General features: G+C 66.6%; 36 protein-coding genes. 24 read left to right on the top strand and 12 right to left on the bottom strand.

The features are described from left to right. Window positions 1–307 precede the first annotated feature (307 nt). From JW958_00560 to JW958_00525, 8 genes are all read left to right on the top strand, one after another. Window positions 308–2,548 carry a hypothetical protein gene (locus JW958_00560; protein ID MBN1824721.1) on the top strand — a complete coding sequence of 747 codons (2,241 nt, stop codon included), beginning with the start codon at window positions 308–310 and terminating at the stop codon, window positions 2,546–2,548. Between the two features lie 171 nt (window positions 2,549–2,719). After that, the gene (locus JW958_00555; protein ID MBN1824720.1) at window positions 2,720–3,919 is read left to right on the top strand and encodes an MFS transporter; all 1,200 of its coding nucleotides are present in this window, start codon (window positions 2,720–2,722) and stop codon (window positions 3,917–3,919) included. 146 nt (window positions 3,920–4,065) lie between these two features. Beyond that, window positions 4,066–4,644: an electron transport complex subunit RsxA gene (gene rsxA / locus JW958_00550; GenBank protein MBN1824719.1), complete on the top strand. Its 579-nt coding sequence runs from the start codon at window positions 4,066–4,068 to the stop codon at window positions 4,642–4,644. Between the two features lie 34 nt (window positions 4,645–4,678). Next, on the top strand, window positions 4,679–5,542 hold the full coding sequence (locus JW958_00545) for an RnfABCDGE type electron transport complex subunit B (GenBank protein MBN1824718.1): 864 nt from the start codon (window positions 4,679–4,681) through the stop codon (window positions 5,540–5,542). Further along, on the top strand, window positions 5,542–6,867 hold the full coding sequence (gene rsxC / locus JW958_00540) for an electron transport complex subunit RsxC (GenBank protein MBN1824717.1): 1,326 nt from the start codon (window positions 5,542–5,544) through the stop codon (window positions 6,865–6,867). The genes JW958_00545 and rsxC overlap by 1 nt, the downstream gene beginning before the upstream one ends. Before the next feature lie 163 nt (window positions 6,868–7,030). Continuing rightward, window positions 7,031–8,023 (top strand): RnfABCDGE type electron transport complex subunit D, encoded by a 993-nt coding sequence (locus tag JW958_00535; GenBank protein MBN1824716.1) that lies wholly within the window; start codon window positions 7,031–7,033, stop codon window positions 8,021–8,023. Further along, window positions 8,020–8,685: an RnfABCDGE type electron transport complex subunit G gene (locus JW958_00530; protein ID MBN1824715.1), complete on the top strand. Its 666-nt coding sequence runs from the start codon at window positions 8,020–8,022 to the stop codon at window positions 8,683–8,685. The genes JW958_00535 and JW958_00530 overlap by 4 nt, the downstream gene beginning before the upstream one ends. After that, the gene (locus JW958_00525; protein MBN1824714.1) at window positions 8,678–9,352 is read left to right on the top strand and encodes an electron transport complex subunit E; all 675 of its coding nucleotides are present in this window, start codon (window positions 8,678–8,680) and stop codon (window positions 9,350–9,352) included. The genes JW958_00530 and JW958_00525 overlap by 8 nt, the downstream gene beginning before the upstream one ends. A gap of 71 nt (window positions 9,353–9,423) precedes the next feature. Here the strand turns inward: JW958_00525 and JW958_00520 are convergent, their stop codons facing one another. Then, window positions 9,424–10,476: an FAD:protein FMN transferase gene (locus JW958_00520; GenBank protein ID MBN1824713.1), complete on the bottom strand. Its 1,053-nt coding sequence runs from the start codon at window positions 10,474–10,476 to the stop codon at window positions 9,424–9,426. A 175-nt stretch (window positions 10,477–10,651) separates the two neighbouring features. Between JW958_00520 and JW958_00515 the strand changes: the two genes are divergently transcribed. Then, on the top strand, window positions 10,652–11,533 hold the full coding sequence (locus JW958_00515; GenBank protein ID MBN1824712.1) for a DMT family transporter: 882 nt from the start codon (window positions 10,652–10,654) through the stop codon (window positions 11,531–11,533). A 140-nt stretch (window positions 11,534–11,673) separates the two neighbouring features. Here the strand turns inward: JW958_00515 and JW958_00510 are convergent, their stop codons facing one another. Next, the gene (locus tag JW958_00510) at window positions 11,674–12,105 is read right to left on the bottom strand and encodes a hypothetical protein (GenBank protein MBN1824711.1); all 432 of its coding nucleotides are present in this window, start codon (window positions 12,103–12,105) and stop codon (window positions 11,674–11,676) included. A 198-nt stretch (window positions 12,106–12,303) separates the two neighbouring features. Continuing rightward, window positions 12,304–12,489, bottom strand: coding sequence for a hypothetical protein (locus tag JW958_00505; GenBank protein ID MBN1824710.1), 186 nt, complete (start codon window positions 12,487–12,489; stop codon window positions 12,304–12,306). Between the two features lie 250 nt (window positions 12,490–12,739). On the opposite strand from JW958_00505, the gene JW958_00500 reads away from it, so the two are divergent. Together JW958_00500 and JW958_00495 are read left to right on the top strand one after the other, a co-directional pair. Beyond that, window positions 12,740–14,170 carry a sigma-54-dependent Fis family transcriptional regulator gene (locus JW958_00500; GenBank protein ID MBN1824709.1) on the top strand — a complete coding sequence of 477 codons (1,431 nt, stop codon included), beginning with the start codon at window positions 12,740–12,742 and terminating at the stop codon, window positions 14,168–14,170. 164 nt (window positions 14,171–14,334) lie between these two features. Then, the gene (locus JW958_00495; protein ID MBN1824708.1) at window positions 14,335–15,105 is read left to right on the top strand and encodes a DUF3800 domain-containing protein; all 771 of its coding nucleotides are present in this window, start codon (window positions 14,335–14,337) and stop codon (window positions 15,103–15,105) included. Between the two features lie 98 nt (window positions 15,106–15,203). On the opposite strand, the gene JW958_00490 is transcribed toward JW958_00495, so the two are convergent. Continuing rightward, window positions 15,204–16,937: an aminotransferase class V-fold PLP-dependent enzyme gene (locus JW958_00490; protein ID MBN1824707.1), complete on the bottom strand. Its 1,734-nt coding sequence runs from the start codon at window positions 16,935–16,937 to the stop codon at window positions 15,204–15,206. 212 nt (window positions 16,938–17,149) lie between these two features. Here JW958_00490 and JW958_00485 point away from each other — a divergent pair, with 212 nt between their 5' ends. The 5 genes from JW958_00485 (at window position 17,150) to JW958_00465 (ending at window position 22,878) form a co-directional block, all read left to right on the top strand. Further along, window positions 17,150–18,610 (top strand): trimethylamine methyltransferase family protein, encoded by a 1,461-nt coding sequence (locus tag JW958_00485; GenBank protein ID MBN1824706.1) that lies wholly within the window; start codon window positions 17,150–17,152, stop codon window positions 18,608–18,610. Between the two features lie 6 nt (window positions 18,611–18,616). Next, window positions 18,617–19,330, top strand: a complete 714-nt coding sequence (locus tag JW958_00480; protein MBN1824705.1) for a hypothetical protein — start codon at window positions 18,617–18,619, stop codon at window positions 19,328–19,330. Between the two features lie 59 nt (window positions 19,331–19,389). Then, complete coding sequence (locus JW958_00475) at window positions 19,390–20,031, top strand: corrinoid protein (protein ID MBN1824704.1); 642 nt, start codon at window positions 19,390–19,392, stop codon at window positions 20,029–20,031. Continuing rightward, window positions 20,031–20,933 (top strand): homocysteine S-methyltransferase family protein, encoded by a 903-nt coding sequence (locus JW958_00470; protein ID MBN1824703.1) that lies wholly within the window; start codon window positions 20,031–20,033, stop codon window positions 20,931–20,933. Before JW958_00475 ends, JW958_00470 begins: the two co-directional genes overlap by 1 nt. Before the next feature lie 94 nt (window positions 20,934–21,027). Continuing rightward, entirely contained in the window at window positions 21,028–22,878 is a 1,851-nt protein-coding gene (locus JW958_00465) for a protein kinase (protein ID MBN1824702.1), read from the top strand. 43 nt (window positions 22,879–22,921) lie between these two features. Here JW958_00465 and JW958_00460 read toward each other — a convergent pair whose 3' ends face one another. Genes JW958_00460 through JW958_00445 form a run of 4 tightly spaced genes read right to left on the bottom strand, consistent with a single transcriptional unit; the run spans window position 22,922 to window position 30,336 of the window. Continuing rightward, window positions 22,922–23,890, bottom strand: a complete 969-nt coding sequence (locus JW958_00460) for a pyridoxal-phosphate dependent enzyme (protein ID MBN1824701.1) — start codon at window positions 23,888–23,890, stop codon at window positions 22,922–22,924. 52 nt (window positions 23,891–23,942) lie between these two features. Further along, window positions 23,943–24,758, bottom strand: coding sequence for a PEGA domain-containing protein (locus JW958_00455; GenBank protein MBN1824700.1), 816 nt, complete (start codon window positions 24,756–24,758; stop codon window positions 23,943–23,945). An 11-nt stretch (window positions 24,759–24,769) separates the two neighbouring features. Next, window positions 24,770–27,445: a hypothetical protein gene (locus JW958_00450; GenBank protein ID MBN1824699.1), complete on the bottom strand. Its 2,676-nt coding sequence runs from the start codon at window positions 27,443–27,445 to the stop codon at window positions 24,770–24,772. 17 nt (window positions 27,446–27,462) lie between these two features. Continuing rightward, on the bottom strand, window positions 27,463–30,336 hold the full coding sequence (locus JW958_00445) for a choice-of-anchor D domain-containing protein (GenBank protein MBN1824698.1): 2,874 nt from the start codon (window positions 30,334–30,336) through the stop codon (window positions 27,463–27,465). Between the two features lie 642 nt (window positions 30,337–30,978). Here JW958_00445 and JW958_00440 point away from each other — a divergent pair. The 5 genes from JW958_00440 (at window position 30,979) to JW958_00420 (ending at window position 41,884) form a co-directional block, all read left to right on the top strand. Beyond that, complete coding sequence (locus JW958_00440) at window positions 30,979–35,748, top strand: carboxypeptidase regulatory-like domain-containing protein (protein ID MBN1824697.1); 4,770 nt, start codon at window positions 30,979–30,981, stop codon at window positions 35,746–35,748. Window positions 35,749–35,836: 88 nt separating this feature from the next. Continuing rightward, window positions 35,837–38,422: an immune inhibitor A gene (locus tag JW958_00435; GenBank protein MBN1824696.1), complete on the top strand. Its 2,586-nt coding sequence runs from the start codon at window positions 35,837–35,839 to the stop codon at window positions 38,420–38,422. 195 nt (window positions 38,423–38,617) lie between these two features. Continuing rightward, complete coding sequence (locus JW958_00430) at window positions 38,618–39,637, top strand: SUMF1/EgtB/PvdO family nonheme iron enzyme (protein MBN1824695.1); 1,020 nt, start codon at window positions 38,618–38,620, stop codon at window positions 39,635–39,637. A 361-nt stretch (window positions 39,638–39,998) separates the two neighbouring features. Continuing rightward, a complete protein-coding gene (locus tag JW958_00425) occupies window positions 39,999–40,811 on the top strand; it encodes a mechanosensitive ion channel (GenBank protein MBN1824694.1) in 813 nt (270 codons plus the stop codon). Window positions 40,812–40,837: 26 nt separating this feature from the next. After that, entirely contained in the window at window positions 40,838–41,884 is a 1,047-nt protein-coding gene (locus JW958_00420) for a DUF3078 domain-containing protein (GenBank protein ID MBN1824693.1), read from the top strand. Window positions 41,885–41,958: 74 nt separating this feature from the next. On the opposite strand, the gene JW958_00415 is transcribed toward JW958_00420, so the two are convergent. After that, window positions 41,959–43,032 carry a hypothetical protein gene (locus JW958_00415; protein ID MBN1824692.1) on the bottom strand — a complete coding sequence of 358 codons (1,074 nt, stop codon included), beginning with the start codon at window positions 43,030–43,032 and terminating at the stop codon, window positions 41,959–41,961. A gap of 322 nt (window positions 43,033–43,354) precedes the next feature. Here JW958_00415 and rpmG point away from each other — a divergent pair, with 322 nt between their 5' ends. Next, on the top strand, window positions 43,355–43,540 hold the full coding sequence (gene rpmG, locus JW958_00410) for a 50S ribosomal protein L33 (GenBank protein ID MBN1824691.1): 186 nt from the start codon (window positions 43,355–43,357) through the stop codon (window positions 43,538–43,540). A gap of 43 nt (window positions 43,541–43,583) precedes the next feature. Then, entirely contained in the window at window positions 43,584–44,006 is a 423-nt protein-coding gene (locus JW958_00405; GenBank protein ID MBN1824690.1) for an HIT family protein, read from the top strand. Between the two features lie 116 nt (window positions 44,007–44,122). Here the strand turns inward: JW958_00405 and JW958_00400 are convergent, their stop codons facing one another. Further along, complete coding sequence (locus tag JW958_00400; GenBank protein MBN1824689.1) at window positions 44,123–46,924, bottom strand: leucine--tRNA ligase; 2,802 nt, start codon at window positions 46,922–46,924, stop codon at window positions 44,123–44,125. A 239-nt stretch (window positions 46,925–47,163) separates the two neighbouring features. Here JW958_00400 and JW958_00395 point away from each other — a divergent pair, with 239 nt between their 5' ends. Then, the gene (locus JW958_00395; GenBank protein ID MBN1824688.1) at window positions 47,164–48,021 is read left to right on the top strand and encodes an energy transducer TonB; all 858 of its coding nucleotides are present in this window, start codon (window positions 47,164–47,166) and stop codon (window positions 48,019–48,021) included. Here JW958_00395 and JW958_00390 read toward each other — a convergent pair. Both JW958_00390 and JW958_00385 read right to left on the bottom strand, forming a co-directional pair. Beyond that, entirely contained in the window at window positions 47,988–48,737 is a 750-nt protein-coding gene (locus JW958_00390; protein MBN1824687.1) for an HAD-IIA family hydrolase, read from the bottom strand. The two genes, JW958_00395 and JW958_00390, sit on opposite strands and share 34 nt — an antisense overlap. 115 nt (window positions 48,738–48,852) lie before the next feature. After that, window positions 48,853–50,592: a long-chain fatty acid--CoA ligase gene (locus JW958_00385; protein ID MBN1824686.1), complete on the bottom strand. Its 1,740-nt coding sequence runs from the start codon at window positions 50,590–50,592 to the stop codon at window positions 48,853–48,855. Window positions 50,593–50,917 lie beyond the last annotated feature (325 nt).

The following is a 50,917-nucleotide window of genomic DNA, read 5'->3' as shown; positions in this document are numbered from 1 at the left end:
GAAGGGAGACCGGTGGGGGAAGAGAATGAATCGATACCGATTCCAAACGCCCCGGACTCCGAGAAGGATTACCCGTCCGTCCTCCTTCCCACACCATGCCCCGAAGGGAGAGCCGGCGGGGGAAGAAAAGGCACCCTCACCCTAACCCTCACCCGCCATCCCTTCCGCCGCCGGGTCGGCCCGTGATATAATGCAGGTGCGTTCCCCCGATGAACGAGCCGATCCGCCGATAACGACCGGACGCCGGGCGCGGTTCCGCCTATTCCCTTCTCCGTCACGGAACCCGCCCCCCGGAGAGGAGTTCCGTATGACCAGCCGCCGCTTGCTCCGAACGATCTTGTTGTTCACCCTCATCGCCTTCGCCGGCACGGCTCTCGCCGATGGCGACCCCGAACGGGGCCTCACGACTCCGGTTCTTCCTGGCGTAGGAGGCGCGGCGGGCGACGATCTCGATCGCGCCGTCGTTCCCGTCCCCTCCCGAGAACCACTGGCGAGCTACCCGTCGCTCCACGCCCGGGACGATTCGGATTGGGCCCTCGTCCAGTCGGACAGCTTTTTCACCTGCCTGCGCGCCGGCGAGACTCAGGTGATCCATTTCGACCGAAACGCCTGCGCCTTCGCGATGATCTTTCCCGAAGACCCGGTGATCGCCCGCGCCTACGAGGCGATCGACTACGCCCCGGATTGGATGGGCCTCGACCTGCGGGACGCCTTCTCCCGCCTCGACCCAACGACCCAGGATTTCTACGCCGGACTCATCCTAAGCGCCGTCGATCCCTACGTGGACGAGGTCGCTTTCGTGGTCGCCCACACCGCCCCGGAGGTGCTCACTTCCGGCAGCTTCCCGACCGACATCCTCCAGGAAAACGCCGAGGACGTATACGCCCACGACCCCTATTTGGATTACGTGGAGATTGTCGACTACGGAAGCGCCTCGACGGGGGGAGACTATTACTCCACCGTTTCCTATCAGACCGCCGCCGAGCGAGGCACCACCACCGTCGAACTTCCGCGAGAGCGTTATTACTGGGACATCGTCCACCCCAAGATCACCGACGAGATGCCCCTTTACATCGACCCGGACACGGGTGACCCCGCGTCGCCGCCGGCGGGCCGTTTCTGGCGCGAGTACGTTTTCACCCACGCCGACTCCGGCTTCCCCATCCTCCGCGACGCCCTCGCCGGGATCCAGGTCCTGTGGGAAGGGAACGTGGACAGCAAGACCAACGGCGCCGTCGGCGCGATCACCCAGTGGATCCAGGACGCGCTCGACTTCGGTTCCGGCGCGGAGCGACCGATCCAGCCGGTCCGCATCCTGGCGATCCACCTCGGCCGGTGCGGCGAACACGCGGACATCACCGCCGCGGCGTCGCGGGCGGCGCTCATCCCGACCAACTCCGCCTCGGCGGTCGCCAGCGACCATACCTGGAACGAGTTCTGGGACCAACGGTGGGTCCCATGGGAGCCGGTGAACAACTACGTCGACTCGGGCTGGCATTACGAGGGCTGGGGGAAATCGTTCAACGCCATCTTCGATTGGCGCGGCGACGACTGGACATGGACCGTGACCGAAAGGTACACCCCCTCCTGCACGCTCACCGTCTTCGTGGCCGACTCGCTCGGCTACCCGGTGGACGGGGCGAAGGTGACCAACGCGAAACGGATCGACGGCACCTACTACATCGCGAGCGCCTGGGACTACACCGACAGCCGCGGCATGGCCCGCTTCATCGTCGGCGACAGCCAGGAGCTACGGGTCCGTTTCGACAGCGAGATCGGCTCCTACCCGACCGGGCCGCTTTACCGCATGGCGTGCGACAGCAGCATGGCCGACTCGCATTACGTTTATGCGCGAAGCATCGCGGCCGAGCGACCGCGCCTGCCCATGGGGCCGGCGCCGCTCCCGAAGGACCGCGCCGCCGAGTTCCAGCTCCGGATCACCTTCGCCGTCGGCGAAGAGTACGTTTACGGCCAGAACTCGATCGGCGGCAAGACCTTCTCGGACCGGCGGCCGAGCGGCGCGGTCGAGTTTTTCCTCTGCGACGAGGCGAATTACGCCGCCTATCAGGCGCCGGACAGCTTCACCGCCTACGAGATCCTCGAGGACGAGGACTCGGCGACGGTGGTCTTCACCCTGCCCACCGACGGGGACTGGTACGCCGTCCTCTCCAACGAGGAACATCTGGTGAACACCCAGGTGCTGAGCGGCCGGGCGGAACTGTACTGCCGCTTCGCCACCGGCGTCGCCGGCGGGGAGAATCTCCCGGCGCCGCGCACGGCCCTCGGGGAGAACCGTCCCAATCCCTTCAACCCGCTGACCGCGATCCGCTTCACCCTCGCCCGAGAGGGCCGCGCGTCCGTAACGATCTACGACCCCGCGGGGCGCCGTGTCCGAACGCTCCTCTCCGGCGCTCTCCCGGCGGGCGATCACGAAGCGGTCTGGGACGGCCGGGACGACCGCGGCCGGGATGTCGCCGCGGGCGTTTACTTCTGCCGCCTCGACGCCGGGGACGCCCGGATGAGCCGCAAGATGGTGCTTCTCCGATAAACGAATTTGCTCGATCGATCCGGCGGGCGGCGGGGGGAACCCCGCCGCCTTTTCGCGGCCCCCCGGCGACGGTCGCCGGAAAAGGCGGTTTGCGGTATCCTTCTCCCTCCGAGCGCGAACGGGAGAACCCGGAGAAAAGAGGGGGCGGCCTCTGCGCCCCGGAGGAGTTCGATGGACGGAAGAACGGTGAAGGGGCGCGGGGCGTTCCGCGCCCGCCGCGTGTTGACCGTCTCGGCGGCGCACGCGATGCACGACACCTACACCGCCTTCCTCCCCCTCTTCGTCGCCACCCTGGCGATGAGCAAAACCGAAGCGGGTCTCCTGGACGTCGTCCGCCAAGCCCCCTGGCTTCTCATGCCTTTCGTCGGGCACATGGCGGACCGCTTCCGATCGCACGCGCTCGTGATTCTCGCCCCCGCGGTGACCGGCGCCGCGATGACCCTCCTCGGCGTCGCCCCCGGTTTCGGCGCCATGGCGCTTCTTCTCCTCGTGGTGGGAATCAGCTCCTCCGCGTTCCACGGCGTCGCCCCCGCGCTCAGCAGCGCCGCTTCCGGCTCCCGGATCGGCCTCGGCATGGGACTCTGGATGGTCGGCGGCGAGCTGGGCCGCACCATCGGCCCGATCGTTTTTCCCCCCGCCCTCGCCCTGCTCGGCCCGGGAGGGCTTCCGTGGCTGATGATCGGCGGCATCCTCGGATCGGCGCTCCTCTGGCGGTGGCTGAGGGGATCGGAGGCGCCGCACTTGGACACCATCCACGACCCTCTCCCCTGGCGGAACGCGGTCCGCCGCATGGGCCCGCTTCTCGCGCCGATCACGGCGATCTTCTTCCTCCGCTCCTTTCTGGTGCGGGGGCTCACCTTCTATCTCCCCACCTTTCTGCGCGAGGGAGGGGATTCCCTCTGGCTCGCCGGCGTCTCCCTCGCCTGCCTCGAAGGGGCGGGCGTGGCGGGCGCCCTCCTCGGCGGCGGCATCAGCGACCGAATCGGCCGCAGGCGCACGCTCACGATCTCCTTGGCGAGCACGCCGTTCCTCCTCTTCCTCTTCCTGGTCGCCGGCGGCCCGTTCCGTTTCGCGCTTCTTCTCCTCCTCGGCTTCACCTCCCTCGCCGTGAACCCGATCCTCCTGGCGCTGGTCCACGAGAGCTTCCCCGGCAATCGGGCGCTGGCGAACAGCGTGTACATGGCGCTCAGCACGGCGGTGAACATGATCGGCGTCTTCGGGATGGGGGTCTTCAGCGATCTCTGGACGCTGGGCGTCACATTCCCGGTGAGCGCGGCGCTCGCGCTCCTCTGCATCCCGGTCGTCCGGCTTCTGCCGCGCCGAGTCCCCGGCGCGCCCGATCCCCTCGCGCCCCCGGAGAGCACCCCCTGAGCCAGCCGCCCGTCCTCGCCCCGGAGTCCCGCCCATGCCCCGCTCACGCTCCCCGGAAGGAGCCCTTGCATTTCCGCGCGGTCCCTCGATAAAATAGTGCCTCGGGTTCACGGGAGAGGTTTTTATAAAAGGACGGCGTAAACGACATGAGTTATCTCGTTCTCGTCATCAGCGCCCTGTTCGTCAACAACTTGGTCCTGGTGCGGTTTCTGGGGATCTGTCCCTTCCTGGGCGTTTCCAAGAAACTCTCCACGGCGCTCGGCATGAGCGGCGCGGTGCTCTTCGTGATGGGCCTGGCCAGCGTGGTCAGCTGGCTGGTGTTTCACTATCTGCTCAAGCCCTTCGATCTGCTTTTCCTGCAAACCCTGGCGTTCATTCTCATCATCGCGGCGATGGTTCAGCTCGTGGAGCTGGCGCTGCAGAAGCTCAGCCCGACGCTCCACAAGACGCTGGGGATTTTCCTCCCCCTGATCACCACCAACTGCGCGGTGCTCGGCGTGGCGATGATGAACATCCAGCTCGAGCACTCCCTCCTGGAAACGCTGGTCTTTTCCGTCGCCGGCGCGGGCGGCTTCGGCCTCGCCCTGATTCTCTTCTCCGGCATCCGGGAGGTGTTGGATCTTGCGGACACGCCCAAGGTTTTCCGGGGAACCGCCATCGCCCTCGTGACGGCGGGCATTCTGTCCTTGGCGTTCCAGGGTTTCAGCGGCTTGGTGAAGGGTTAAACACGTTCACGGTTTTCGCGAGAGGGGCCCTCAAGTGATCATTGCGGTTTCGGTTCTCGCGGGTCTCGGATTGGTCGCCGGCTTCGGCCTCGCCCTGGCCGCCCGGTTCTTCGCGGTCGAGACGGACCCGCGCCAGGAAAAGGTCCTCGACGCTCTTCCCGGCGCCAATTGCGGCGGCTGCGGCTTCGCCGGATGCAGCGACTTCGCCGCCGCCGTCGTGAAAGGGCTCGCCCCGCCGAACGGTTGCCCGGTCGGGGGCATGGAGACGACTTTCAAGATCGCCGAGATCATGGGGATGTCCGCCGACGCCTCCGCCCACGTGGCGAAGATGGCGCTGGTGCTCTGCCAGGGAACGGACGACGTCGCGCCGGTCAAGTTCCTCTACAACGGAAGCGCCACCTGCGCCTCGGCGGCCCAGCTCGCCGGAGGACAAAAGCTCTGCTCCTACGGCTGCCTCGGCTTCGGCGACTGCCAGCGCGCCTGCCCCTTCGGGGCGATCGAGATCACCGAGGGTGGAGTCGCCCGAGTGATCCGGCAGCGGTGCACCGGCTGCGGCAACTGCGTCGAAGCCTGTCCCAAGAACCTGATCCGGCTCGTGCCGGTGACGGCGCGCGTCCACATTCTCTGCAGCAACAAGGACAAGGGGGCGGCGGCGCGCAAGGCGTGCCAAGTGGCGTGCATCGCGTGCCGAAAGTGCCAGAAGGTCGCCGGCGAGGAACACATCGAAATGGACGGTTTCCTCGCCCGCATCAAGTACGACGACCCGCCGTCCGATCCGGCCCTCGCCGGTGAGTGCCCCACGGGCGCGATCCGGGCGATCAGCCTGGACGGAAGCCCGATCCCGATCCCGGCGACGAAGGAAGATGCCGCGGCTTCGGCTTCCGGCGGAGGTGAGTGATGAAGTTCCACGGGGGGATTCATCCCAAGTACAACAAGGACACCGCCGGCGCCCCGATCGAGGAGATGCCCCTTCTCGGACGGTACGTGGTCCCTCTGTCGCAGCACCTCGGCGCGCCCGGCGAGGCGATCGTCGAAAAGGGGCAGGAGGTGAAGCGGGGGGAACCGCTCTCCAAGGCCGCCGGTTTCGTTTCCGTGCCGGTGCATGCGCCGACCAGCGGCAAGGTGAAATCCGTCGGCGAGTTCCCGCACCCGATGGGGCGGACGATGCCGGCGGTGGAGATCGAGTCGGACGGCGCGGACGAGTGGTGGGAAGGGGTAAAGCCCCGCGGCGAGTGGCGCGGGCTGGACGCGGACGCGGTCAAGAAGATCCTCTGCGACGCCGGCCTCGTCGGAATGGGGGGCGCCACCTTCCCGACGCACGTCAAACTGAGTCCGCCGAAAGACAAGCCGATCCGCACCTTCATCCTGAACGCCGCCGAGTGCGAGCCTTTCCTGACCAGCGACCACCGGGTGATGCTGGAACACGCCGGGGAGGTGATGGAGGGGGTCGGCCTGTTCATGAAGACTCTGGGCGTGGAACGCGCCTTTATCGGAGTGGAAAACAACAAGCCCGACGCCTACGAGTCGCTCGAGAAGGCGTGCCCGGCGGACGTGAAGACAGAGCTGGTCTTTTTAGAGACGAAGTATCCGCAGGGCTCCGAGAAGCACCTGATCCGCGCGCTCACCGGGCGGGAGGTCCCTTCCGGCGGCCTGCCGATGGACGTGGGCTGCCTGGTGCAGAACGTGGGGACCGCCAAAGCGGCTTTCGACGCCGTCGAAAAGGGGATTCCGCTGATCGAGCGGGTCGCCACCGTCACCGGCAACGGAATCCGGCAGCCGAAGAACGTGCTCTTCCGGGTCGGCGCGCCCCTGGCGGACATCCTCGAGTTCTGCGGCGGCCTGAACGACGACGCGACGAAGGTGATCCTGGGAGGCCCGATGATGGGCGTGGCCCAACATTCGCTGGAGGCGCCCGCCATCAAGGGGACGAGCGGCGTGCTCTGCTTCCCCCGGGCGGAGATTTATCAGTACACGACCAAGGCGTGCGTCCGCTGCGGCCGGTGCATCGACGTCTGCCCGATGGGGCTCACGCCGAGCGTCATGGGGCTGTTGGCGGAACGGGAACGCTGGGAAGAGCTTTGCGCGTACAATCTCGCCGACTGCATGGAGTGCGGGAGTTGCGCCTGGACGTGCCCTTCCTCGCGGCCGCTGGTCCAGTTCATCCGGCGGGGCAAGGTGGAGGTGCGGGAGATTCTGAAGCGGCGGAAAGAAGCCGCGTCGTAATCCATTATCCTCGGTTCCGCTTCGGGCGGGCATGGAGGAATCGGTTTTGACGGAAGAACAGGGAGGCGCCCCGAGGCCCGCCCCGAACGAGGGGAAACCGGCGGAGAGCCCGAAACCGCAGAAACCGGAGAAGAAGACGCCGCCCAAGGCGCCCCTTTTCCTGATGAGCAGCTCGCCTCACGTGCACTCCCCCGAAGAGGTGCCGGGGGCGATGCGCGCCGTGGTCTACGCTTTGATCCCGGCCGCCCTGGCGGGGATCTGGTTTTTCGGCATCAACGGGGTGCGCGTGATCGCCCTCTCGATGATCGGCTGCGCTTTTTTCGAGTGGGGATGGCAGCGGCTGCTGAAGAAACCGAGCTCCGTGGGCGACTGGAGCGCCCTGGTGACCGGCCTGCTCCTCGCCATGAACCTGCCCGCCACGACGCCTTCCTGGATGGTGCTGCTCGGCGCGCTCGTCGCCATCGTGCTGGCGAAGCAGATCTACGGCGGCCTGGGATACAATCCCTTCAATCCAGCGCTGGTGGCGCGGGTTTTCCTGCTGATCAGTTTCCCGGTGCAGCTCACCAACTGGGCGCTGCCGGGCGGCGCGAGCGGCTGGTTCACCGTGGACGCCGCGACGGGCGCGACCCCCCTCGGCGCGATCAAGGAGGCGATCTCCCTCGGCACGCCTCTCAGCGAACTGAACCTGGCGCCCCTCACGGATCTGTTCATCGGAAACCGCTCCGGAAGCCTCGGCGAGGTGAGCGTCCTCTTTCTCGCCCTCGGCGGGCTCTATCTCGTTTGGCGCAAGATCATCAGCTGGCACATCCCGGCCAGTTTCATCCTGACCGTTTTCGTCTTCACCGGGATCGCCCACTGGGCCTCGCCGGAACGTTACGCCCCCCCGATGTTCCACGTGCTGACCGGCGGCCTCTGGATCGGCGCGGTGTTCATGGCCACCGACTGGGTGTCGTCGCCGGTAACCAAGAAGGGGATGCTCATCTTCGGTTTCGGCTGCGGCCTGCTGACGGCCGTCATCCGCCTCTGGGGCGGTTACCCGGAGGGGGTGAGTTTCGCCATCCTGCTGATGAACGCGGCGGTTCCGCTGATCGACCGATACACCAAGCCGCGTGTCTTCGGGACGCGCAAGACTTATGAGGAGGCGAAGGCGGCATGAAGGACATGTTGAATCTCTCGCTCCGGCTCGCGCTGATCTGCGCGGTCGCCGCCCTCCTGCTGACCCAGGTGAACGGCATAACGCGGGAACCGATCCTTCTGGCGGAGAACGCGGCGGAGGTGGCGGCCATCGAGGCGGTCCTTCCCGCCTTCGACAACAAGCCTGTGGAGGACACGGCGGTGACCCGCGAGGGGACGGCCGAGGAAGCCACTTATCACATCGGCATCAAGGACGGACGGTACGCCGGCGCCGCCTTCAAGGCGGTCACCTACGACGGCTACTCGGGCGAGATCGTGAGCATGATCGGCGTGGGCGCGGAGGGAAACCTTACGGGGATGCGGATCCTCCGCCACGCCGAAACGCCCGGCCTGGGGGCCAAGTACGCCGACGCGGCTTTGCTGAACGAGTTTTACGTCGGCCGACCGTTGGTCGGAACGGACTGGCGGGTGAAGAAGGACGGCGGTCCGATCGACGCGATCAGCGGCGCCACCGTGACGGGGCGGGCGGTCTGCGGCGCGCTCGCGGCGGCGATGAACCGCTTCCGGGAGGACCTGCCGGCGATTCTCGAGGCCTCCGCCGGTTACGGCGGCGCGGCGCCCGGCGGTGACGGAACGGAGGACGCGGCAACGGCGACGGCCGAGGAAAGGGTGGGCGATGAGTAGAACGGACATTCTGCTGCGCGGTCTCTGGAAGGACCACCCGATCTTCCGGCTCGTGCTCGGCATGTGCCCCACGCTGGCGGTGACCACTTCCGTGGTGAACGGTCTCGGCATGGGGCTCGCCACCACCTTCGTGCTCATCTGCAGCAACGGGATCATCTCGCTGCTCCGCGGCTTCATCCCCAAGAAGGTGCGGATCCCCGCCTTCATCGTGGTGATCGCCACCTTCGTGACCGTCGTGGACCTGGTGATGCACGGGTACTTCTACGACCTCCACAAAAGCCTCGGGCTCTTCATCCCCCTCATCGTGGTGAACTGCATCATCCTCGGCCGGGCCGAGGCGTTCGCCAGCCGAAACGGGGTTCTCGACTCCCTCCTGGACGGGATCGGGATGGGGCTCGGCTTCACGATCGGGCTGATGGTGCTCGGCGGCGTGCGGGAGATCTTCGGCAACGGGACCGTTCTCGGCTTCTCCGTTTTCGGCGACCGCTTTCTCCCCATGCTGGTCATGATCCTGCCTCCGGGCGCGTTCCTCTCCCTCGGTTTCCTGTTGGCCCTGATGAACAAGCTGGAGGAACGGCGGGCGATTCGGGCCGGCGAGGTCTACGAACCGCCGCGGGAACAGGACTGCGGCAACTGCGCCCTCTGCAAGCTGGACGGCTGCGACTGAGCCTTCCGACAAGGCGGATTATTCCTTCGCGGGCCGGACCATCCGGCCCGTTTTTTTATATCCAAAGAAGATCAGAGAAGGACGAAGAGCGTCTCCATGCCGGGGAGGAGGGTGACGCGCCCCTTCAGCCGGCCGGTCAGGAAAACCCGGTGCGGCTCCCCGTCGGAATCGGCGGGGAGGACGAGAATGGCGTCCACGCCGGGGTAGCTCTCGGCGAGAACTTCCTTGGCGCGCGCCGGGCCGAGAACGAAGAGGGCGGTGGAGAGCGCGTCGCCGAGGGTGGCGTCGGGCGTGAGCACGGTGGCGCTGAGGGATCCCTCCGCCGGGCGGCCGGTGGCCGGGTTCATGATGTGGCCGTAGCGGCGGCCGTCGATCGTCACGAAGCGCTCGTAGGAGCCGCTCGTGGCGACCGCCCCCTCCGCCGTCTCCACCGCCGCGAAGAGCGCGCCGGGATCGAGCGGGTTCCGGATCCCCACCCGCCAGCGATCCTTGCCGGGCGGCGCGCCGAGGCAATAGAGGTTGCCGCCGAGGTCGATGAGCGCGCCCGGGACGCCGAGCGCCCGGAGCCGCTCCGACGCCCGGTCGACGGCGAATCCCTTGGCGATCCCGCCGAGATCGAAGCGGACGCCTTCTCTCTCCTTGATCACCGCGCGCCCCGCGCGGTCGTGCCGGTAACCGCCGAGGAGGGCGCGCGCGGAATCGATCTCAGCCTGAGACGGGAGCCGCCCCTCTCGCCGGTAGAAACCCCAGAGTCGCATGAGGGGATCGGCGGTGGGATCGAAGGCGCCGCCGCTCGCCGCGCCGACATCCTCCGCTCGGGCGAGGCACTCGTCGAGCCAGGGAGAGAGGGGGAAGGGAACGCCCGCCGGCGCATCGTTCAAGCGGCCGATCTCCGACGACGGATCCCAGGCGTTCATCAACGCCGTCACGGAGTCGAAGACGGCGCGGACCGCGGCCACGCCCTCCCGGCCGCGCTCGGCATCGACGCCGTGAATCTCCACCCGCGCCCAGGTTCCCATCGTCTCCCACTCTTCCCGAACCGCCTCCCGGCCGCCGCAACCGGCGGCGAGGAGCGCGGCGAAGAGCGCGTGCATGGCGGCGTTCCCGGCGAATCGAACGTTCATGGGCTCTCCTCCGTCGTCGTCCCCGTCCGGTTTTCCCTTTGCGCCGGAGGGAAAACCGTCCCGCGATTCTAGCACGACGCGTTGGGGGGATTCACCGGCGGCGCGGCGATTGCGGCGACGCCCGCCGGCGCAATCCGGTGCCCCGCCCCCCCATCTCGTGTACACTCGTCTCGCCATGAGGAACCAGACCCGCGCTTACCTTCTCGCCCTCGCCGCCGTGCTCTGCTGGTCCACCGTGGCGACCGCATTCGAACTCACGCTACGCCGCGCCGACCCGCTCACCATGCTTTTCTGGTCGAGCCTCGCTTCGACGATCTTCCTCTTCGCCTACCGCCGCGCGCGCGAGGGAGGATTCGGATTCCCCGCCGGCCCGGACCGCGGCCGAGAGTGGCGCGCCTCCGCGCTGAACGGCCTTCTCAACCCTTTCCTCTATTACACGGTCCTCTTCACCGCCTACGATCTCCTCCCGGCGCAGGAGGCGCAGCCCCTCAACTATACGTGGCCGATCGTGGTCACCCTTCTCTCCGCGCCGATGCTCGGCCAGCGCCTCCGCCCGGCGTCGCTCCTCGCGGTGTTTCTCGGCTTTCTCGGCGTGCTCATCATCTCTACCCACGGCGATCCCCTCGGCTTCCGTTTCACTCATGGGCCGGGTGCGCTGCTCGCCGTCGGGAGCAGCCTCGTCTGGGCGCTCTATTGGATACGGAACGTACGGGACCGGCGCGACGCCACCGCCAAGCTCTCCCTCGGTTTCCTCTTCGGAACCCTCTATGTCGGCATCGCTCTCTTCGCCGCCGGCCGCGCCGCCCTCCCCTCCGGCCCGGCGCTCCTCGGATCGCTCTACATCGGCCTCTTCGAGATGGGCCTCGCCTTTCTCCTCTGGCTCCGCGCACTCTCCCTCTCCGAGACCTCGGCGCGCGTGAGCAACCTCGTCTATCTCTCCCCCTTCCTCTCCCTCGTCCCGATCCATTACGTCGTGGGCGAGGAGATCCTCCCCTCATCGGTACTCGGACTCGTGGTCATCGTTCTGGGAATCGCCGCGCAAAAACAGTGGGGCTAAAAAAAAGCCGGACCGCGTCCGTCGGGCCCGGCCCCGGAGGGACCGGTCGGAACGCGATCCGGACCTCGTCGCGCGGAAACCGGACGTGGGGCATCCGTGGAAGAAAAACCCCGCGCGAACGCGTTTTTTCCGCCGCCTTCTCAGGCCGCCGGCACCCGTCTGCTCGGCGGATTTTGTTTCGTCTCCAAACGATAGTAGGCCCTCAGGCGGGCCGCGAAATCCGCTTCCTCGAACTTGTCCAGCTGGAGCACGTCCACCATCCGCTCAAGAAGGTGGGGCCGTTTCCGTATTTCCAGATCCAGTTCGTGTTTGGCGTCGTCCGGTCCGAAGAGGACGATGCGGTCCGCGCCGGAGACGGCGGCGAGTATCTGTTGATAGAAGGCGCGGCGCAGGTCGCGCCCGCCCGGCCCTTTGCGCCTCACGATCCGGGATTCACGGGCACGCGAATGTTCCCGCGCCCCTTCGTCGTCCGGATCCGCCTCGATGCACTTCACAGCGGGGTTCCCGTCGGGGCCGATTTCGATCATGTAGGCCCTCCGCAGGTCCACCCACAAACCCATCAGTTTCATCATCGCTCCGCTCCTGGCGGCTGGTTTCAGTCCGGCGGCGGCCCACGCCGACGCCGGTCGGACTCGCGCGTCCGGACGGGGACGGTCCCCGGACGTTCCTTCTTCAACCGGCCGCCCGAGCGGCCCGCCTCCCGATCCCGGAATCGCGACCCGCCGCCGCGATTCTCTTCTTCGCCGAAAGCCGATCCTTACCCCCCGGGGTCAGCGTTTCGGCGTGGGTCGCTCCGGGATCAGGATGGTGCCTGCTGCGGCGGCTTTATCGCCACGGCTCTTCGGCCGTACGATCTTCGCGTTCCTGGCCGGTTTCGCGGCTTTCGCCTTCGTCTTCCCGGTCTCCGCCTTCGCCTCCTTCGAGGCGCGGCTCTTCACCCCCAGCTTCTTTTCCATGCCTCCTCCACATTCTTTATCGAAAGCCGCCCCGGATCGGCGGACTCGTGGATTCTCTCCGCGGGTGAAAAGGAGACTTCGCAAGCGGCGGGCCAGTTCACCCCCCGAAATGTCGAACGTCCATCTTGTTGTTTTTAGGGTTGTTACGGCACGCGCACCGGCACAAGCCCCCAAGAACCGCCCCGTTCGGAGCCTTGACTTCCGATTTGTCGGTATCTATACTTCAATTTAATCGGAGGTTTGAGTTCTTATGTTGGTTCGCGTGTTGCTCGCGGTCCCGTCGCGGGAGGAACAGAAACGGCTGGCCGGCCTCATTCAACGCCAGGCGGATGTCCTCCTCTCCGGCCTCGAGGGGGGCGAGGTGGTGTGGGACCGCCTCGCCGCGGACCCGCACGACCTGGTGGTGATCGCCCGATCACTTCTCCCGGAGCCGGTGGACGAGTCGATCTCCGCGATCCGCAATCTGCCGGACCGTCCCGAGGTGATCGTCGTCGGTGAAACGGGTGGGGCGGAGGAGCAGGCGCGAATGCTCGCCGCCGGCGGGCTGGCGGTCCTTCTGCCGGAGTTGCCGGACAACGTGCTCGCCGACGAACTGCGCGCGCTCACCGAACGGCGGCGGGAACACGCCCTGAACCGCCTGGACGCGGAGCGTCCCCGCAAGAGCAGCCGCCTTTCCGACTTCGTCACACTGAGCCCCGCCATGCTCCGTCTGATGGCGATCGCCCGGCAGGTCGCCGGCGCCAACACATCCCTGCTCCTTCTGGGCGAAACCGGCGTCGGCAAGGAGTGGCTCGCCCGGGCGATCCACGAGGAGGGGAACCGCGCCGAGGGTCCCTTCATCGCCGTGAACTGCGGCGCCATCCCGGAGACGCTGATCGAGAGCGAACTCTTCGGCCACGAGGAGGGCGCGTTCACCGACGCCCGCAAGGGACGCCGGGGTCACTTCGAACTCGCCCATCGGGGGACCATCTTCCTCGACGAAATCGCCGACCTCTCCACGCGGGTTCAGGTGAAGCTGCTTCGGGTCCTTCAGGAGCGAAAGATTCAGCGCGTCGGCGGGGAAAAGGAGATCGAGGTGGACGTACGGATCATGGCGGCCACCAATCGCGACCTGATGGAAGAGGTGCGCGCCGGCCGCTTCCGCTCCGATCTCTACTACCGGCTCGGCGTGGTCACCCTGACCGTCCCCCCGCTCCGGCAGCGCCGCGAGGACATCCCCGACCTGGTACGGAATTACCTGGGCGTTTATCGGAACCGCCTCGGCCGGGATCTGACCGGCATCCGGCCGGAGGCGATGGCCGCGCTGGTGCGGTACGACTGGCCGGGGAACGTGCGGGAGCTGATCAACGTGATCGAGAGGACCGTCCTTCTCTGCCCGCTGAGCGAGATTCGGAACGAGGACCTTCCCGAGGAGATCACGCGGGGGCGGCGCGAAGAGAGCCCCGGCGACGCGGCGGGCGGGGAAGAGGAGGGGGGGGCGGCGGGCGGCGTCCGGACCGACCGGCCTTTGCGGGAGGCGAGACGCGAAGCGGCGGACGCCTTCGAGCGCGCCTACCTCGACTCGCTCCTCCACAGAACCCGCGGGCGGATCGGCGAGACGGCGCGCCTGGCCGGCATCACCCCCCGCGCCCTCTTCGACAAGATGCGCCGCCACGGCCTGCGAAAAGAGGACTACAGGTAATTGATCGAACGTGCGGGCCGGCAAACCCCGGAACCTACCCAGACAACGACCCATTTCGAAGAATCCGATTTCTGTGTTAGGATACACTGGGCTCGACCTCTTGGATCTTGCGCTTTTCAAAAGCGTGTTTTCTCCAAGGCACCACACAGATCATGAAGTACCGCATGTATATCGACGAGGTCGGGAATTCCGGAATCGCTTGCTCGACCAATCCTTTACACAGACATCTCAGCCTAACCGGGATAATCATCGACCTACAGCATGTGAACGACATACTGTTTCCGGAATTGGAATCCTTCAAATCAAAGTTCTTTCTTAATCATCCCGACGACCCCGTTGTTCTTCATCGCAAAGATTTAATCCGCAAGAGTGGACCGTTCGCAGTCTTGAAGGACCCAAGCAAGAACATCTTGTTTAATAAAACACTCCTGTCCTTGCTCGCCAAGTGGGAATATAGAGTAATCACCGTGGCAATCGACAAACACGAACATCAGCGCCGCTATACAACCTGGCTTTTTGATCCCTATCATTATTGTCTAAGAATTTTAGTAGAACGTTTTGTGCTATTCCTGAATTCAAAACATGCTTTGGGCGATGTAATGGCTGAATCGCGCGGGGGCAAAGAAGACCTAAGGCTAAAGGAGTCCTTTGCTCGTATTCACGTTGAGGGAACCGAGTATGTCCCAGTTGAGCTGGTTCAAGAAAGGCTGACCAGCAGACAATTGAAAGTAAAAAACAAGAAAAACAACATAGCCGGTCTTCAACTTGCCGACATGATTGCACATCCGAGCTTTCGGGCTTGTGTGACCAAGAAGCAAAAAGAAAAACTCCCCGAAACCTTTGGAGGCCAGATCGCCGCAATTCTGGAATCAAAGAAATACCATAGAGACCCGAAAGGTAGAATCGAAGGCTGGGGCAGGAAATGGCTCCCATAGAAAAAGAGCCCCGAAGGGCTCCCGATGGCGCATCGCCATCCACCTCCGGTCATGCCGGATTGCTTTCAAGTTAGACTCGCTTACCCTTATTGTCAACCCTATTCCCACTCCACCACATGGAAGAAGCCGAGTTCCCGAATCTCCTCGGGGAGTTCGCGGTATTCCGGCGGGCCTTCCTCTTCCAGCCCGGCGGCGATGCGCTTCGCCTCCTCGATGTAACGGTCGTACTCCGCCTTCCTCTTTTCGTCGGTCAGACAATCCCGGAGCGCGTTCTCCCCGCCGAGCGCCTCGGCGATCCCGAAGGACGCATCCTCCTCCCACCCCTCCTCGATGGCGGTCCAGGTGCCCGTGGCGGTTTCGAAACGATAGAGCGGCAGGAAGAGATGCCCCTTCTCGGCGAGGAATTCAACCGCCCGCAGGATGTAATCGAAATCGATCTCGTCGAGGACGTAATGAAAGCCGATCCGCACCCAGCCCGGTTTGATCCCCTGAAAGCCGGCATGGATCTGGCAGCGGTACCGCTCGGAGGATGTTTCGTCGATGCCGAGGAGCGCGTGGCCGTAGGGCCCCGCACAGGAGCAGCCCGCCCGCGACTGGATCCCGAAGAGGTCGTTGAAGAGGCGGGTGACCAGCTTGGGGTGAAGGTATCGCTCGTCATGCCGGATGTTGAAAGAGACGATGGCGAGGTGCGTCTCCGGCTTGGGATCGCCGAGGATCTCCAGGTTCGGCGCCGCCTTCATCCTCTCGAGGGCGCGGCCGAGGTAGGTCCTCTCGCGCCGCTCGATCACGTCCACGCCGACGGCGTGCTTCAGCTCCATGGCGAGCGCCGCCTTCATCACCTGCAGGGTCCCCGGCGTGCCCGATTTTTCCCGCGTTTCGATGTCGGCGCTGTAGTCGTGGGCGACGGCGCTCACGTAGTCCACCGTGCCGCCGGCGCCGAAGGTGGGGGGGAGGTCGGTCCGATAGACCCCGCGGTGGAAAAGAAGGATGCCGCTCGACCCCGGTCCGCCCAGGAACTTGTGCGGCGAGAGGAAGACGGCGTCGAAGTAGGAGTCGCCGTCCCGGTTCATGTCGATCTCCACGTAGGGGGCGCTCGCGGCGAAATCGAAACAGACGAGAGCGCCGTGGCGGTGCAGGATGCGGGCGACTTCGTAAACCGGAGTCTTCACTCCGGTGACGTTGGACGCCGCCGAGAAACTGCCGATCTTGAGGCGACCGTCGTGCCTCCGGTCCGAGACCTTGCGCTCCAGATCCTTTAGGTCCATCCCACCGTCCGGCGCGAGGCCGATCATTACCGTTTCCGCGAACGCTTCCCTCCAAGAGATGTCGTTGGAGTGGTGTTCGTAGGGACCGATGAAAACCACCGGCGCCCGCCGTTTCCACGCTTCCAGAAAGGTCCGCGCCGCGCCGCCGCCGCGCGCCCGGTCGTGCTCCTCCGCGCCCCTCTCCAAACGGTCCTTGAGAGCCGGCGGCGCGTAGACGCCGAGGATCTCCTGAAGCTTCTGGATCGCGCCGGTGGTCCCGCTTCCCACGGCGATGACGCAGGTGTTCTCGTCGCCGTTCACCTCGCGCTTGATGATCTTCTCCGCCAGATGAAGCATCTCGGTGGTGCTCCGGCCGGTCTCGTCATCCTCGGTGTGCGTGTTGGCGTAGCTCTCCTGAATCTTCATCAGGTAACGCTCCAGAAAACGCACGTTTCGCCCCGAGGCGGTGTAGTCGGTGTAAACCAGCAGGCGTTTCCCGAAGGGGGTGGCGTAGCGGAAATTGCACCCCACCACCTCGCGGTGGAGGGCGCTCAGCGTGATCTGCGGAAGCATGGAGCGCTCTCTCATCGGTTCATCCTCGGGTGCGGGGTTTCGATCCTGCCGGTCGCGCCGCCGATTATAATACAGGAGAGGAATGCGCCCAAGGCCCCAAGGCGGCGGCGCTTGACCGGTCCGCCGCGCCCCTGCGACAATGGAAGGCCTCACCATCGAAGGGCGCGGGATCGGGGCCGCCGACCGGGACGACCCGCGCGGGGATTCTCATCCGGAAGGGAGACGCCATGAGGCCGTCCGTCCGTTTTCTCACCGACGAGTTGATCGACCGGATCCTCGCCGAGGGGCGGGACATTCTGCGCGAACTGGGCGTGGAGATCCATAACGACGCCGCCCTCGAACTGCTGGCCGGGCACGGCGCCCGGATCGACCGGAAGACGAAACGCGCCTACATCCCCGACGAGCTGGTGGATCGCGCGGTGAAGTCCGCCCCCTCCGGGTTCCGTCTGTTCGATACTCTCGGCCGGGAGGCGCTCGACCTCTCCGGAGACAGGGTGCACTTCACCCCCGGCTCGGCGGCGCTCAACGTGCTCGACCACGAGACGGGCCGCATCCGCCGTCCCGACACGGCCGACTATATCCGCTACGCGAAACTCGTCGACGGCCTCGCGAACATCGCCTCCCAAAGCACCGCTTTCATCCCGGCGGACGTGGATGAGAACGTGAGCGACAGCTACCGCCTCTTCCTCGGTCTTCTGCACGGCGTGAAACCGGTGGTGACCGGCGCCTTCACCATCGACGCCTTCGGTGTAATGCGCGACATGCAGGTGGCGGTGCGCGGCTCCGCCGAGGATCTGGCCGCCGAACCGCTCACTATTTTCTCCTGCTGCCCCACATCCCCCCTCAAATGGAGCGACGTCACATCCCAGAACGTGATGGACTGCGCCCGCGCGATGATCCCCGTCGAGTTCATCAGCATGCCTCTCTCCGGCTTCATGGCGCCGGTCACGTTGGTCGGCTCGTTGGTGGAGCACACCGCCGAGACCCTCTCCGGGTTGGTGCTTTCCCAACTCGCCCGTCCCGGCGCGCCGGTCCTCTACGGCGGATCGCCGGCGGTCTTCGACCTGCGCTATGAAACCACGCCGATGGGCGCCGTCGAAACAATGATGATCGACTGCGCCTACAACGAGATCGGCAAGAAACTCGGCCTGCCGACCCAGGCCTACATCGCCCTGAGCGACGCCAAGCGCCTCGACGCCCAGGCCGGCCTGGAGACGTCCATGGGCGCGACCCTCGCCGCCCTCGCGGGCATCAACAACGTTTCCGGTCCGGGCATGCTCGACTTCGAGAGTTGCCAGAGCCTGGAAAAACTCGTGGTGGACAATGAGATCTGCGGCATGACGCTCCGCATGATCCGGGGCATCGAACCCCGGGAGGACTTCCCCGCCCGCCCGATCTTCGAGGAGCTGCTCCGGGAGAAGCACCTGCTCATCAGCGACCACACCCGGAAGCACCTGCGCGACGAGATTACGTTCCCGGGGCCGGCGATCGACAGGGCGAACCGTCCCCGCTGGTTGGAAGAGGGGGGACGCACGATCCGGGAGCGCGCCCACGACGAGGTGGAACGCCTGGTCGCCGCCTGGGAGCCGCCGGCGCTGGGCGACGACGTCCGCCGCGAACTGGTTCGCCTGATGGAGGGGGAAGCGCGTCGCGCCGGCATGGACCGCCTGCCGCCGCGGGACGCCTAATCTTTTATGCGTGAAATCTTTTCCATTCCCCCGGAGGCGATCCGGCCGGACATCGGCGCGGTGCTCCGCGCGCAGGGCGTGCCTCCGGACGCGCCCCTCTCCGCGCGCACCGAACGGATGGCCGTCGAGGCGATCCGGATGATGGACGACGAAGGGCGCCCCGTCGCCCTCTTCGAGGAGGTGACCCGCGCCGATTTCGCCGCCGCCTACGCCGGCGAGGGGATGAACGAACCGGAAACCCCCCTGGACCGGATCGAGCCGGTCGCCGAGGACCGGGCGCTCTTCGCGCTCACCCTCGGGCAGGCGGTGTGCGACCGGATCGCGGCGCTCTTCGACGGCGGCGATCCGGCGCTCGGCGCGATGCTCGACGCCGCCGCCTCCGAAGCGGCGGATCGCGCCGTCACCGCGGTGGAGGCTCGCTTCCGGGAACGATTGGACCGGGAACGGGGCGAAGATCCCGCCCGGCACGTGCTCGCCTATTCCCCCGGCTACTGCGGGTGGCACGTGAGCGCCCAACGCCGCCTCTTCACGCGGCTGCGGCCGGAGGAGATCGGGATCCGCCTCCGGGAAAGTTTTCTCATGGACCCCCTCAAATCGGTGTCGGGCGCGCTCCTCTCCGGACCCGCCCGGATCCACCGGTTCGAGGCGCGCTATCCCTTCTGCCGGGGCTGCCGGGACCGCACCTGCCGGGACCGGATCGCCGCGCTCGGCGACGACTGAACCGCCCGGCTCGGGCGGAACGTCGTCCGGGCCGATCATCGGGAAGAGGAGACCGGAGCATGGAACTGCTGCAAGAGATCGCGGAAACGCTGGAGCGCGGAGAACCGGAGCGCGTGTTGGAGCTGACCCGGCGCGCCGTCGAGGACGGGCTCCCGGCGAAAGAGATCCTCGACGAAGGCCTGATCGCCGGCATGGCGGTCGTCGGAGAAAAGTTCAAACGTCACGAAATCTTTCTCCCCGACGTGCTGATGGCGGCCAAGGCGATGTACGCCGGCATGGACGAGCTGAAGCCGCTCCTTCTCTCCGAGGGGGCGCCTCCGCGGGGGCGCGTGGCGATCGGCTCGGTGAAGGGAGACCTGCACGACATCGGCAAGAACCTGGTGGGTATCATGCTGCGCGGCGCCGGCTTCGACGTGATCGACCTCGGGAACGACGTGTCTCCGGAGCGCTTCGCCGAGGCGGTGGAGCGGGAAGGGGCGCGCGTGATCGGCATGTCCGCGCTCCTCACCACCACCATGACGAACATGAAGAAGACGGTGGATCATCTCGAGGAGAAGGGGCTCCGCGGGCGCGCCCGCGTGATCGTGGGCGGCGCGCCGGTGTCGGAGGAGTTCGCCCGGCGAATCGGCGCCGACGCCTACGCCTACGACGCGGCGAGCGCCGTGGACCGGGTCAAGCTGCTCATCGAATCGGAGGGGTGATGCGGGCCCTTTTGGAGAGACTCGAAGCGGGGGAGGTTCTGGTCGGCGACGGCGCCACCGGCACGCTCCTGATGGCGGAAGGGCTCGAGCCGGGCGCCTGCTCCGAGGCGGTCAACCTGGAGCGGCCGGAGCTGCCCGAGAAGATCGCGCGCCTCTACGCCGAAGCGGGCGCCGACATCGTCCTCACCAACACCCTCGGCGGCTCGCCCCTCGCGCTCGCCCGGCACGGCCTGGAGGAGAAGACCGAGGAGATCGCCCGGGCGGCGGTGCGCGCGGCGAGGCGAGGCGCCGGCGAGAAGGTTTACGTGGCCGCCAGCTGCGGCCCCACCGGCCTGATGCTTCAGCCCTACGGCGACGCCGACCCGGACCGGATCTCCGCCGCCTTCGAGCGGCAGATCGGGGCGCTGGCGGACGCGGGGATCGACCTCGTCGTCATCGAAACGATGACCGATCTCGCCGAGGCGCGGCTGGCGGTGCGGGCGGCCAAGAAGGTCGCCCCCGGCATCCCGACGGCGGCCACCCTTACCTTCGATCCGACGCCGAAGGGTTTCTTCACCATCATGGGCCAGGGGATCGAGCAGGTCTGCCGCGGCCTCGAGGAGGCGGGCGCGGACATCCTCGGCTCCAACTGCGGCAACGGGCTCTTGAACATGATCCGCATCGCCCGCGATTTCCGCCACCACACCGACCGGCCCCTCCTGATCCAGTCCAACGCCGGCCTCCCCGTCACCGAGGAGGACCGCCTCGTCTACTCCGAATCCCCCGCCTTCTTCGGAGAAAAGACCCGGGACCTGCTCGACGCGGGCGTGTCGATCATCGGCGGCTGCTGCGGCACGACGCCGGACCACGTCCGGGCGATCCGGCGGGCGGTGGACGCCCGGGCATCCTCCCCGGGCGCCTAAGCGCGTCCGCTCCCCCCACACTCCAGCCCTCACCCGAATCTGCCGAAAAGCCGATCGATGGGGAAACCCGCGCCGGGACCCCCGAGGGAAACCGATGAACGGCGACTTCGGCAAGTACGAGATCCTCGAAAAAATCGGCGTCGGCGGCATGGCCACGGTGTACACCGCGGTCCAGAAGTCGCTCGGGCGCCGGGTGGTTCTCAAGGTGATGCACGGCCATCTCCAGGAGGACCCCACCTTCGTGGCCCGCTTCGAGCGGGAGGCGAAGAGCGCCGCCATGCTCCGCCACGAAAACATCGTGCAGGTGATCGATTACGGGCGGGAAGAGGGGATCGGCTTCATCGCCATGGAGCTCGTCGAGGGGGTCGATCTGAAGAAGTGGCTCGAGAGCCACGGCCCGCCGCCGATCGAGGTGGGCGCTTACCTTCTCTACGATCTGTGCGCCGGGCTCGAACACGCCCACGCCCATCACATCGTCCACCGCGACCTCAAGCCGGCGAACATCATGCTGTCGCCGACCGGCGTCCCCAAAATCGCCGACTTCGGCCTCGCCCGGATGACCCAGGAATCGACGGTGCTGACCATTCACGACGCGATGATCGGCACCGTCCCCTACATGTCTCCCGAGAGCGCCACCGGCGACACGGTGGACGAACGGTCCGATATCTTCTCTCTCGGTATCGTCGCCTATGAGCTGTTCGGCGGGCGGCGTCCCTTCGAGGGGAAGAGTTCCGCGAGCGTGATCCACGCGATCCTCTCCACGGATCCGCCGGCGCTGGACAAGCTGAACCCGTCGATACCTTCGGACCTGAAAGATGTTGTCTCGCGCATGCTCGAAAAGGACCGGGACCGCCGCTACGGCGACGCCGGCGAGGCGAGGCGCGCCATGGAGCCGGTGATCGACCGGCTCGGCGTCACCCGCGGCCGGGATCTGCTGGCCCGTTACTTCGACGAGCCCAGCCTGATCCGCCGGAACCTGCGGGAGAAACGATCCCGGAACGGCGACGCGGAAACGATCCGCACGCCCTCCTCGCCTTTTCCCGCGACGCGCCGGCGCGGCGGCCTTCTCGGGAAGGCGGGAGTCGCCGCCGCGGGCGCCGCCGCGGTGGTCGCGCTGCTTCTCGTGTGGAACCAGTGGCGGGGCGACGGCGGGAGCGCGGTCGCCACCGGCCCGAGCGACGGCGCCGGCACCGCCCCGCCGACCGGGGAACGGCTCGCCACGACGCCCGGAGAAGCACGCTCCTTTACGAAACAGGCGGCGACGGACGACGCGGTTTCGGAACCCACGGAAGAGACGCCCATCGGCGGCGGCCCGGCGGAACAGAGGGCGGCGGACGATGCGCCCATCTCACGAAAGACCTCCGGCGAGGAGGTCGGGGGGGCGACCGACGACGGTGAAGAGACCGAAACACCGCTTCCCGAAACGGAGAAGGTCCCGGCGGCGGCGCCCGCACGACCCGAGCCACGCGCCCCCCGTGAAACGGCGCCCCCGGCGGAGGCGCGGCAGGGAACGATCCGGATCGTCGCCCGCCCATTCGCGGTTTTCACCATCGACGGCGTCGTGGCGGGGCGCGACTTGGCCGTTCTCGACCGCGCCATCGATCCGGGCGAACACCGGATCCGCGTGGAACACCCGTACTACAAAGCCCGCGAGTGGTCCTCGGTGCGGGTGGAGCCGGGCGGTTCGGCGGAGCTGTCCCACGATTTTCAGGCGGTCCACGGCGATGCCTACCTCACCGTCACCACCAACCGGATCCCAGCCCTCGTCTGGATCGACGGCCTTCCGGTCGACCTGTGGACGCCTCAACGCGACATCCCGGTTCCTCCGGGGCCGCATCGCGTCACCGTGAAGAAGGAGGGGTTCGCCGTCGCCGAAGGAGTGGTGGAAACGATCTGCCGCGAGGGGGAGACGGCGCAGCTCGCCTTTACGCTCGCCAAGCCCTGACCCGGGGCGCGACTCCCTCGTCCCCACAGCCTCCCGCGCCCGATCAGTCCGCGCCGCCGAAGCCCATCTCCGGAAGACGGTCCGGATCCACGTTCCCGCCCGAGAAGATCACGCCCACGGACCGCGCCACGAAGAGATCCGGTCGTTCCAGCGCCGCGGCGAAGGCGACCGCAGCCGACGGCTCGATGACGATCTTCATGCGCGTCCAGACGAGCCGCATGGCCCGAAGGATCGTTTCTTCTTCAACGGTTACGATCTCACGCACGAGCCTCCGCAGGATCGGAAAGGTGTGCCGTCCGAGGGACGTGAGCAGACCGTCCGCCACGGTGCGCGGCTCGACGGAGGGGAGGATCTTCCCCTCCCGGAGCGATCGGTACGCGTCGTCCGCCCCCTTCGGCTCGGCGCCGATCACCGCCGTGCGCGGCGAGAGGGCGGCGAAGGCGAGCGCCGTGCCCGAGAGAAGACCGCCGCCGCCGACCGGCGCGATCACCGCGTCCATCGGTTCCGGTCCGTCCTCGATCATCTCCGCCGCCGCCGTCCCCTGGCCGGCGATCACCCGCGGGTCGTCGTAGGGGTGGATAAAGGCGGCGCCGGTCCGCGCGACCACCTCGGCGAGGCCGCGCTCCCGCGCCTCCAGGTTCGGCTCGCAGAAAACGATCTCCGCGCCGTAGCCCCGCACCGCCTCCACTTTCACGCGCGGCGAGGTGCGGGGCATCACCACATAGGCGGGGACGCCGCGGCTCCGAGCGGCCAGGGCGAGCGCCGCCGCATGGTTTCCCGAGGAATGCGTCGCCACGCCCCGGGTCGCCTCCTCCGCGCCGAGCAGGAAAACGGCGTTCGTCGCTCCCCGCGCCTTGAAGGCGCCGACCTTTTGAAAGTTTTCACACTTGAAGTAAAAACGGGCGCCCCCCTCGCGATCCAGGGCGGCACAGGTCAGGAGGGGCGTGCGGTGCGTGTGAGGACGTATGCGATCCTGCGCCTCACGGATCTCGCGAATGGTCGGTTCTTTCATGGCGGGACTCCACGGCGGCCCACCGCCGCGAAGCCCAGTGTACCACAACCACTTACCGGCCGGGAGGCTCGGGGAAATCGGGAAGAGTGGCGGCGCCGTCGCCGTCGCCGTCGCCATCGCCGCCCCCGCCGCCCAAGAGGGCGATGAGAAGGCCCGCGCCGAGCACGCCGCCGGTGACCCGCACCCAACGGTTTTTCCAGAACGGGACGGGCGCCCCGTCCCCTTCGGCGGCGGCCTCCATCTCCACCTCGAGCATGGAAGTCTCGGCGGCGATCACGACGAGGGTGGTATCGAACGGTATGTAGCCGTCTTTCTCCAGACGAATCGCGTGCTCCCCGGCGGGGAGCCGCTCCAGAGTGAAGGGGGTAAGCCCCGCCTGCGTTTCGCCGTCGAAATAGATCTGCGCCCGCGACGGTTCGGTCCGGACGTTCAGTCCGCCCAGGTTCTCGTTACGGAATTCCTCGAGCACATCCTCGAAGGCGCTCCACTCCGGCTCGGCCAACATCTGCCGGTCCGGCCGCCACTCCGGATCGGCGCGGAGGATCGTCTTGAACGCCTCGCCCGCGGCTTCCCGCGCGCCGGTCCGCACCAGCGAACGGGCGAGGAACTCGTAGGCCCGCAGGCGTTCGGCGCCGGTGAGCGTTTCGGTGAGCGTCCCGAGCCGGTCGATCGCCTCGTCGAAGCGCCCCTCCCAATAAAGATCGACGCAAACCTCGAGAGGATCCGGCGCGGGCGTCTCCCCGCGGGCGGCGCGGGCGACGCAGAAAGTAAGCACCGCCGCGAGGACGATCCACCCGAGAATCCGGGCCGCGTCCATGGTGCGCCGGAGAGGCGTCTTCCGCCGCCGGAGGGCCGTTTTTTCCCGCATGCCGCGCCCTCCTATTGCAGGGTCACCAGGATCCGGATCACGCCGGTCCCGGAGGCCAGTGGTTCAAGCGCCTTGCCGAGCACGGTCCCCGTGCGGGGCTCGTCGTCCCGCATGGCGTGCCCCGGCGTGGCCGACGTGACCAATAGATCGCCCGGGCGGACCGCCCCGTTCTCCGCCGAAACCTTACAGGGGACGATGCCGACCACGGCGAGGGGGATCTCGTCGAACTCGGCGGCCATGTCCGCCCTGGTGTAGGTGCCCGACTCCTCCCCTTCGGCCTTGGAGGGGTCGATCCGGTCCCAGTCCCGCTCGGATCCCACGAAACCGGGACGGGTGCTGTAGACGCCCGCCACCAGCGTGGAGCGCGGCTCGGCGCTCTTCGCGATCTCCCGCGATCCGCTCGGATCCACCACCATCACGTCGCCGGGCTCCACGGAGGACGCGCCGGCGCGAACGGCGATCATCTCGGAGAAGTCCGCCGGACCGGTGAAGGAGCCGTCGGCGAGCACGTCGCCGTCCCCCTGCACCTTGAAGACGGCGTTCACACCACGCTCGCATTCGATGAATTGCATGTTGTCGCTGGAGTTCGATCCGACGAGGATCTGCAGCATGTCGTTGTTGGAAGAGACGCTGTCGCTGCTTTCGAAATTGACCAACTGGCCGAGCTGGTAGTCCGGATTGTACACGTCCAGCGCACGGCCGCTGGATCCGGCGTCCCAGACCAGTGCGTCCCCGCCGACGTGAAGGGTCGCGTCCGGGGAAACGTCGCCGATGCCGAGGCGGCCGTTCGAGGTGAGCCGCATCTGTTCGGTGTTGTCCGTCACGAAGTACATGCAGGTGTCGGTCATCACCTGGAACATGAGAGGGCCGGCCATGTTTCCGGCGACCACGCGGGAGAGGTTGGTCAACGGAATCCCGGCGGTGGTGCCCGTGGCGAGCGGCCCCGACTTGATGAGCTGGAGGTAGTCGTAGATACCGCCCGTGGTCCGGAGGGTGACGCCCGAGTAATTGTCCGCCGCGGGGGCGTCGAGAAGAATCTCCACGTTGCTCTCGCCACCGAGATGGAGCTTCGCCTCCGGATTCTCCATGCCGAAAGCGACGTCGCCGTCGGCGTCGATCACCATCCGCGTGTTGGTGCTCACCGCGGAGGTGCCGATTTTGAACTTGTCGCCGTCGCTGTCGTCCACGCCGATCGAAAACGCGGTGGCGGCATCGAGCTGAAAGCGGATCCGGGGATCGCTCACCAGGCCGGTGTTGTTGATGGTGATGCCGGCGGTTTCGCTCACCACGTCGAGAGTGGTGATCGGGTCGTTGGTGCCGATGCCCACCTTGCCGTCCGCGGTGATGGTGAGATACGGGGCCGCGCCGACAGAACCTTCGCCGATCTTGAACTTGTCGGCGTCGCCGTCGTCCACACCGAGGGTGAACTTGGGCGTGCCGCTCAAAAGGAACCGGAGTTCCGGATCGCCGTCGGCGGAAGAGTTGTCGATATCGATCCCGTTCGCGCCCCCCGAACCGATGATGCTCAGCTTCCGCCCGGGCGAGGCGGCGCCGATCCCCACGTTCCCGGAGTGGGCGGCGACGATGTCGTCGCCGTCGACGGTCCAGTCGCCGTCGTCGAACGTACCCGCCGCGTGGGTATGGTCCCCCGCCGCTACCTGGTCCGCGCCGGTTCCGACCGGGAGGCGGGCCGCGGCGATGGTGCCGGAGACGATGTCCGAACCATCATGGGTATGGGACGTGTCGGCGAAGTGAGCCGAGTCGTGCCCGTCCAAGAAGTCCGCGTTCAAGTTCTCCACCTTTACGGTGGAAGACACTTCCATGGGCGGTGTGCCCGCGCCGACGGTGGAGATCAGTTTCCCGTCGGTCCGGATCGAACCGCCCGACACATCCAGCTTCTCCCCGGGCGCCGCGACGCCGATGCCGACGTTGCCGGAAACGTTCGCCCGCATGTTGTCGCCATCCACTACCCAATCGTCGTCCACCGTGGCGCCGGACGCGGCGGCGCTGATCTGCACCACCCCGCCTCCCAGATCGGCCAGGGTGATGTTCGCCCCCTCGGCCAGGGTCACGTCGCCCGTATGGCCGTTCAGGCTTTTCACCGCGGCGCCCTCGGCGAGTTTCGCCGCTTTCACCGCGCCGTCCTCGATCTTCTCCTCCGTCACCGCGCCGTCGCGGATCTTGTCGGTCGTCACCGCGCTGTCGGCGAGCAGGACGGCGGTCACGCCGCCCGGGGCGATGGAGAGGACGGCCTCCAACGAGTCCCCCCCTCCGGCGAGACCGTCGCCCGTGGTGATCCGCGTGCGGGCGCTCCGCATGCTGTACGGAACGGCGGCGAGGGGTCGGAGGGGGCCCAGCGCGGACCCGGAGACCTCGATGCCTATCCAGTAAGGGACATCGAAGGGAACCGCGTCCACGGCGAGGGTCACCTCGTAGAAGCCGCTGCTTAGCTCCACGGACGGGAAGCTCTGCTCCCAGACCGCGGCGGCGAGCGTGTCCGCGTAGAGCCGGAACGTCATGGGGACGTCGCCGGTCAGCGGCAATCCGTCGTCGCCCGTCAACACGCCCTGCCAGTGCAGGCTCTTCGGAATGTCGCCGTAAGCGGCCGTGGGTACCATTGCCGCCAGCAGCAGCGCCGCGGCGACGATGGCCCCGGCGGTCCGGGCGTTGAAGTCATGACGATCCATGCCGGTTCCTTCCTTTCCTACCGGAACAAGACCAAACGGGCGGTCGCGGAGCGTTCGCCGTCGTGGTTCAATCGGAGGAAGTAGATCCCGGGCGCGCAGCGACGGCCCCGATCATCCTTCCCGTCCCAATCCACCACATGCTCGCCCGCCTCCTCGGTCCGGTCGATCAGGGTCCGGACCAGGCGGCCGCTCAGGTTATAAATTCGCATATCAACGTTTCCGTTCCGTGGTATGGAGAACCGCAGCGCCGTCCCCCGCAGGAACGGATTGGGCCGGGGCGCGGCGAGGCGGAAGAGCGCTTCGGGCTCGCCGGGGGAGATCCCCTCGGCGGCGAGCGCCCCGGCGGGTCCGCAGACCGCCTCGAGGATTCGCTCCGTCTCCCCCGGCCGGGAGACGTAGCGGTAGACCGTTCCGTCCTCCACCGGCAACGCCGCGCCGGCGACCGGATCGATCAGGACCAGCCCGCACCCGGCCGGCGGCGGAACGGGGAGCGCCGCGGAGAGAAGGACCTCCTCGTCCCCTCCGGCGGCGACGCGGATCGTCCAACGCTCGACGCGCGTCGATGGGGGCCTCCAGTCGGCGCGCATGGTCCCGCCGGCGAAGAGGCCGGGGCCGGAGTCGTCCGGCCGCGGCGGCGTGGAGCGGTCCCATCGGTCCCTCCCGGGCCGCGCGCCGCTCCGCGCGCCGAGGGTGATCTCCTGGCCGGCGCGCCCGCCCGCGCGTGCGCGGAAGCGGGCTATCCATCCCCCCTCGCCGAGGGAAGAGAGCGCGTAGTTTTTCGACAACGACGGAACCGACTCGCGCGCCGGAACGAGAAGCTCCAGATCGTAACCCGACGTGTTGTTCACGAAGTAACCGCGCCACGGCTCCAGGTGGTCCGCCTCCACGTAACCACCCGTCCCCCCTTGGTCGTAGCGCCAGTCATGGAAGGCGTCCTCGATCAGGCCGAGCTGGGCCGCTTCAGTGAGTGAATAGCGATGATCCCCGTCGGCCCGGATCATGCAATCCGACAGGGAGACGGCGTAGGCGAAAGGATCGCCGATCTGGTTCCATCCGCCGCCGCTCCCCCCTTCGAGAAGAACGGAGAAACAGCTGTCCTCCTCGGAGGGGTAGACGGCGAAGCCGTCCACGTCCACTTTCCGGTCCTCCGCCGTGATCAGCCAGAATCCGTAGCCGGCGTCGATCGGCGCGCCGAGGTCACCGGGGTACTCCGCGTAGTCCCCCGCGTCGGTCCGGTAACGGCCGAGCCTCCAGCGGGCCGGATCGTGTTCCCCCAGGTCGTCGGGGAAGACCTCCCACCCGGAGGCGGAGCCGGTGAAGAGCGGCACGGAGATCATCTGGTGGCGGCCGCCGGTCAGGTCGGGGGCGAGTTCGTCCTCTATCCACACGTCGATCCGCGCCGGAAGCCCGATCTCCGGATCGTGTACACGCACCTCGCCGGCGGCGCCGTGGACCGACACCCAGTACTCGATCCCGCGAATGCCGGGGATCTGGTCGGAGAGGACCGCCGTGAGCTTGCCGCCGAGGCCTCGGTTCATCCCGGAGGACCGGAAGTCCTCTTCGCCTCCGAACCGCCAATAGACACGCCCCGAGTCGACGGTGACTCCCGCCTCGGCGGTGACGGTCACCTCCGTTCCGGGCGAGGCCGTCTCCGGGTCATGGCTCACGTCGACCGTGAACGGTTGAACGAGGAAGCTCGTGGTGACGGAGATCAGGTCGAGGATGGGGCGATTGCGGTTCTGCACCAGCACCACCCCCGAATACAGGCCGGTCGTCAGCCCCGCCGGCGCGGCGGATACGGTCACCCGGGCCGTGTCCCCCGGCGGCGTCCACCCGGAGTCTGGCGACGCGGAGAGCCAGGGTGCGATGTCGGAGACATCCGCTTTCCAGCGGAGCGTGTCTCCCCCGGCGTTCCGGACGACGATGGTCCGGTCCGGCGGGGCGGGCCCGTTCAGCACGGCGCTGAAGAGGAAGGAGCCGCCCGCCGGCGAGAGGAGGCGCATGTCCGCCGGCGTCGCCCCCCGAAGGAGAACCGGGTAGGGCTCCGTCCGGGACGGATCGTTCGAAGGGATAAGAAGCGTATCGACATGGATCCCCGCCCCGGCCGGCGCGAAGGTCACCTCCACCGCCATCGATCCGGAGGGGCTCAAGGCGAAACTGTCCGGTTCGACCGTATAGGGCGGTCCGCCGGCGGTGATCGGCCCGACGAGAAGCTCCTGGCCGCCTGTGTTGCGGACCGTGAAGGAGAGAACCGCCGAGGAGTCCTCCGGCACGGCGCCGAAACGGAGCGCGTCGGCGTCCACGGCGATGACCGGGACGCCCGGTTCCACGCCGAAACCGAGGAGCGGGAGCTTCCAGACACCGACGAAGGGGTCGTTCGTTTCTACATGAATAGTATCCCGATCCACCGCCGCGGCGGAGGCCCGGTACAGAACCCGCAGGGTCTGTGAAGCGCCGGGCTCGATCACCACGGGCGCGGCGGGCCACTCGACCCGGAAGGAGGAGTTACCGCCGGAAGCGGGTCCGATCGAGGAGAGAAACAGGGGCATACCGCCGCCGTTCGCGAGTTCCACATCGAGGCTCGCGGAGTCGCCCGTGTCGACGCCGCCGAAATCGAGCGCCTCCGCGCCGACGACCAGGAGCGGCCGGCCGTAGAGCGCCAGAAAACCGTTTAAATGCGTGTATTCGTCGGATGAAGCGGACCCCGCCGCCGCGATTCCGGCGACGGCGAATCCCCGCTGTCCGCCCGCCGTAAGGAGGCCTCCCGCGGAGTCGAACCCGCCCGCCGGCCCCAGGAAGGCGAATCCATCCGTCGCGCCGTCCAGGCCGGCGCCGATCAGAATCGCCGCGACTCCGATGAGGAGGATCTTTTCCCGGCTGGAAAGGGTCATATCGCTCTCCCGGCCGGCCGGTCGCCGGCGAAAGGGACTCTTCCCCGGGTCCGCTCGACCGGGGGTTCCCGCATTGGATTCCGTCCGGGCGGGTTCGGGGCGGGAAGGCCCCCGTCCCACACCCGCGCGCAAACCTGTTCGGCCACGCACAATCCCCCGTGAAACAATGGGTTGCGCGCCCACACCCTCCCGCCGTCGGGGCGGAGCCGGCCGTTTCCGAGACGTTCCCCGGACGGATCGGCGCCTCGGGACGGATCATTCTCCTCGCCGATACACCGCACGCCCGATCCTAGTGAGGGGCATTCCACGAATCGGCCCGATCCGGTGAATCTTGATTCTTTTTTCTACAAATGTTGTTGATTCGTGCCCGGCGGGCCGAGGACGGCGCGGCGGGGTTGTCGCGCGGGGAAAGAGAGGGCTAACCTCCATTTTTCTAAATAGAAATTGAATCCTCTTTATGCTAAACTCGTGTTGTTTTAACGGCCAGAACCAGGAAAACCCGGTCCTGGATTCGGTTCGGTGGTCGGACGCCCCGCGCGGCCGGTCGTCGACGGGTGAATTCCTTCTCCGGGCGATCCGCTCCCCATCTGGCCCGCCCGTACAATCCAACCTACCGACCCTATCTGTGTGGAGAGGGAGAAAATGAAAGTTACCAGACTGTTCGCGCTGGGAATGATGCTCGTTCTGTTCGTTTCGGCGGCGGCGTATGCCGACATCCACCCCATTCCGCTCGATGCGGAACGTTCTCATCTAACCCTGGCCGATCTGAGCCGGGACGTCATGGAGTTCGAGCTGGGGATCGCCGAGTTCTCCGCCATGGATGTGGAGACCCCGGAAGGAACCTTCTCCCGCCTGATGATTCCGGGCTTCCACTCCTCCAAGGTGGCCGGTTCGCCGGAGCTGCCGATGATGAACCGTCTCTTCGAGATTCCCTTGGGCGCCTCGGTGCGCGTCGAAGTGGTCTCCGTGGAAAGCCGCACCATCTCCCTGGCGGACTACGGTATCGAGAACGCACTCATGCCGGCTCAGCCGAGCATGCCGAAGAGCGCCGATCCCGAGGATTGGCCCTTCGTCTATAACGAGGACGCCTACCGCGCCGGCCGCGTCGGCCAGGAGATGGTGCGCGTGGAGCGCGTCGGCGCCATCCGCGGCGTGGAGATCGCCCGCGTCGAGGTCAGCCCCGTCGAGTACATGCCCCGGAGCAACGAGATCGTCGTGGCCGAGTCGATTCGCTTCCGTCTCCACTTCGAGGGGGCCGATCACGCCCGCGGCGAAGCGATCAAGGCGGCGACCTACAGCCCCTTCTTCGAGCCCGTGCACGGCGACATCGCCGGCTACCAGTCCCCCCGCGTGGATTACCCGGACCTGGTGAAGAACCCGGTCACGCTGGTCGTCATCGTGCCGTCCGACATGGAAGCGACCATGCAGGACTTCATCGACTGGAAGACCGAGCGCGGCTTCACCGTCGTGACCGGCGTGATCGGCTCGCCGGAGGTGGGGAGCACCACCGCCACGATCCAGGCCTACATCCATGATCTCTACAACAACCCGCCCGCCGGCCAGGCCGCGCCGAGTTTCGTCGTCTTCGTCGGCGACGTCGCCCAGTGCCCGACCTTCACCGAGGCCGGCGACGCCACCGACCGGCCCTACTGCGCGGTGGACGGCGACCTGATGCCGGACATCTACTACGGCCGGCTCTCCGCCACCAGCACCTCCATGCTCCAGGACATCCTGGACAAGACCCTCATGTACGACGAGTTCACCATGCCGGACCCGAGCTACCTCGCCGAGGTGACCATGATCGCCGGCATGGACGGCACCTATGCCTCCACATGGGCCAACGGCCAGATCAACTACGGGACCACCTACTACTTCAACGCCGCCCACGGCATCACGAGCAACACCTACCTCTACCCCGAGTCGGGGAGCCATGCGGCGGATATCGTCAGCGACGTCAGCAACGGCGTGGCATACATCAACTACACCGCCCACGGGAGCAACACGTCCTGGGCCGACCCGAGCTTTACTCAGACGAACGTGCGGAATCTGACCAACTACGGCAAGTACTGCCTCGCCGTCGGCAACTGCTGCCTCACCAGCACCTACGACTACGCCGAGTGCTTCGCCGAGACCTGGCTCCGTGAGGCGGACAAGGGGGCCATCGGCTACATCGGCGGCTCCAACAGCACCTACTGGGACGAGGACTGGTACTGGGGCGTCGGCAACGGCACCGTCAATGCCAACCCGACCTACGAGGCGACCGGCCTGGGCGCCTACGACGGCGTCTTCCACGACCACGGCGAGGAGATGGACGCCTGGTACGTCACCAACGACGCGCTCATCTTCCGGGGCAACCTGGCGGTGACCGAGTCCGGCTCCTCCCGCATCACTTACTACTGGAACATTTACAACCTGATGGGCGACCCGTCGATCACGACCTATATGGGCGTCCCGGCTACGCAGACGGTCGGCCACCCGAGCACGGTCTTCACCACCAGCCCGAACATCACCGTGACCGCGGTGCCCGGCAGCTATGTCGGCGTGACCCAGGACGGCGCGCTCGTCGCCGGCGGCGGCGTGGACGAGACCGGAACGGTGACGCTCACCTTCGACGACGTCCTCACCCCCGGAACCATCCGGTTGGTCGTGATGGCTCAGAACAAAGAGCCCTACAAGGTCGACGTTCCGGTGATCGTGCCCGCCACGATCATCATCAACCCGACCGAGATCGACGCCAACGTGGAGACCGACGTGGTGGTCGAGGTGTACGAAGCGGACGGCGTTACGCCGAAACCGGGCGTGAACGTCTGGGCCGCCGGCCTCGATTACGAGACCACTCCGGTGGCGACCAACGCCGCCGGCGTCTGCACGGTGACGGTGAACTACCCGTACGGCCCGACCCTCGACATCATCGGCCAGGAGACGGGCGAACCCTACCTGCTCTTCACCGAGCAGATCACGGTGAACGCGTCGACGCTCTCCACGCCGGACCTGTGGGTGACCACGACCATCGGACTCGCCGACACCTTCGCGCTCAACCTGGCCGGCACCCTGAACGGCACCTGCAAAGAGGGCCCGAGCACGATCTACGCGATCCTTCCCGACGGAACGGAGCTTTCCACGACGACCGGCACCATGAAGATCACGCCGGACGAGATCGGTTTCGTCACCGCCTACGTCGCGGTGAGCGGGTACGACGTTTATACCGAAACGTTCCCGATCATCGAAGCCTACGGCACCCTGACCGGCCACGTGGACGCCGACGGCTCTCCCGCGGACGGCGCGGTGGTCAAGGGTTACGACGCGCTCGACGAGCTCGTCTTCGAGGTGACCTGCAACTCCCTGGGCGACTACGACGTGGGCGAGGAGATCCTGGTCGCGCCCTACACGATCGAGGTCGATTACTTCGGCTATCTGCACTTCGAGCAAAGCTTCTTCGTCAACTACGGGGCGAACGTCCTCGACATCGATCTGGATCCCGCCCCCTCCGGCGTTCTCTTCGGCACGGTGACCGACGACGTTTCGGGCGATCCACTCTACGCGTCGCTCAAGTTCTACCGCAGCGACAACATGGAGCTTTACACCGAAACCGTTACCGATTCGACGGACGGCTCCTTCACCTCGCCGGCGCTCCCCTACTTTGATTGGGTCGTCACCATCAAGGCGTGGCACCATCGCGCGCTCACGACGAGCATCACCATCGAAGATCCGACCGTGGAGAAGCACTTCGTGCTCGAACCGACCAACGGCGACTTCCTGGTGATCGACGACGGCGCCAAGGGGACGGTCGAGAATCCGGCCAAGTACGACGAGAAGACCGGCGAGCTGATCGCGCAGGGTTACACGAGCGTCGCCTCCAAGGCGGCGGCGGACATCGTCACCGACCTGGAGACCATCGGCTACAGCGTGACGCTGGAGACGGTCGCCTCCACGAACCCGGCGACCTGGAACGACTACGACGCGATCATCGTCAGCTCCGGCAACAACGCCGCCCCGGTGGAGGACGCCACCTTCCGCTCCAACGTGGAGAGCTTCGTCCTCGCCGGCGGCCACATCCTGGTCGAGGGCGGCGAAATGGCCTATGACGCCGCTTCGTACCCCGGCTATCCGACCTTCGCCGCGAACGTACTCCACGTTACCGGCTGGAACCACGATTCGAGCGGCAACCTGACCGTCCACGACGTGGGCCACTACCTGGTGACCGTGCCGAACACGATCACCGGCCCCATCACGGTCGGCTACGTCGACTACGGCGACCAGGACGCCTTCACCCCGGCGGCGGACGCCACCAAGGTCTGCGCCTGGTCGACCTACCCGGAGAACACGAGCATCGTGGTCTACGATCCCAACCCGGCCCCCGAGGGCGGGCAGATCGTTTATTACGGCTTCAACTACTCCTCCGCGGCCGCGGCGGACCGGATTCTCCTTCTCGAAAACACCATGACCTATCTGACGGCGCTCGAAATGGGCGATTGCAGCGTCAGCGGAACGGTGACCCTGGAAGGCCAGTCGAACCACTCCGGCGTAACCGTCCAGGCGATCCCGGACGGCGGATCGGTCGTGACCGGACAGAACGGTTCTTACGAGCTGACCGGCCTCTACGCCGGTCCCTACCAGATCGTGGCCTCCAAGGACGGCTGGGCGACCGGCATCGAGGAGATCACCCTGACCTCCGGCCAGCACATGACCGGCGTCGACCTCACCCTCTCGCGTGAGTTCAGCCAGACCGATTGCAGTACGCCCGCGCTCGCCATTCCGGACAACAACACCGCCGGCGTGAGCGACATCATCAACGTGCCGTTGGACGTCGAGGTCACCGGAATCGCCGTCTACCTGGACATCACCCACACCTACATCGGCGACCTGATCGTGACCCTCGAATCGCCGGGCGGCGCCATCGTCACGCTCCACAACCGGAGCGGCGGGACGGCGGAAAACATCGTCGGCTGGTACCCGGACGACCTCGAGCCCGCCGGCGACCTGGGCGACTTCCTCGGTCTCGACGCGGAAGGCGACTGGACGCTCACCGTGAGCGACAACGCCGGCTACGACACGGGCACGCTGAACGAGTGGTGCCTGAAGATCACTTACGAGATCGACACCGGTGTCGAGGAAGGCGCGGGGAGCCTGCCGAAGGCGCTCGCCCTCGTCGGCAACGTGCCGAACCCGTTCAACCCGACCACGACCATCCGGTTCGACCTGCCGAAGGCCGGACACGTCAGCCTCTCCGTCTATGACCTGGCCGGCCGCCGCGTGACCACGCTGGTGGACCGGGGCATGGACGCCGGAAGCCACGACGTGATCTGGACCGGCCTCGACTCGTCCGGACGGTCCGTGGCGAGCGGCATCTACTTCTACCGCCTCGAGGCGGAGAACAAGACCATGACCCGGAAGATGGTGCTTTTGAAGTAACCGTCTCCGGTAACGGGAGGAAGCCTTTCGGACTCGGTCGCCGCGGCTCCGCGCCGCGGCGGCCGGGCCCCTTATAAGGAGAGACAACATGATCAGCGCCCGCAAGCGGAAGGCTCCCCCAATCGCCCTCCTGGTCCCCGCGCTGCTGCTCCTCCTCGCGGCCTTTACGCCGGCCGCGGCGGCGGAACCGATCCCGATGGACGCAAACGGGCTTCCCATGTGGGAGGTCCGGGAATGGAACGACTTCCCGGTCCGGATCGAGCTGGGATCCTACGACGAACTGGAAACACTCCTGGAACGCGTCCCAATCGCCTCCTTCAACAAGGAGCAGGTCCGCGTCTTCCCGCTCGGGGAGAAATCGGTGCGGATCGTGTTCGAACCGCGGATCACCGACGAGGAATCCCGCGCGCTCCGCGCCGCCGGCTACGACTACGAGGAGCTTCCGGACATCGACCGCACGGTCCGCGCCGAGGCGGAGCGTCTCTGGGCGGAACAGGCCGCCGAGGGCGGCGACCGCCTGTCGAGAGGCGACAAGGGGACCTACCACACCCCCGAGCAGATCGGGACGATCCTGCACGACGTCGAGACGGCCCATCCGTCCATCGCCCAGCGGTTCAGCATCGGGACCTCCGTGGAGGGCCGCGATCTCTGGGCGATCAACATCAGCGACAACGTGGGGACAAACGAAGAGGAGCCGGAGGTCCGCCTTTCGGGCAACATCCACGGCGACGAGTCGATCTCCCAGGAGATGCTCGTCTTTCTGGTGGAGCATCTGACCGACAACTACGGGACCGATCCGGACGTCACCTATCTGGTCGATAACTACGACATCTTCATCCTCCCCTGCCACAACCCGGACGGGACGGTGGCGAACACCCGCTATAACGACAACGGCATCGACCTGAACCGGAACTTCCCCTCGCCGGACGGGGACATCGGCGGCGACGGCACCTGGACGGAGGAGGTGGAGACGGTTCATTTCAAGAACTGGGGGTTCGGCCGGCACTTCGTGATCAGCGCCAACTCCCACGGCGGCGCGCTGGTGGTGAACTACCCCTGGGACTACACCTACACGCTGCACCCGGACAACGACGCGCTGATCCAGCTCTCGCTGGAGTACTCCACCTACAACCTGCCGATGTACAACGGCGACTGGCCGCAGGGGATCACCAACGGCGCGCAGTGGTACATCACCAAGGGATGTCTCCAGGACTGGTCGAACAACGAGACGGACTGCATCGACGTCACGCTGGAGCTTTCGGACGTCAAGGAACCGTCGGCGAGCCTTCTCGAGGATTTCTGGGACGACAACGAGGAGAGCTACGAGCACTACATCCGGGCCGCGCGGTACGGCGTGAACGGGATCGTCACCGGTTCCGACACCGGCCTCCCGCTGGACGCGACGATCACCGTCTCCGGGAACGCGATGCCGGTCCACACCGACCCGGAGAACGGCGATTACTACAAGCTGCTCGACACGGGAACCTACGACGTCACCTTCAGCGCCTCCGGGTACATCGACGAGACCCACTACGGCGTCTCCGTCACCTGGGGATCCGCGACGGTGCTGGACGTGGATCTCGATCCGGTCGCCTACGGCGCGGTGAGCGGTTTCGTGCGCGAGGTGGGAACCAACGACGGGCTGGACGCGGAGATCGAGATCCGCACCTACCCGGGCGACGTCTATGTCACTACCGCGCAGAGCGATGACGGCTCCGGCGGCGCCTACTCGACGAACCTGGTCTACGGTGAATACACCTTCCACGTCTCCTGCCCGGGCCACACGAGCGCGGACCGGCAGGTGACGGTGGACGCCGCGACGGAGACGGAAGACTTCCTTCTCGGCGTGGTGACGCAGGCGATCCTCTTCGAGGACGACTTCGAGGGCGGCTCGTCGCAGTGGACCGGCGACTGGGGGCTCTGCACCTCCACGGCACACGGCGGGACGGCTTCCATGGCGGACAGTCCCACCGGCGACTACGCCGACAAGGACACCACCATCTGCGTCATAGCCTCGTCCATCGACCTCTCCGAGGCGGAACAGTGCACGCTCAGCTTCTGGGCGCGCTGGGACATCGAGGAGAACTGGGACTGCGCCGTGCTGGAGATCTCCACCGACGGCGGCTCCGGCTGGACGCCGCTCCAAACCGCCTACACGGTGGACGCGAGCGGCCAGGGAACGCAGAAACCGGCGGGCATCCCGGTCTTCGAGGACACGCATACCGGATGGGTGGAGAACGTGGTCGATCTCGCCGCCTACGATGGGGAGACGGACGTGCTCTTCCGTTTCCGCCTGAAGAGCGACACGTCGATCCACCAGGACGGATTCTATTTCGACGACTTCCAGGTGCGCGGCATGCAGGTCGCCACCGGAGTCGAGCTGGCGGCGCCCGGCGCGACCCGCCTCATGGGCAACTCGCCGAACCCGTTCAACCCGATCACCACGATCCGGTACACCCTCGCCTCGCCGGCGCGGGTCGACCTGGACGTGTTCGACCTCTCGGGGCGGCTCGTGCGCTCCCTGGTTCGTTCGCGGACGGAGGACTCCGGATCGCACAGCGTGGTCTGGGATGGACGCAGCGACGCCGGACGGCCCGTTTCATCGGGCGTGTATTTCTACCGCCTCAACGCGGGCGACACGCAGTTCGTCCGCAAGATGGCTCTGATTCGGTAACCGCTCCCCGCGGCCCGAAAACCGTATCGATCGCGCCCCCGTCGAAATCCGGCGGGGGCGTTTCTTTTGCGCGCCCGGGCGGCGCGCGAGTCGTCATGGTATAATGGAAACACACATGAAGAAACGTGTCCCCGGCCTCGGGCGCGTTCCGCTCGGAAGGGTCCGTCCGCGCAAACGTCGACGAGGAGAAACACCTTGCCCCCCCGAAGCGAAGCGATCATCGGCTCGGCCCCCCGTCCGAGAGGCGGCCTCCTCTTCTTTTCCCTCCTCTTCTCCGTCGGTTTCCTCCTCCTCCTCCTCGCCGGGTGCGGAGAGGATAACCCGGTCGATTCCACCGGTCGGCCCGACATCGGGGATATGGCCTATGTGCCGCCCGGTTCGTTCACGATGGGGGACGGGGAGGCGTACTGCGGCGAGGACGAGCGCGAAGTGACCCTGACGAGGGGCTTCTATCTGGGAAAATACGAGGTGACCAACGGGGAGTACCGGGACATGTTGCAGTGGGCGTACGACCAAAGCTACGTGGCCGTGGAGGACAGCCTGGTCGTCGACAATATCGTCGGCGACCTTCCACTTCCCCTTGTGGTATTCGACCGATTCTGTCAGCTCTCCTTCCACGAGGGGGTTTTCTCGGTGGCCGAGGGGAAAGAGAATCACCCGATGATCGACGTCACCTGGTACGGCGCGGCGGCGTACTGCGATTGGCTCTGCATACGAGAAGAAATCCAACCGACGTACGATCACTCCTCCTGGTTTTGGCCCTTCAGCGACGAGGACCCCTACGAAGCAACGGGGTATCGCCTCCCGACGGACGCGGAGTGGGAGTACGCGGCACGCTTCGACGACGGAAGGCTCTACCCGTGGGGAGACGATCCGCCGGACTACGGCCGGGCGAACTACATGCAGTGCATCGGTGGCGACGCCCCGAAGACATCGCCCGTGGGGAGCTATCCCGCCGCTCCTTCCTCGCTCGGGTTGTACGACATGGCGGGGAACGTGTGGGAGTGGTGCTACGACTGGCACTCCTGTTCCCCGGGGACTTCGGCGGTGATCGATCCGATCGGCCGAATCGACGGGGCCCACTGTCCGGGACGGGTCTTGCGGAGCGGCTCCTGGTTCAGTTACGAAGACCGCATGCGGGCCGCGAGTCGATACTGGTTCAAACCGTGGAACTCGTTCTACAACTTCGGATTCCGCATCGCCCGCAGCGAATAGAACGTTACCCGCAACCGAAGGCGCGGACCTCCTGCACCACCGCGCGCCATGCCCGGAATCGGGGAGAACGGTTGATCCCGACCCGATTCTCCCGGCGCATCCCGGGACCTTCCCGGACAATCCCCGATCCACTCCGCGCCTTATCCGAAAATCCGCCCCCAATCCATTACCCGACCCGAAGATGCTCGGCGCGATGATCACCGAAAATCTCTCCTTCCCCTTTTTCGGTGCAGAACGCTTTCTGGCGCAGTAACTTTAACAGGCGCCGGCGGCTGAGGGGGGCCGCGCGCGCCCGTGAAATGTTCGAAACGCGCCGGCCGCCCGACCCCATCCGGCCGGTGGGCGGAAGAGGAGGAATATCATGGAAGAGTTTATCCGGAAAGCGGTGGATATGATCACCACCTGGGGCGTCGACATCCTCGGCGCCATCGGCATATTGATCCTGGGGCGGATCGCCGCCGGCATCATCCGGGGCGCCGTCCGGAAGGTCATGCGAAAAGGGAACGGTGATCCCGGCCTCGTGAAATTCGTCGGCAACATCGTCTACTACCTGATTCTGGTCTTCGCGATCGTCGCGGCGCTCGCCGAATTCGGCATCCAGACCACGTCCTTCGTCGCCATTCTGGGCGCCGCCGGTTTCGCCATCGGTTTCGCCCTGCAGGGATCTCTCTCCAACTTCGCCTCCGGCGTGATGATCCTCGTCTTCCGGCCCTTCCGGGTCGACGACTACATCAGCGCCGCGGGCGTCTCCGGTTCGGTGAAGGAGATCGGGCTCTTCGCCACCACCCTCGCCACGCCGGACAACGTGAAGATCCTCGTCCCCAACAGCAAGGTGTACGGCGACACGATTCAGAACTACTCCGCCTACGACACGCGCCGCGTGGACTGGTCGATCGGCATCGGCTACGGCTCGTCCATCGCGAAAGGGAAAGAGATCGTGCTCGGCGTGCTGAAGGGGGATTCCCGCGTGCTCGCCGACCCCGCGCCCATGACGGCGGTCTCGGAACTGGCCGACTCAAGCGTCAATCTGGTCGCCCGAGCCTGGGTGAACAAGGCGGACTATTGGGACGTCAAGTTCGACCTGACCCGTAAAATCAAGGAAGAGCTGGACGCCGGCGGCGTGGAGATTCCCTTCCCGCAGCGGACGATCCACATGATCGGCGGCCGGAGCTGACCGGAGCCGGGAAGGAGGACGGATTCATGTTCTCTCGGATGATCGCGCGCGGCGCCGGGATCCTCCCGGTGGCGGCGCTCCTTCTCGCGACGGCGGGCGGCGCCGGCGCGGAGGAGAAGAAACTGGAAGTCGGCCGCTGGTATCCCACGCTCGAATCGGGCGTCAACCTCACACAGAGCGCCTACAGCGACAACTGGAACGGAGGGGACAAGGGCTCCATCGTCTGGAGCTTCATCACCAACGCGGGCCTGGAATCGCAGCTGAACGAAAGGACCAACTGGACCAACCAACTCAAACTCGCCTACGGGCAGACCCACCAACAGGCTCGCGACGACGCGGGGGAACGAGTCTGGGAGGAGCCGGAGAAGTCGACGGACCTGATCGATTACGAGACGGTGTTCCGGTTCACCATGGGCTGGGTGGTCGATCCCTACGTTTCCGGCCGTTTCGAGAGCCAGTTCCACGACGCCTCGGACCCGGAAGGACGCAGCCTCCTCTTGAATCCCTTGAAGTTCAAGGAGTCGGCCGGCTTGGCGAAAAAGATCATCGCCGAGGAAGAGCGCGAGCTGCTCACGCGCGTCGGCTTCACCTTCCGCCAGAATCTCCACGATTTTTACGTGAATCCGGCGCCGGACGACGCCACCGAGAGCGAGACCACCCACGACGGCGGCTTCGAATGGGTGACGGACTGGAAGACGAAGATCCTGGAGGAGAAGGTCTCCTGGACGTCCAAGCTCTCCCTCTATCAGCCCGTTTTCTATTCCGACAAGCCGACCTTCGAGGACGACCTGACGGCGGCCGAGATCGAGGCGGCGGGGTTGCCCACGGACGTGGCGAACTACACCACCACCCTCGACGTGGACTGGGAGAACATCTTCACGACCCAGATCACCTCTTACCTGTCCGTCAATCTGTACACCCGCTGGATATATGACAAATACGACAACTCGGTGCCGCCGGTGCTGGACGAGAACGGCGACCTGAAGAATCCCGACGAAGTGAGCGCCGCGATCCGCAAGGGGGGGCAGTTCAAGCAGACCCTCTCGATCGGCATCACTTACCGCTTTCTATAAAGGAAGCGCCGCTGTTCGATGAAGACCCCCGCCGCGCGGGCCGCGACGGGGGTCCTTCTTTCGGCGCGGCGATGTCAGCGCCTCTTGGGGGGAGGCTTCGGCTTTGCCCGCGGCGGCGGCTTCGGCTTGGTCCGCGGAGGCGGCGCCTTGACCTTCCCTTTCACCGGTTTCGGCGCGGGGTGGATCTTCGCCTTCGCGGGCGGCGGGCGACGGGTCCGGACCCACTTCCGGTGCTTCACGATCGCCCGGGCGAGCGGCCTCCTTTTCGCCGTCCAGACCACGTGGCGCCGGAACGCCGGCCGGAGAGCGGGACGCGCGGCGAGAACCGTCCGGTATCCCCAGTAACGGCGCGCGAGCGCCGGACGGCGCGCCCAGAGAATGCGGTGTCTCCAGACGAGACGATGAATCGATGGCCGACGCGCCGCGTAAAAGTTGTAGCGACGAAGCGCGTAGCGAAGGCGCGGCCGGGGCGCGAGCCAGAGGCGGTGCGCCCGATAGCGGTACGCCGGTTGCGGGTTGAGGCGGAGCCAGCGATGCAGCCGCCAGTGCGCGCGGTAGACCGGCGGGTGGGCGCGCATATAGACGACGAGGGCGACCAGCTCGGGATCGTCGCCGTCGTAGGAGGGCTCCTCCTCGCCGGCGTAGAACGCCTCCTCTGCCTCCGCGTCCTCCTCCAGCTTGGAGAGCGCCCCGCCGTACTTCGCCAGAAACGCGGTGTCCTCGGCGGCGGCGGCTTCCGCCTCTTCGATTCTCTCCGCCAGTTCCGGTTCCGCCGCGAGAAGACTGTCGTAGGCGGCGAGTTCGACGGCGGCGGCAGGGTCGGCCGCGGCCGCTTCCTCAACATCGCCGAGAAGCGCCTCCATCTCCGGGTCCTCTTCGATCGCGCCCAGGAAACGCTCCTCTTCCGCGGCGAGCGCCGAGTCGGCGGCCAGAGAGTCCTGCAGGGCGAGGAACCCCTCCTCCAATTCTTCGTCGGCGCCCAAGGCGTCGTTGATCTCCTCGATGCGCGCGTGCTCCTCCGGATTCTCCTTCAGGAGTTTCTCATACTCCTCGTCCACCGCCGTGTCCGCCGCCGCGCCCCCCGCAAAACAGGCGACCAGCAATCCGACACCGAGAAAGCACGCGGCGTCTCGCATGAAACGGTGCATGTCCACCTCCTTCCCGTCTCGCCCCCAGCCTAAGAGAGCGGCGAGCACCGAGGCCAGGAAAAAGCGGGCCGCGGATTCTTCCCCTTCCACGCCTCCCCGCCCGGCGAACGCCAGACAACGCCAACGCCTTTGTTTTTAGGGGGTTGTGGGCCCGGCGCGCGTCCCCGATCGGCCCACACCTTCCCATTTGCGCCGCCGGGGCGATCGTGTATACTGTATGGTCTGTGATCGTCCCGGCTCCGGGGTCGGGACTTCGCATGGGAATGTCCGCGCCCATCGCCGGGCGCTTCGGTCCCGCGGGACCCGCATGGAGGAATATCGAATGGCGAAGAAGAGCAAAGGGGTGCGCATCATGATCACCCTGGAGTGTACCGAGGCGCGCAAGGAGGGGAAGCCCCCGTCTCGCTACACCACATTCAAGAACAAGCAGAAGACGCCCAGCCGTTTGGAGCTGAAGAAGTACAACCCCTTCTTGCAGCGGCACACGGTCCACAAAGAGATCCGATAATCCTGCGAGGCGCCCCGCCCTGCGGCGGGGCGGGAGGGCGGCGATGGCGGAGACGATCTTCACCAAGATCCTGAGCGGTGAGATCCCCTGTCACAAAGTGTACGAGGACGATCTCGTGCTCGCCTTCCTCGACATCTTTCCGCTCGGCGAAGGGCACACTCTGGTCATCCCCAAGGAGCCGGCGGAAACCTTGGATCGCCTCTCCGACGAATCGGCCGCCGCGATCGGCCGCGTCCTTCCGCGGATCGCGCGCGCCGTAATGGCCGAGACCGGCGTTTCCGCTTACAACGTGCTGCAGAACAACCTCGCGGAAGCGCACCAGGAAGTGCCGCACGTGCACTTCCACATCATCCCCAAGCCGTCGGCGGAAAAGGGTCTCGGTATCGGTTGGCCGAAGGGGAAGCTGGACCACGGGAAGGGGGCGGACCTCGCGAAGCGGATCGCGAAGCGCTTGGAAGGGAGATAGCCCCGGCCGACAGCCTGCGCGCCGAGAACGGGCCGTCCGGCCTGTTTTTTTTATACATAAAAACGGCGGGCGCCGGGCCCGCCGCATCGCTTTTCCCGCTCCTCAACCGCGCTCGATCAGTTCGCCACGATGTTGATCAGGCGCCCCTTCACATAGATCACCTTGCGGATCGTTTTCCCCTCGACGTGACGGGCGACCCTCTCTTCGGCGAGCGCCAGCGCGCGGACCGTCTCCTCGTCGGCGTCCGGCGACACGCGGATCTGCCCGCGCAGCTTTCCCATCACCTGCACGGCGATCTCGATCTCGTCCTCGACGAGATAGCTCTCGTCGCAGGCGGGCCAGGAGGCCCGTGAGATCGATTCTTCGCGGCCGAGCATCTCCCAAAGCTCTTCGCAGATGTGGGGCGCCAGGGGCGAGAGCATCCGCAGGAAGGGATCCGCCACCACGCGGGGGATCGTTTCCCGCGGCACCATCGCGTTGTTCAGCTCGATCAGCGCGGCGATGGCGGTGTTGAAGCGCAGTCCCTCCATGTCGTGGGAGACGCGGTGAATCGTCTTGTGCAGCAGGCGGAGGGTCTTCTCGTCCGGCTCGTCGTCGCTCACCAGAAGCCCGCCGCTCCGGTCGTCCACGAAGTTCCGCCAAACCCGCTGCAGGAAACGGTGCACGCCCACCACCTCCTGGGTGCTCCACGGCTTGGAGACCTCGAGCGGCCCCATGTACATCTCGTAGAGGCGCAGGCTGTCGCAGCCGAATTCCTCGACCATCTCGTCCGGCGTCACCGCGTTCTTGAGCGACTTTCCCATCTTGCCGTAGCTACGGGTGGCCGGACGGCCCTCGTAGGTCCACGCGCCGCCCCGCTCCTTCACCTCCTCGGCGTTCACGTATATGCCGCGCTCGTCCTGGTAGGCGTAAGCCATGATGTAGCCCTGGTTGAAGAGGCGGCCGAAGGGTTCGTCGGTGGAGACATGGCCGAGGTCGTAGAGCAGCTTGTGCCAGAAACGGGCGTAGAGCAGATGGAGCACGGCGTGCTCCACGCCGCCGAGATAGAGATCGACTCCGCCGGGCGCCATCCAATAACGCTCCTTCTCCGGATCGACGGGGCGCGCGTCGTTCTTCGGGTCGATGAAGCGAAGGTAGTACCAGCAGGAGCCGGCCCACTGGGGCATGGTGTTCAGCTCCCGCTCCCACGTTTCGCCGTCGATCTCGACGAGTCGCCACTCTTCCGGGGCGCGGGAGAGAGAGGGGCGCGGGGGAACGCCCGGGTCGTCGCCGGTGGGCGGCCGGAAGTCCTCCATCTCCGGGAGAACCACGGGGAGATCCTCGTCGTCCACCGCCCGCACGCGACCGTCCGGACCGTGCAACACCGGGAAGGGTTCCCCCCAGTAGCGCTGCCGGCTGAAGAGCCAGTCGCGGAGTTTGTACTGCACCTCGGCGCGGCCGATCCCGCGGCGTTCCAGCCAATCCGTGATCTTCCCCTTCGCCTCCGGCGTGTCGAGACCGTTCAGGGAAACCTCGTCATTCGCCGAATGGATCGACGCCCCTTCACCGGCGAAGACGTCGTCGAGCGCCTCCGGGGCGCGAAGGTAGGCGTCCAGGGTCACCCCGCGCCCGTCGAGCCACTCCGGCGAGGGCGTCACCACCGGGCGGATCGGCAGGCCGAACTGCTTGGCGAACTCGAAGTCGCGCTGGTCGTGGGCGGGCACGGCCATGATCGCGCCGGTGCCGTATCCCATCAGCACGTAGTCGGCGATCCAGATCGGGATCCTTTCGCCCGTCGTCGGATTGACGGCGAAGGCGCCGGTCGGCACGCCCGACTTGGTCTTCGCCTCCACCTGGCGATCCACGTCGCTCTTGGAAGCCGCCTCGCGGCGATAAACATCCACCGCGTCCTTTTGATCGCCGGCGGTGATCCGGTCGACCAGCTCGTGCTCCGGCGCGAGCACCATGTAAGTGGCGCCGAAGAGCGTGTCCGGCCGGGTGGTGAAAACGGGGATCGACGCCTCCGTCCCCTCGACGGGGAACTCGACCATCGCTCCCTCGCTCCGGCCGATCCAGTTCCTCTGCATCATCTTGATCGATTCGGGCCACTCCACGTCGCCGAGCCCATCGAGAAGACGTTCGGCGTAGGCGGTGATGCGGAGCATCCACTGCCTCAGGGGACGCTTGTAGACCGGGAAGTTCCCCCGCTCGCTCCGGCCGTCGGCGGTCACCTCCTCGTTGGCGAGCACCGTCCCCAAGTCGGGGCACCAGTTGACCGGGACCTCGGCGATGTAAGCGAGGCGGTGCGCGTCCAGGGAGGCGCGCCTCTCCGCTTCGTCCAGATCGGACCAGGGGCGCGCCCCGTCGAACCCCTCGGCGCCGGGGGGAATCGTCTCGTTCTCCGGCCCGACACGAAGCGCCCCCTTGTCGAGGGCGTCCTCCAGCTCGGCGATCGGCCGCGCCTTGTTCCGCGCCGGATCAAACCAGCTGTCGAAAAGGCGAAGGAAGATCCACTGCGTCCAGCGGTAGTAGCCCTCCTGGATGGTCGCCAGCTCACGGTCCCAGTCATAGGAAAGACCCAGATCGCGGAGCTGCCGCCTCATATTGGCGATGTTTCTCTCGGTGGTGATCCGCGGGTGGACGCCGTGCTCGATGGCGTACTGCTCCGCCGGGAGACCGAAGGCGTCGAACCCCATGGGGTGCAACACGTTGTGGCCGGTCATCCTCTTGTGCCGGGCGACGATGTCCGTGCCGATGTAGCCGAGTGGATGGCCGACGTGCAACCCCGCGCCGGACGGGTAGGGGAACATATCCAGCACGTAGAACTTCGGCTTCGAACCGTCGAAGCCGGGGTCGCCCGGACCGAGAGTGCGGAAAACGCCCCGCTCTTCCCAGTACGCCTGCCACTTTTTCTCGATGGATCGAAAATCGTATTTCATGATCCGGCGAGTATAGCACGGGCCGGAAAGGGGAGAAAAGAGGGGGGCGGCGGATGGGGTCGGGAGGGTCCGGCGCGCGAACATCGGGACGCGAGAAGGCCGTCCGGGCGCCCTTTGAACACGCCGCCTTTCGCAACGGTTCGCCCCCAACACCTTCACGCAACATTCTTTTCCATGTTGACCACAATCCTTCGGCTCATTTATATTGATTTCATGTACTTCGCGAAAGGGGGTGCGTCGTGCGAATTCGCCGATTCATTGCCGTGCTCGCCTTCTTTGTCCCCGCCGCCGCCGCTCTCCGATGCGCCGACGACACGAACGGCCCCCAGGAAAACAGCGCGCCCCTGCCGGAGCGCATCTACTGCTCTGTGTTCGTCGGGGAAAACCAGAACCCCGCGCTCGAGACCGTCGCCTTCGTCATCGAACGGGACGACTCCGGCGCCGAGCCGGATTCCTTGGTCCGTCTTTATCAGGATCTGATCCCGCCCCACCCCTTTCCCGAAAACGCCTGCGCCCTCGAGTCGCTCTACGTCGGCGAGGACTCCGTCTTTTTCCGCATCCCCGCCGGCATGGGGTACGGAATGGCCTGCCCGGGGTGGCGGTTCTCTTCGCGGCGGGATGGAGAGTCGATCGGCGGCGCGGCCGTCTCCTGCGATACGAGCGCGGCGGATTCCCTGCGCTGGGCGGGGGTGGCCTGTCCGTGCGACGGGGGGTGCGAATCCGAGCCGGAGAGCGCCGCTACGTACAGTCACCCACCCCTGGTTCGGCGGCTCTATCTGCCCACCTATCCCTCGTTGGCGCAGGCGGCGGGAATCGAGGGGACGGTCGTCGCCGAGGTGTTCATCGATCGGTGCGGGGAAATAGTGCACGCGGAGATCGCCCAAACCCCCTCGGAGATTTTCGAGCAGTCGGTCCTCGCTGCGCTGCAACTGGCCGCATTCCATCCCGCCCGCGCCGGCACCCTTTTCGTCCGGTCCCGGGTGCTCATCCCCTTCAAGTTTTGCATCAACGACGCGAAGGGAAAGGGCGAGGCGGACATCGACGAGAGGGCCGGCCAGATCCTTCAGATCTCGGCGATTTCGGCGACGCTGCCGTAGACACGGCTCGGGCGGAAGGGGAACTCGTCCAGATCGGTCTGTCGCCCCACGCCGGTCAGCACCAGGATCGTCTCGATGCCCGCCTGCACGCCGGCGAGGATGTCGGTGCGCATGTTGTCGCCGATGATAACGCTGTTCTCGGAGTGGGCGTCCACGCTGTTCAGGGCGGCGCGGAGCATCCAGGCGCTCGGCTTGCCGATGTAGAAGGGCTTCCTGCCCGTGATCCTCTCGATGGGCGCGCAGAGCGCCCCGCAGGCCGGATGTCCCTTCGGCCCCGCTACGTCCGGGTTGGTGGCGATGAATCGAGCCCCCTGCATGATAAACCACGCCGCCTTCCGGATCATGTCCCAGTTGAAGGCGCGCGTCTCGCCGACGACGACATAGTCGGGGTCGATGTCGGTGATGGTGAAGCCGATGCCGTACAGTTCATGGGTGAGCGCTCCCTCGCCGATGACGTACGCCTTACGTCCCTCCTGCTTCTCCAGAAAGGCGGCGGTCGCCATGGCGGAGGTGTAGAAGCAGGAAGCCGGCACGTGGATCCCGGAGGAAGCGAAACGGTTGCGTAGATCCTCGGGCGTCTGGGAAGGATAGTTCGTGAGGAAAACGAGCGGGGTTTCCTTCTCGAGCAATCCGCGAACGAAGCGGTCCGCCCCTTCGATCAGGTTGTTGTCCTGCAGAATGACGCCGTCGATGTCGCAGAGGACCGCCTTGCTCACGCTCCGAACCTCCCGCCGCGGGCGGGGGGCCCGACGGTACGTCGGATTCTAGCAGCCCTGCGACGCCGCCGCAATCGCCGCGGTCGCTCCCGTCACCGCCGGGCCGGCCGTCGTGCTACATCGTATGGAAGGTCTCGCCGTCGTAGAGGTAGCGCTTGATCTTGCGGGTAGTGGTCTTGGCGAACTCCTCCTCCACGACTCGAAAACGCCGCACCCGTTTGAAGGTCTCGAGGCCGCGTTGGCGGCGCTCGATCTCCGCACGGAGCAGGGCGGCCACGTCCCGGTCGTCCGCCCGGCGTCCCGCTTCCTCGAAATGGAGGTCGATCTTCTCGTAATCCGGGTGGATCAGCGCCGCCGGGTCCTCGCCGTAACCGGCATCGCGCCTCACGCCGATCACCAGCGACTCGGCGATCAAGGGGCTCCGATTCAGGTGCATCTCCACCTCCTCGGGATAGACGTTCTTTCCGCCGGGGGTGACGATCACGTTCTTGCGCCGGCCGGTGATGGTCAATCGGTGTTCCGCGTCGATCCGCCCCATGTCGCCGGTGCGGAGCCACCCGTCCGCGCCGAGCACCGCCGCCGTCCCCTCCGGATCGCCGTGATAGCCGAGGAAAACGTTCGGGCCGCGGACGCATATCTCGCCGACGCCCTCTTCGTCCATGTCGAGGATCCGGCACTCCACGCCGTCGATGGGCGGTCCCACCGTGCCGCGCCCCTTCCGGTCGGGGCGGTTCACGTGGGTGAGCGGGCTCGCCTCGGTGAGACCGTACCCCTGAAGCAGTCGGATCCCGATGCGGTCGAAGAAGAGAGAGACCGTGGGGTCGAGGGGGGCGCCGCCGCTTACGAAGTAGCGGGTCCCCTCGAAACCGGCGGCGCGCCGGAAAGGGCGGAAGAGAGGGGCGCCCCAGTCGCGGCCGAGACGCTCCCCCGCCGCCGACAACCCGGCGTTCAGACGAAAATAGGCGCGCGCCGCCCGGCCCCGGCGGGCGACGCCGCGACGGACGCCGTCCCGCAGCTTCTCGAAAAGGAGAGGAACGCCGACCAGCACGGTGACGCCGGTATCGCGCATATCGGCGACCAGGTCGGCGCTTTTCATGCTGCGGGCGAAGGTGATCGAGCTTCCGCAGTAGAGCGGCAGGAGTATTCCCGCCATCATCTCGTATGCATGGTGGATGGGGAGCACGGAGAGGAAAACGTCGGCGGCGCCCAGATCGAGGACGCGCGCCGCGGCGGCGACGTTGGAGGCGATGTTGTTCTGGCTGAGCACCACCCCCTTGCCGTGCCCCGTTGTGCCTGATGTATAAAGGATAATCGCCGGATCGTTCGGATCCGTCGGCGGCAACGGCGGCGCGCCCGAATCCATCCCCTCCCGGACCAGCTCGGACCATGCCTCGGCGCCGGGTCCGTCGTCCATGTCGACGATCTCCACCAGCGAGCGGACCGGCTCCATCTCGTCGAGAACGGACCGGTGGCGGCCGGAGACGAAGAGAATGCGCGCCTCGGATTCCGCGAGGATGTGGCGGACGGCGCTCCTCTGCATGGAACGGTCCACCGGCACGATCACGCCCCCCGCGGCGATCGTCGCGAGGTATGCGGCGACCCACTCCGGCCGGTTCTCACCGAGCACCGCCACGCGCCCGCCCCGCGGAAGCCCGCGCGCGGCGAGCCGCCGGGAGAGGGCGCGCACCGTCTCCGCGAACGCCTCATGGGAGATCGTATCGTATCCGGCGCCGGAGGGGGAGCGGACGCGCATCGCCGGGCGGGCGCCGTACTCTCGGGCGCACAGATCCGCCATCGCGGCGAGGGGGATCACGCCGCGGCCGGAATGCGGATGCTCCTCATCGCGCCGGGCCATCTCTTCTCCGGGGGAATGTCGCCCTGCTCCTTTCCGGATTGTATCTTTTTCCGGGCTCGACGAGGGGGAAAGCGGCGAAGGGGAAAATTCCCACCGTGCCCCGAAGGGATACCGGTGGAGGAAGGAAAGGCACCCTCACCCTCCCCGCCATCCCCTCCGCCTCCTCTTCGGACGGGCGGTGTGATCCTTCGAGGAGAAGGGGCGGGACGGGGGCCCCCACCTCTCGAGGTGCGTGAGAAACAGCCGCGCGAGGTCGCACCCTTGTGGGAACTCCGTGGCGATCACGAACCCACCCAGGGGGCGGCACGCCCCGGACTCCGAGAGG

The sequence above is a fragment of the Candidatus Eisenbacteria bacterium genome, from assembly GCA_016930695.1.
In the GTDB taxonomy this organism is placed as follows: domain Bacteria; phylum Orphanbacterota; class Orphanbacteria; order Orphanbacterales; family Orphanbacteraceae; genus JAFGGD01.
This window is presented reverse-complemented; position numbering and strand designations above follow the sequence as displayed.

Coding starts and splice junctions, on each gene's coding strand:
- JW958_00560 (MBN1824721.1), top strand. CDS start 308: ATGACCAGCCGCCGCTTGCTCCGAACGATCTTGTTGTTCACCCTCATC.
- JW958_00555 (MBN1824720.1), top strand. CDS start 2,720: ATGGACGGAAGAACGGTGAAGGGGCGCGGGGCGTTCCGCGCCCGCCGC.
- rsxA (MBN1824719.1), top strand. CDS start 4,066: ATGAGTTATCTCGTTCTCGTCATCAGCGCCCTGTTCGTCAACAACTTG.
- rsxC (MBN1824717.1), top strand. CDS start 5,542: ATGAAGTTCCACGGGGGGATTCATCCCAAGTACAACAAGGACACCGCC.
- JW958_00535 (MBN1824716.1), top strand. CDS start 7,031: ATGAGCAGCTCGCCTCACGTGCACTCCCCCGAAGAGGTGCCGGGGGCG.
- JW958_00530 (MBN1824715.1), top strand. CDS start 8,020: ATGAAGGACATGTTGAATCTCTCGCTCCGGCTCGCGCTGATCTGCGCG.
- JW958_00525 (MBN1824714.1), top strand. CDS start 8,678: ATGAGTAGAACGGACATTCTGCTGCGCGGTCTCTGGAAGGACCACCCG.
- JW958_00520 (MBN1824713.1), bottom strand. CDS start 10,476: ATGAACGTTCGATTCGCCGGGAACGCCGCCATGCACGCGCTCTTCGCC.
- JW958_00515 (MBN1824712.1), top strand. CDS start 10,652: ATGAGGAACCAGACCCGCGCTTACCTTCTCGCCCTCGCCGCCGTGCTC.
- JW958_00510 (MBN1824711.1), bottom strand. CDS start 12,105: ATGATGAAACTGATGGGTTTGTGGGTGGACCTGCGGAGGGCCTACATG.
- JW958_00505 (MBN1824710.1), bottom strand. CDS start 12,489: ATGGAAAAGAAGCTGGGGGTGAAGAGCCGCGCCTCGAAGGAGGCGAAG.
- JW958_00500 (MBN1824709.1), top strand. CDS start 12,740: ATGTTGGTTCGCGTGTTGCTCGCGGTCCCGTCGCGGGAGGAACAGAAA.
- JW958_00495 (MBN1824708.1), top strand. CDS start 14,335: ATGTATATCGACGAGGTCGGGAATTCCGGAATCGCTTGCTCGACCAAT.
- JW958_00490 (MBN1824707.1), bottom strand. CDS start 16,937: ATGAGAGAGCGCTCCATGCTTCCGCAGATCACGCTGAGCGCCCTCCAC.
- JW958_00485 (MBN1824706.1), top strand. CDS start 17,150: ATGAGGCCGTCCGTCCGTTTTCTCACCGACGAGTTGATCGACCGGATC.
- JW958_00480 (MBN1824705.1), top strand. CDS start 18,617: ATGCGTGAAATCTTTTCCATTCCCCCGGAGGCGATCCGGCCGGACATC.
- JW958_00475 (MBN1824704.1), top strand. CDS start 19,390: ATGGAACTGCTGCAAGAGATCGCGGAAACGCTGGAGCGCGGAGAACCG.
- JW958_00470 (MBN1824703.1), top strand. CDS start 20,031: ATGCGGGCCCTTTTGGAGAGACTCGAAGCGGGGGAGGTTCTGGTCGGC.
- JW958_00465 (MBN1824702.1), top strand. CDS start 21,028: ATGAACGGCGACTTCGGCAAGTACGAGATCCTCGAAAAAATCGGCGTC.
- JW958_00460 (MBN1824701.1), bottom strand. CDS start 23,890: ATGAAAGAACCGACCATTCGCGAGATCCGTGAGGCGCAGGATCGCATA.
- JW958_00455 (MBN1824700.1), bottom strand. CDS start 24,758: ATGCGGGAAAAAACGGCCCTCCGGCGGCGGAAGACGCCTCTCCGGCGC.
- JW958_00450 (MBN1824699.1), bottom strand. CDS start 27,445: ATGGATCGTCATGACTTCAACGCCCGGACCGCCGGGGCCATCGTCGCC.
- JW958_00445 (MBN1824698.1), bottom strand. CDS start 30,336: ATGACCCTTTCCAGCCGGGAAAAGATCCTCCTCATCGGAGTCGCGGCG.
- JW958_00440 (MBN1824697.1), top strand. CDS start 30,979: ATGAAAGTTACCAGACTGTTCGCGCTGGGAATGATGCTCGTTCTGTTC.
- JW958_00435 (MBN1824696.1), top strand. CDS start 35,837: ATGATCAGCGCCCGCAAGCGGAAGGCTCCCCCAATCGCCCTCCTGGTC.
- JW958_00425 (MBN1824694.1), top strand. CDS start 39,999: ATGGAAGAGTTTATCCGGAAAGCGGTGGATATGATCACCACCTGGGGC.
- JW958_00420 (MBN1824693.1), top strand. CDS start 40,838: ATGTTCTCTCGGATGATCGCGCGCGGCGCCGGGATCCTCCCGGTGGCG.
- JW958_00415 (MBN1824692.1), bottom strand. CDS start 43,032: ATGCACCGTTTCATGCGAGACGCCGCGTGCTTTCTCGGTGTCGGATTG.
- rpmG (MBN1824691.1), top strand. CDS start 43,355: ATGGCGAAGAAGAGCAAAGGGGTGCGCATCATGATCACCCTGGAGTGT.
- JW958_00405 (MBN1824690.1), top strand. CDS start 43,584: ATGGCGGAGACGATCTTCACCAAGATCCTGAGCGGTGAGATCCCCTGT.
- JW958_00400 (MBN1824689.1), bottom strand. CDS start 46,924: ATGAAATACGATTTTCGATCCATCGAGAAAAAGTGGCAGGCGTACTGG.
- JW958_00385 (MBN1824686.1), bottom strand. CDS start 50,592: ATGGCCCGGCGCGATGAGGAGCATCCGCATTCCGGCCGCGGCGTGATC.